The 57,252-nt window shown below is 63.8% G+C and carries 49 protein-coding genes and 2 pseudogenes (1 of these 51 only partly in view); 28 read left to right on the plus strand and 23 right to left on the minus strand.

What is annotated here, in order from left to right:
• Window positions 1-68: 68 nt before the first annotated feature.
• From ACO550_RS00005 to ACO550_RS00015, 3 genes are all read right to left on the minus strand, one after another.
• Complete coding sequence (locus tag ACO550_RS00005; protein ID WP_315597880.1) at window positions 69-1,763, minus strand: M30 family zinc metallopeptidase; 1,695 nt, start codon at window positions 1,761-1,763, stop codon at window positions 69-71.
• A 209-nt stretch (window positions 1,764-1,972) separates the two neighbouring features.
• Window positions 1,973-2,923, minus strand: a complete 951-nt coding sequence (gene ppk2 / locus ACO550_RS00010; protein ID WP_315597879.1) for a polyphosphate kinase 2 — start codon at window positions 2,921-2,923, stop codon at window positions 1,973-1,975.
• Window positions 2,924-3,041: 118 nt separating this feature from the next.
• Window positions 3,042-4,085 (minus strand): CorA family divalent cation transporter, encoded by a 1,044-nt coding sequence (locus ACO550_RS00015; protein ID WP_315597878.1) that lies wholly within the window; start codon window positions 4,083-4,085, stop codon window positions 3,042-3,044.
• Window positions 4,086-4,322: 237 nt separating this feature from the next.
• Here ACO550_RS00015 and adh point away from each other — a divergent pair, with 237 nt between their 5' ends.
• The gene (adh, locus tag ACO550_RS00020; RefSeq protein ID WP_315597877.1) at window positions 4,323-5,843 is read left to right on the plus strand and encodes an aldehyde dehydrogenase; all 1,521 of its coding nucleotides are present in this window, start codon (window positions 4,323-4,325) and stop codon (window positions 5,841-5,843) included.
• Between the two features lie 33 nt (window positions 5,844-5,876).
• Here the strand turns inward: adh and ACO550_RS00025 are convergent, their stop codons facing one another.
• A complete protein-coding gene (locus ACO550_RS00025) occupies window positions 5,877-7,742 on the minus strand; it encodes a sigma 54-interacting transcriptional regulator (RefSeq protein ID WP_315597891.1) in 1,866 nt (621 codons plus the stop codon).
• Between the two features lie 91 nt (window positions 7,743-7,833).
• Window positions 7,834-9,375 (minus strand): sigma-54 interaction domain-containing protein, encoded by a 1,542-nt coding sequence (locus ACO550_RS00030; protein WP_315597876.1) that lies wholly within the window; start codon window positions 9,373-9,375, stop codon window positions 7,834-7,836.
• 270 nt (window positions 9,376-9,645) lie between these two features.
• Between ACO550_RS00030 and ACO550_RS00035 the strand changes: the two genes are divergently transcribed.
• The 3 genes and pseudogenes from ACO550_RS00035 to ACO550_RS00045 all read left to right on the plus strand — a co-directional run.
• Window positions 9,646-11,037, plus strand: coding sequence for a GntP family permease (locus tag ACO550_RS00035; protein ID WP_315597875.1), 1,392 nt, complete (start codon window positions 9,646-9,648; stop codon window positions 11,035-11,037).
• A gap of 10 nt (window positions 11,038-11,047) precedes the next feature.
• On the plus strand, window positions 11,048-11,824 hold the full coding sequence (locus ACO550_RS00040) for a 3-hydroxybutyrate dehydrogenase (RefSeq protein ID WP_315597874.1): 777 nt from the start codon (window positions 11,048-11,050) through the stop codon (window positions 11,822-11,824).
• 147 nt (window positions 11,825-11,971) lie between these two features.
• Window positions 11,972-12,091, plus strand: a pseudogene (locus tag ACO550_RS00045) (helix-turn-helix domain-containing protein); the annotation flags it as partial.
• 286 nt (window positions 12,092-12,377) lie between these two features.
• On the opposite strand, the gene ACO550_RS00050 reads toward ACO550_RS00045, so the two are convergent.
• From ACO550_RS00050 to ACO550_RS00070, 5 genes are all read right to left on the minus strand, one after another.
• Entirely contained in the window at window positions 12,378-12,791 is a 414-nt protein-coding gene (locus ACO550_RS00050) for a cupin domain-containing protein (protein ID WP_315597873.1), read from the minus strand.
• Between the two features lie 4 nt (window positions 12,792-12,795).
• Entirely contained in the window at window positions 12,796-13,275 is a 480-nt protein-coding gene (locus tag ACO550_RS00055) for a carboxymuconolactone decarboxylase family protein (protein WP_315597872.1), read from the minus strand.
• A gap of 156 nt (window positions 13,276-13,431) precedes the next feature.
• Window positions 13,432-13,932, minus strand: a complete 501-nt coding sequence (locus tag ACO550_RS00060) for an Ohr family peroxiredoxin (RefSeq protein WP_315597871.1) — start codon at window positions 13,930-13,932, stop codon at window positions 13,432-13,434.
• 13 nt (window positions 13,933-13,945) lie between these two features.
• Window positions 13,946-14,698 (minus strand): NAD(P)H-binding protein, encoded by a 753-nt coding sequence (locus ACO550_RS00065; RefSeq protein WP_315597870.1) that lies wholly within the window; start codon window positions 14,696-14,698, stop codon window positions 13,946-13,948.
• Window positions 14,699-14,816: 118 nt separating this feature from the next.
• Entirely contained in the window at window positions 14,817-15,788 is a 972-nt protein-coding gene (locus tag ACO550_RS00070; RefSeq protein ID WP_315597869.1) for a helix-turn-helix domain-containing protein, read from the minus strand.
• 277 nt (window positions 15,789-16,065) lie between these two features.
• Here ACO550_RS00070 and ACO550_RS00075 point away from each other — a divergent pair, with 277 nt between their 5' ends.
• The 4 genes from ACO550_RS00075 (at window position 16,066) to ACO550_RS00090 (ending at window position 18,966) form a co-directional block, all read left to right on the plus strand.
• A complete protein-coding gene (locus ACO550_RS00075; protein WP_315597868.1) occupies window positions 16,066-17,100 on the plus strand; it encodes a LysR substrate-binding domain-containing protein in 1,035 nt (344 codons plus the stop codon).
• A 467-nt stretch (window positions 17,101-17,567) separates the two neighbouring features.
• Complete coding sequence (locus tag ACO550_RS00080; RefSeq protein ID WP_485994157.1) at window positions 17,568-17,807, plus strand: isochorismatase; 240 nt, start codon at window positions 17,568-17,570, stop codon at window positions 17,805-17,807.
• 60 nt (window positions 17,808-17,867) lie between these two features.
• Window positions 17,868-18,122 carry a translation initiation factor 1 gene (locus ACO550_RS00085; protein ID WP_315597866.1) on the plus strand — a complete coding sequence of 85 codons (255 nt, stop codon included), beginning with the start codon at window positions 17,868-17,870 and terminating at the stop codon, window positions 18,120-18,122.
• Between the two features lie 49 nt (window positions 18,123-18,171).
• The gene (locus ACO550_RS00090) at window positions 18,172-18,966 is read left to right on the plus strand and encodes a thioesterase family protein (protein WP_315597865.1); all 795 of its coding nucleotides are present in this window, start codon (window positions 18,172-18,174) and stop codon (window positions 18,964-18,966) included.
• 107 nt (window positions 18,967-19,073) lie between these two features.
• Here ACO550_RS00090 and sodB read toward each other — a convergent pair whose 3' ends face one another.
• Together sodB and xseA are read right to left on the minus strand one after the other, a co-directional pair.
• Window positions 19,074-19,652 (minus strand): superoxide dismutase [Fe], encoded by a 579-nt coding sequence (gene sodB / locus ACO550_RS00095; RefSeq protein WP_315597864.1) that lies wholly within the window; start codon window positions 19,650-19,652, stop codon window positions 19,074-19,076.
• Window positions 19,653-19,836: 184 nt separating this feature from the next.
• Complete coding sequence (xseA, locus tag ACO550_RS00100) at window positions 19,837-21,222, minus strand: exodeoxyribonuclease VII large subunit (protein WP_315597863.1); 1,386 nt, start codon at window positions 21,220-21,222, stop codon at window positions 19,837-19,839.
• Between the two features lie 1,006 nt (window positions 21,223-22,228).
• Between xseA and ACO550_RS00105 the strand changes: the two genes are divergently transcribed.
• The 7 genes from ACO550_RS00105 (at window position 22,229) to ACO550_RS00135 (ending at window position 27,543) form a co-directional block, all read left to right on the plus strand.
• Window positions 22,229-22,849 carry a MotA/TolQ/ExbB proton channel family protein gene (locus ACO550_RS00105; protein ID WP_315597862.1) on the plus strand — a complete coding sequence of 207 codons (621 nt, stop codon included), beginning with the start codon at window positions 22,229-22,231 and terminating at the stop codon, window positions 22,847-22,849.
• Window positions 22,850-22,869: 20 nt separating this feature from the next.
• The gene (locus ACO550_RS00110; RefSeq protein WP_315597861.1) at window positions 22,870-23,301 is read left to right on the plus strand and encodes a biopolymer transporter ExbD; all 432 of its coding nucleotides are present in this window, start codon (window positions 22,870-22,872) and stop codon (window positions 23,299-23,301) included.
• A 128-nt stretch (window positions 23,302-23,429) separates the two neighbouring features.
• Window positions 23,430-24,551, plus strand: a complete 1,122-nt coding sequence (lpxK, locus tag ACO550_RS00115) for a tetraacyldisaccharide 4'-kinase (protein ID WP_315597860.1) — start codon at window positions 23,430-23,432, stop codon at window positions 24,549-24,551.
• The gene (locus tag ACO550_RS00120) at window positions 24,532-24,741 is read left to right on the plus strand and encodes a Trm112 family protein (protein WP_315597859.1); all 210 of its coding nucleotides are present in this window, start codon (window positions 24,532-24,534) and stop codon (window positions 24,739-24,741) included. The genes lpxK and ACO550_RS00120 overlap by 20 nt, the downstream gene beginning before the upstream one ends.
• 38 nt (window positions 24,742-24,779) lie before the next feature.
• On the plus strand, window positions 24,780-25,589 hold the full coding sequence (kdsB, locus tag ACO550_RS00125) for a 3-deoxy-manno-octulosonate cytidylyltransferase (RefSeq protein WP_485993893.1): 810 nt from the start codon (window positions 24,780-24,782) through the stop codon (window positions 25,587-25,589).
• Between the two features lie 372 nt (window positions 25,590-25,961).
• A complete protein-coding gene (adk, locus tag ACO550_RS00130) occupies window positions 25,962-26,627 on the plus strand; it encodes an adenylate kinase (protein ID WP_485993895.1) in 666 nt (221 codons plus the stop codon).
• 157 nt (window positions 26,628-26,784) lie between these two features.
• The gene (locus ACO550_RS00135) at window positions 26,785-27,543 is read left to right on the plus strand and encodes a 3-hydroxyacyl-CoA dehydrogenase (RefSeq protein WP_485993897.1); all 759 of its coding nucleotides are present in this window, start codon (window positions 26,785-26,787) and stop codon (window positions 27,541-27,543) included.
• Between the two features lie 14 nt (window positions 27,544-27,557).
• Here the strand turns inward: ACO550_RS00135 and ACO550_RS00140 are convergent, their stop codons facing one another.
• Complete coding sequence (locus ACO550_RS00140; protein ID WP_315598708.1) at window positions 27,558-28,364, minus strand: MmyB family transcriptional regulator; 807 nt, start codon at window positions 28,362-28,364, stop codon at window positions 27,558-27,560.
• A 126-nt stretch (window positions 28,365-28,490) separates the two neighbouring features.
• On the opposite strand from ACO550_RS00140, the gene ACO550_RS00145 reads away from it, so the two are divergent.
• Complete coding sequence (locus ACO550_RS00145; protein WP_485993899.1) at window positions 28,491-29,261, plus strand: class I SAM-dependent methyltransferase; 771 nt, start codon at window positions 28,491-28,493, stop codon at window positions 29,259-29,261.
• A gap of 10 nt (window positions 29,262-29,271) precedes the next feature.
• Here ACO550_RS00145 and ACO550_RS00150 read toward each other — a convergent pair.
• Window positions 29,272-30,175 (minus strand): annotated as a pseudogene (locus ACO550_RS00150) (LysR family transcriptional regulator).
• Between the two features lie 94 nt (window positions 30,176-30,269).
• On the opposite strand from ACO550_RS00150, the gene ACO550_RS00155 reads away from it, so the two are divergent.
• A complete protein-coding gene (locus tag ACO550_RS00155; protein WP_315598706.1) occupies window positions 30,270-31,295 on the plus strand; it encodes a bile acid:sodium symporter in 1,026 nt (341 codons plus the stop codon).
• Between the two features lie 141 nt (window positions 31,296-31,436).
• On the opposite strand, the gene ACO550_RS00160 is transcribed toward ACO550_RS00155, so the two are convergent.
• Both ACO550_RS00160 and tsaE read right to left on the minus strand, forming a co-directional pair.
• The gene (locus tag ACO550_RS00160) at window positions 31,437-32,936 is read right to left on the minus strand and encodes an N-acetylmuramoyl-L-alanine amidase (protein WP_315598705.1); all 1,500 of its coding nucleotides are present in this window, start codon (window positions 32,934-32,936) and stop codon (window positions 31,437-31,439) included.
• Window positions 32,930-33,475 (minus strand): tRNA (adenosine(37)-N6)-threonylcarbamoyltransferase complex ATPase subunit type 1 TsaE, encoded by a 546-nt coding sequence (tsaE, locus tag ACO550_RS00165; RefSeq protein WP_315598704.1) that lies wholly within the window; start codon window positions 33,473-33,475, stop codon window positions 32,930-32,932. The genes ACO550_RS00160 and tsaE overlap by 7 nt, the downstream gene beginning before the upstream one ends.
• 16 nt (window positions 33,476-33,491) lie before the next feature.
• Between tsaE and queG the strand changes: the two genes are divergently transcribed.
• Window positions 33,492-34,673 (plus strand): tRNA epoxyqueuosine(34) reductase QueG, encoded by a 1,182-nt coding sequence (queG, locus tag ACO550_RS00170; protein ID WP_315598703.1) that lies wholly within the window; start codon window positions 33,492-33,494, stop codon window positions 34,671-34,673.
• Here the strand turns inward: queG and ACO550_RS00175 are convergent.
• Window positions 34,670-35,563, minus strand: coding sequence for an AEC family transporter (locus ACO550_RS00175; protein ID WP_315598702.1), 894 nt, complete (start codon window positions 35,561-35,563; stop codon window positions 34,670-34,672). The two genes, queG and ACO550_RS00175, sit on opposite strands and share 4 nt — an antisense overlap.
• Before the next feature lie 176 nt (window positions 35,564-35,739).
• Here ACO550_RS00175 and ACO550_RS00180 point away from each other — a divergent pair, with 176 nt between their 5' ends.
• From ACO550_RS00180 to plsY, 6 genes are all read left to right on the plus strand, one after another.
• Entirely contained in the window at window positions 35,740-36,357 is a 618-nt protein-coding gene (locus ACO550_RS00180) for a chalcone isomerase family protein (protein WP_315598701.1), read from the plus strand.
• A gap of 102 nt (window positions 36,358-36,459) precedes the next feature.
• Window positions 36,460-37,440 carry a tripartite tricarboxylate transporter substrate-binding protein gene (locus tag ACO550_RS00185; protein WP_315598700.1) on the plus strand — a complete coding sequence of 327 codons (981 nt, stop codon included), beginning with the start codon at window positions 36,460-36,462 and terminating at the stop codon, window positions 37,438-37,440.
• Window positions 37,441-37,558: 118 nt separating this feature from the next.
• On the plus strand, window positions 37,559-38,038 hold the full coding sequence (locus tag ACO550_RS00190) for a methylated-DNA--[protein]-cysteine S-methyltransferase (RefSeq protein WP_315598699.1): 480 nt from the start codon (window positions 37,559-37,561) through the stop codon (window positions 38,036-38,038).
• Window positions 38,035-38,943: a site-specific tyrosine recombinase XerD gene (gene xerD, locus ACO550_RS00195; protein WP_315598698.1), complete on the plus strand. Its 909-nt coding sequence runs from the start codon at window positions 38,035-38,037 to the stop codon at window positions 38,941-38,943. The genes ACO550_RS00190 and xerD overlap by 4 nt, the downstream gene beginning before the upstream one ends.
• Window positions 38,944-38,961: 18 nt before the next feature.
• Complete coding sequence (locus ACO550_RS00200; protein WP_315598697.1) at window positions 38,962-39,453, plus strand: YbaK/EbsC family protein; 492 nt, start codon at window positions 38,962-38,964, stop codon at window positions 39,451-39,453.
• A gap of 86 nt (window positions 39,454-39,539) precedes the next feature.
• Window positions 39,540-40,148 (plus strand): glycerol-3-phosphate 1-O-acyltransferase PlsY, encoded by a 609-nt coding sequence (gene plsY / locus ACO550_RS00205; protein ID WP_315598696.1) that lies wholly within the window; start codon window positions 39,540-39,542, stop codon window positions 40,146-40,148.
• 163 nt (window positions 40,149-40,311) lie between these two features.
• Here plsY and ACO550_RS00210 read toward each other — a convergent pair whose 3' ends face one another.
• Complete coding sequence (locus ACO550_RS00210) at window positions 40,312-41,595, minus strand: ATP-binding protein (protein ID WP_315598695.1); 1,284 nt, start codon at window positions 41,593-41,595, stop codon at window positions 40,312-40,314.
• Window positions 41,592-42,326, minus strand: coding sequence for a response regulator (locus ACO550_RS00215; RefSeq protein ID WP_315598694.1), 735 nt, complete (start codon window positions 42,324-42,326; stop codon window positions 41,592-41,594). The genes ACO550_RS00210 and ACO550_RS00215 overlap by 4 nt, the downstream gene beginning before the upstream one ends.
• A gap of 307 nt (window positions 42,327-42,633) precedes the next feature.
• Here ACO550_RS00215 and ACO550_RS00220 point away from each other — a divergent pair, with 307 nt between their 5' ends.
• Genes ACO550_RS00220 through ACO550_RS00235 form a run of 4 tightly spaced genes read left to right on the plus strand, consistent with a single transcriptional unit; the run spans window position 42,634 to window position 52,156 of the window.
• The gene (locus ACO550_RS00220) at window positions 42,634-44,160 is read left to right on the plus strand and encodes an MdtA/MuxA family multidrug efflux RND transporter periplasmic adaptor subunit (protein WP_485993905.1); all 1,527 of its coding nucleotides are present in this window, start codon (window positions 42,634-42,636) and stop codon (window positions 44,158-44,160) included.
• Between the two features lie 21 nt (window positions 44,161-44,181).
• On the plus strand, window positions 44,182-47,355 hold the full coding sequence (locus ACO550_RS00225) for an MdtB/MuxB family multidrug efflux RND transporter permease subunit (RefSeq protein ID WP_315596948.1): 3,174 nt from the start codon (window positions 44,182-44,184) through the stop codon (window positions 47,353-47,355).
• Window positions 47,355-50,657: an efflux RND transporter permease subunit gene (locus ACO550_RS00230; protein ID WP_315596947.1), complete on the plus strand. Its 3,303-nt coding sequence runs from the start codon at window positions 47,355-47,357 to the stop codon at window positions 50,655-50,657. The genes ACO550_RS00225 and ACO550_RS00230 overlap by 1 nt, the downstream gene beginning before the upstream one ends.
• Complete coding sequence (locus ACO550_RS00235) at window positions 50,657-52,156, plus strand: efflux transporter outer membrane subunit (protein ID WP_315596946.1); 1,500 nt, start codon at window positions 50,657-50,659, stop codon at window positions 52,154-52,156. Before ACO550_RS00230 ends, ACO550_RS00235 begins: the two co-directional genes overlap by 1 nt.
• Here the strand turns inward: ACO550_RS00235 and ACO550_RS00240 are convergent.
• The 4 genes from ACO550_RS00240 to ACO550_RS00255 form a co-directional block, all read right to left on the minus strand.
• Window positions 52,141-53,751: a scabin-related ADP-ribosyltransferase gene (locus ACO550_RS00240; RefSeq protein ID WP_315596945.1), complete on the minus strand. Its 1,611-nt coding sequence runs from the start codon at window positions 53,749-53,751 to the stop codon at window positions 52,141-52,143. The genes ACO550_RS00235 and ACO550_RS00240 overlap by 16 nt on opposite strands.
• Window positions 53,752-53,770: 19 nt before the next feature.
• Window positions 53,771-55,387 (minus strand): hypothetical protein, encoded by a 1,617-nt coding sequence (locus ACO550_RS00245; protein WP_315596944.1) that lies wholly within the window; start codon window positions 55,385-55,387, stop codon window positions 53,771-53,773.
• Window positions 55,388-55,538: 151 nt separating this feature from the next.
• A complete protein-coding gene (locus ACO550_RS00250; protein ID WP_315596943.1) occupies window positions 55,539-57,185 on the minus strand; it encodes a hypothetical protein in 1,647 nt (548 codons plus the stop codon).
• Window positions 57,179-57,252, minus strand: the final stretch of a protein-coding gene (locus ACO550_RS00255; RefSeq protein ID WP_315596942.1) for a hypothetical protein. It continues 1,552 nt past the right edge of the window; only the last 74 of its 1,626 coding nucleotides appear in the window; the start codon falls outside the window, past its right edge; its stop codon occupies window positions 57,179-57,181. Before ACO550_RS00255 ends, ACO550_RS00250 begins: the two co-directional genes overlap by 7 nt.

The raw sequence follows: 57,252 nt of genomic DNA on the forward strand, positions 1-57,252 counted from the left end.
GCCCTCACCCCCACCCCTCTCCCACTTCGCGGGAGAGGGGAGCGCATAACCAGCGATATCGCGATGCATCAATACACCACCACCGACAACGTCACCCCTGCCGGCACGCGTACCTTGTCGCTATATGTGCCATTGCTGTCGCTGCGCGGTGCGATGTAACTGCCGTAGCCTTGCAGCATCGACGGCGCGGTGGCAGGTAGCTTGCGCAACGTGGTGAAGGCAGCGGCAGATGGATCGATGGCCGGCAGTGTGAACGTGCCATCGGTCCAGGCCGGATAGCCGTAGTTGCCGGGCGTGCGGCCAGCGGGCATGTTGCTGTTGGTGGTGGCGCGCCAGTTCACCAGTGCCGTGTCGAAGCTCCAGCCGGCGGCACTGATGGCGTCGCTCAGCACCTGCTTCGAATTGGTGGTCCGGCGTGCGAGCAGGTCACGGAAGAAGCCGACGCCCAGTTGGCGGTTCAGGAAGCCGCCGAAGCTGCCCGATACCGCATAGCTTTCGCACGACACCCCGAAGCCCGTGAACACGGTCAGGTTGCAGTTGTAGTCGCTGTAGCGGTAGTAGTCCGGCAGCCGCACGTCGCGGATCGGGTTGTAGCCGGTCACGATGATGCCGCTCAGGAAGTCTTCCATCTGCATCGCCGTCATTTCTTCCAGCCACGTGTCATAGGCGTAGCTCGGACCCATCTTCACGGGGCGACGATAGAAGTTCTGCATGTGCGTACCTTCATGGGCCATCGTGGTCTTGATGGCACGCATGCCGTCGGCCCCGCCCAGCGACAGCGTCTCGCTATCGAGATACAGCGAGATCGATTCGTTACTGTTGGCTTCCTTGCTCTTCAGGAAGTTGTGCAAGCCCCAGAAGTAGCCCACGGTGCCGTAGGCCTTGCCGTCGTTGTTGAAGTTGAGCACGACGATATCGACCGGCATGCCGGCTGGCAGCATCGACGTGCCGTAGTCGTTGGCACCCCAGACCGCCCCGCCCACGCTGACGAGCCGGTCATACAGCATGCCGCTGCCTGCGAATGCGTTGGCCAGTTCCACCACCATGGCGTCGGTCACGTTTGCCGCTTCGGCGTTTTCGACCCACACATTGACCTTGGTGCCATCGCCGGCCGTTACCTGCTTGCGCAGCGTGGCGGTACGCGTGGACTTGTCGCTGTGATACCAGCTCCGTACCGTTCCTTCACCCAAGCCCGATGTACCGATCGATACCGCCATCGGCGCCGGCGCGGCCAGGGTGTTCAGCATTGGATCGGATGCCGAACGCGTGGCGTCGAGCCAGCCGGCCCGGTTGAATTCGCCGATTGCGCGCTGCGTAGCCTCTTCGGTGGACGCGACACTGAGTGCCTGGGGCGAAATCATCTCGGCCGCCACGTTCGACGACATGCCGGCCGGCATCGTCACGGCGGCATCGCCGAGGTTGGATAGCTGCAGCGAAATCGACTTGCCAGCGACGCCCGAGATCGAATACTGCAAGTCGATCGCGCTTGCGCTCGGATTGGACTTGCCCCAGATACCCACGTTGGTCCCGGAATACGTGCTGGCCGTGGCGGCACCGCAGGTATTGCAAGCCTGGTCAAGGCCATTGACCAGCAGCGGATCGGAAGACGAAGTGGTCGTGGCCGCCTGGGCCACGGTGCTGGCACCACCGCCGTCGCCACCACCGCCGCAAGCCGTCAGCGCCAGCACGGTGCTGGCGGCAACGGCGGTCATTCCGGTGGAAAGGTGAAAACGTGCACCAGCACGCGTGATTCTGCGACGCATTTTTGGGACTCCCGAACAGAAAGCGGTCTCCGCCGATGGCGCGCAAGCCGATGCGCACCACCCGGAGTGGTCTCCCAATAACGACGCGGAATGCTGCAGATTGAGCGGCCGTTACATCGCTTTTGGCGATAATTCATGCTAACGGCCGTTTAAATTGGTTGTGATACGCACGTAATATTGCCCGGATCACAACGGTGCGAGGTGAGGCGTCAATAGACTTCCGGCACGATCATGCTTTCCGACACGGGCTGGCGCATGTAGTCGGCATGGCGCTCGCGCTCGGGCAGCACGATCGTCGGCAGCGGCGGCTCGACGTAGGGCATCTGTCCCAGCAGGTGGCGGATACAGTTCAGGCGCGCGCGCTTCTTGTCGACGGCCTGCACTACCCACCACGGTGCCTCGGGGATATGCGTACGTTCGAGCATGATCTCCTTGGCACGCGTGTAGTCTTCCCAACGGCGGCGCGATTCCAGATCCATCGGGCTCAGCTTCCACTGCTTGAGCGGATCGTGGATGCGGCTCAGGAAGCGCAGGTGCTGCTCCTCGTCGGTGATCGAGAACCAGTACTTGATCACCTGGATGCCCGAACGCACGAGCATGCGCTCGAACTCGGGTACCGAGCGAAAGAACTCCTCGTACTGGTCGTCGGTACAGAAGCCCATCACGCGCTCCACGCCGGCACGGTTGTACCAGCTGCGGTCGAACAGCACCATTTCACCGGCAGCGGGCAGGTGCGACACATAGCGCTGGAAATACCATTGCGTGCGTTCCCGATCGTTCGGCGCGGGCAGCGCGGCCACGCGGCACACGCGCGGATTCAGCCGCTGCGTGATTCGCTTGATCACCCCGCCCTTGCCTGCGGCATCGCGCCCTTCGAACAGGATCACCACCTTGTGGCCGGTGGCCACAACCCAGCTCTGCAGCTTGACCAGTTCTCCCTGCAGGCGGAACAGTTCGCGGAAGTACAAATGGCGCTCGGCACGCTCGGCGTCGTCGCCATTGAGGTTGCCATTGTCGCCAGGACCACCGATCTCGCCGGCCAGCACCCTCTGCACCAGCGCCGGATCGCGATCTTCGAGCTCAAGCTCGAGCTCTTCGTCGTAGTAATCGGCCACCTCGCGGTGAATGCGCCGGATCAGCGCCTCGTCGTTGTAATCCATGGCTTTCCTCCGTTGGCGCCCGCCTCCTGGCTGGCCGCCCTGGTCAACCATCGTACGCCTGCCGTATGGCAATTCGATGAATTGTCATAGAGGCAGGCGACAGCACATTCGCAGATTCCTATCCTTCCTGCTTCCTGAAGGCCCAGCGCCCGGCCAGTACCGTGAAGCTGGCCACCAGCACCACCAATACCCAGAATCCGTGCGGGTGATCGGCCAATGGAATACCGCCCACATTCATGCCGAAGAAGCCAGCCACGATATTGATCGGCAACGCCAGCACCGTGACCAGCGTCAGCGTGAACAGCGTGCGGTTGGTCTGTTCATTAAGCTTGGCCGCAATTTCTTCCTGCAGCAACTTGATTCGCTCCACCAGCGCCGCCAGGTCATTGAGCACCAGCGAGAACTCCTCGGTCGACTCGCGCAGTTCCTGCAGATCGGATTCCTGCAGCCACGCCGGGGGCCGGTTCAGCAGCCGGAACAGCGCGCCAGGCTCCGGCGCGAGCAGGCGCTGCAGGCGCACCAGCCCACGCCGCATGGCGCCCAGGTCGGCCCGGTTCGACTGCAGGCGCTGCGACAGCAACTGGTCTTCGATCTGGTCCACGCTGACTCCGGTTTCGCGCACGATCTGTACCAGCACATCGGCCTGGTCGCGCAGCAGGTGCACCACAAGATCGAGCGGCGAACGAAACGCCTCGCCGCGACGCACCGCCGCACGCAGCCGGTCCACCGAGCGCAACGGCCGCGCGCGCGCCGTGACCAGCAGGCGATGATCCGCATGGGCCCAGAGCGTGGAGATATCGGTCGACGTCACGCCGAAGTTGTAGATCACGTCGTTGACCACGGCCAGCAGCGCGTCGTCTTGACGCTCGATACGCGTGGAATGCGAACCCTGGCGCAGTGCCTCGAAGAAATCCTCGGGCAAGCCCAACTGCCCACGCATCCAGCGTTCGCACGCGCTATGCGAGAGATTGAAATGAAGCCAGACAAACGGTCGATCATGCCGGGCGCGGTCGTCGGGCTGCGCCAGCGCGGCATCGCGCAGCCATGCGGCGGCGGCCTTGGAATCGATCTCGCGCGCCAGTTGTCCTGGTTCAAACAGGAAGCCGCCGATCAACCCTACCGGGTCGGATCCATAGCCGGCCTCGACAATGCCCGATTGCATGAACACCCCTTTTTGCCTGTGAGCCTGTATCTCGCGTGACGTTAGCACGCCACGATGACGATCGGCGCGCTGTACCGCCCTGCAACAACTGCTCCATTCTGGAACACCCCGGGTGTGACAGCATCGCCCGCCTTCCCGCATTGGCACGTGCCATGCATGCCGGGCACACCGTTTGCAGTTGTCTCGCCGTGCCCATCGGGCACATTCCAACGACATCCGACGAAAGTGGAGCGAGACATGAACATGGCAGAAATCGCCCAGCTGGGCGTTTCCTATCCGTACAAGGAACAATACGAAAACTACATCGGCGGCGCGTGGGTCCCACCGGCGGACGGCCAGTACTTCGAGGCCGTTACCCCGGTCACCGGCAAGCCTTTCACGCGCGTCCCGCGCTCGAACGACAAGGACATCGAGGCCGCGCTGGATGCCGCCCATCGCGCCCGCGCCGCGTGGGGCCGCACTTCCACCGCCGAACGCGCCAACCTGCTGAACCGCATTGCGGATCGCATCGAGGCCAACCTGACGCTGCTGGCCGTGGCCGAGACCATCGACAATGGCAAGCCGGTACGCGAGACGGCGGCGGCCGACCTGCCGCTGGCAGTCGACCACTTCCGCTATTTCGCGGGCTGCATCCGGGCCCAGGAAGGCAGCATTTCCGAGATCGACCCCGACACCATCGCCTATCACTTCCACGAGCCGCTGGGCGTGGTGGGCCAGATCATCCCGTGGAACTTCCCGCTGCTGATGGCCGTGTGGAAACTCGCCCCGGCACTGGCGGCCGGCAACTGCGTAGTGCTGAAGCCCGCCGAGCAAACGCCGGCCTCGATCCTGGTACTGATGGAGTTGCTGCACGACCTGTTGCCCGCGGGCGTGGTCAATGTGGTCAACGGCTTTGGCGTCGAGGCCGGCAAGCCGCTGGCTTCGAGCCCACGCGTGGCCAAGGTGGCATTCACCGGCGAGACCACCACGGGCCGGCTGATCATGCAGTACGCGTCGCAGAACCTGATTCCGGTGACGCTGGAGCTCGGTGGCAAGTCGCCGAACATCTTCTTCGAGGATGTGATGGCCGCCGACGATGCGTACTTCGACAAGGCGCTGGAAGGCTTTGCGATGTTCGCGCTGAACCAGGGCGAGGTCTGCACGTGTCCGTCGCGCGTGCTGGTGCAGGAGTCGATCTACAAGAAGTTTATCGAGCGCGCACTGACTCGCGTGGCGGCGATCCGCCAGGGGCATCCGCTCGACAAGGCGACGATGATCGGGGCACAGGCGTCGGAAGAACAGTTGCAGAAGATCCTGGCGTATATCGACATCGGCCGACAGGAAGGCGCGAAAGTGCTGACTGGTGGCGAGCGCAATGCCCTGGGCGGCGACCTGGCCGGCGGCTTCTACGTCAAGCCGACGGTCTTCGAAGGCCACAACAAGATGCGCATCTTCCAGGAAGAGATCTTCGGCCCGGTAGTTTCCGTGACCACGTTCAAGGATGAGGACGAGGCACTGGAGATCGCCAACGACACGCTCTATGGGCTAGGGGCTGGCGTATGGACGCGTGACGGCGCGCGCGCGTTCCGCATGGGCCGCGGCATCCAGGCGGGCCGCGTATGGACCAACTGCTACCACGCGTATCCGGCGCACGCGGCGTTCGGCGGCTACAAGCAATCAGGCGTCGGGCGCGAGAACCATCGGATGATGCTTGACCACTATCAGCAGACCAAGAACCTGTTGGTCAGCTACAGCCCGAATGCGCTCGGGCTCTTCTGACGCTGAGGATGTGGCCGGCGGTGGCGCTCAAGCTCAACGTTGCCGCAGCCGCCGGTAGATCGTATTGCGCGATACACCCAGCTCACGCGCCGCGGCGCTGACGTTGCCGCCGTGGCGCGCCAGCGTGCCGTGGATGTGTGCGGTCTCCCATTCGCGCATGGGGCCCGAGGCAGCTCGCGGCTCGGCGCTCGGGTGGGATGGGGTAACAGGGGCGGCGGGCGTGGCGAGCTCATCGGGCAGGTGAGCCACGTCGATGCAATCCTCGCCTTCCGCCATCAACGCCGCGATACGCAAGACGCTGGCCAGTTCCCGCAGATTGCCGGGCCATGTGTGGCCGCGCAACAGCGCCATCGCCGGCGCAGTCACCTGCTGTGGTCCGTCCGCACATTCGTGCGCCAGGATACGCAACACCAGCACGTCGAAGTCGCTGCGTTCGGCCAGCGTCGGCAAGGTCACGGTCAGGCCGTGGATGCGGTAAAACAGGTCCTCGCGGAACGTGCCGTCGGCAACCTGCGAACGCAGGTCGCGGTGCGTGGCACACACGATGCGCAGATCGACTGGCGTGGCTTGCGTGCCACCGAGCGCGGTGACCGTGCGTTCCTGCAGCACACGCACCAGCCGCACCTGCTGGGGCAACGGCATGTCGCCGATCTCATCCAGGAACAGGGTGCCGCCATGGGCCTGTGCAACCTTGCCCGCATGGCCTCGCCGGCGCGCACCGGTGAACGCGCCCTCCTCATAGCCGAACAGTTCGGCTTCGATCAGGCTTTCCGGTATCGCCGCGCAGTTGACGGCCACGAACGGACCATTGGCACGCGGTGAATCGGCATGCACGGCACGCGCCAGCCACTCCTTGCCCGAACCGGTTCGACCGAGGATCAGCAACGGAATATCGCGACCGCGCAGGCGCGCCACGCGCTGGAGTACCGCCGCCATGCGTGCATCACCGGTATCGAGTCGCGCCAGCGCCGACGCCGCAGGCACCGCGGCGTGCGTCGCGCGCAGCGGTGTTCCGGCTGTGGGTCGATGCGACAGGCGCGCGTAGACGCGCACGCCGCTCGGCATCACCAGTTCGCGCAGAAGCGTGTCGGCGGTGCCAGTAGGTGGCATCGGCTTTGCGAACACCTCGGTGAATGTGGCGCCTGCCATCGCATCGGCCGACATGCCAAGCTGGAACCAGCCACTACGGTTGGCCGCGAGAAAACCGCCATCCGACGCAAACGCCGCCATGCCCTCGAACAGCGTGCCGACCAGTTCCGGCCGCGCATGGAAGCGCACCAGCAACGCATCGGGGAACTGGTTCGCAAAGAGCTGGTTCTCGATGGTCTGCGCCGACATGCGCACCAGCGCCATGGTGTGCTGATGAAAGCCGCGCTGGTCGCCGCTGACATCGAGCGCGCCCAGCCATGCCCCATTGGGGCCGGCAATCGGCGTGCAGGAACAGGTCAGTTGATGATTGGCGTGCAGGTAGTGTTCATCGCCATGGATCAGCGCGGACCGGCCCTCCGCCAGCGCGGTGCCGATGGCATTGGTACCCTTGCTGGCTTCGGACCACGATACGCCAGGCGCCAATGCCACATCGCGCGCACGCGCCGCGAACCCTGCGCCATTGTCATCGCCAAGACTATGCAGGATCACCCCGCTGCAATCGCTGAGCAGCACCAGGCTATCGGTGCCCGACACCTGCCGGTACAGGTTTTCCATCACGGGCAGCGCGTGGTGGTACAACGCACGATTGCCGTCGACCAGTTCGCCAAGCTCGCGACGACCAAGCGGATGAAAGTCGGGGGACTGCTGCGCATCGAGGCCGAACGCGCTTGAGCGTTCATGCGCACGTTGCAGCAGGCCCTGGCGCTCCACTGCATCGTCCAGTCCGGCGGCAAGGGCGCCGGGCTGCATGGTCTCCTGGTGAGTCAGGGTGTTACGCATCGGCAAGTCTCCTGGCTGGAGCTCTCGCCGCGCGGGCGGAGCGTCTCTGCCGGCGACCTTATCACAGGCTGGCGCGTGCTGCGGCCAGCTTCTTGTAAAACGCGGCGCGGCTGATGCCGACGCGTGCGGCTGCCTCTGCGACGCGTCCGCCACATGAATCGAGCGCCTGCGTCAGAAAGGCAGCCTCGAAGCGCGCCATGGCCTCGGCATAGGATTGCGGGGTAGCGACCGGCAGGTCGACGGATACGGTCGGCCCGCTTGCCGCCGGTGTCACCGGCTCAGGTTCCTGCTGCGGTGCTGGTTCGCCTGCCACGGCAGTGGTGGTAGTCGCGGTACTGGTGGTAGCCGCCTGCATTGCCGTACGGCGCATGCCCAGCAGCGGGGCCAGCGTGGCGGCATCGACCGAGTCCTCATCGCACAGCATCACCACGCGCTCCAGCACATTGCGCAGTTCGCGCACATTGCCGGGCCAATCGTATTCGCGCAGCAAATGCAGCGCGTCTTCCTGCAGCCCCAGCGGATGACGCTCCGCCTTGATGCTGAGCTCCTCGATGATCGCGTAGACCAGCGGCAGCAAGTCGGTCCGCCGCTCGCGCAGCGGTGGCAACTCTACCGTCAGCACATTGAGGCGATAGTAGAGGTCCGCCCGGAACCGGCCGGCCTCTACCAGTGCAGGCAAGTCGGCCGAAGTGGCCGCGATGATCCGTACATCGCTCCGTACGATACGGTTCGATCCCAATGGCTCGAACTCGTGATCCTGCAATGCACGCAGCAGTTTGCTCTGCAGCGCGAGCGGCATGTCGCCAATCTCGTCAAGAAACAGCGTGCCGCCATTGGCCAGTTCAAACTTGCCGATACGGCCCTTGCGGTCGACGCCGGTGTAGGCGCCCGGTGCGGCGCCGAAGAACTCCACTTCGAGCAGCGTATCGGGAATCGCCGCCACATTGACGGTCACCAGCGGCTGTTCGGCACGCGCGGATCCGGCGTGAATGCCGTGCGCGAGCAATTCCTTGCCGGTGCCCGTTTCGCCGAGCAGCAGCACCGGCGATTCCACCAGCGCCGCGCGGCGTGCCTGGCGCTTGACCTCCTGCGCGGCCGGACTCGTGCCGACAAAACTCGCGAAGGTGTACTTGGCGCGCCGAGCCTGGTCCAGCGAACGTCGTGCGGCAGCCAGTTCGGCCTGCACGCGCGAGTAGTGGGCAAAGATCGGCGTCAGCGCCTTCAGTTCGTCGAACAGTGCAAAGCCCACGCCCCCGATGGTGTGACCGTCGTCGTCCTTGATCGGGAGCCGCGTGACAATCATCGGCTCGCGGTCCGTTTCCAGCAGGTCCAACAGGATCGGCTTGCCGGTGGTCACCACTTCGCGCATCAGGCTGTTTGGGATCACCTGCTCGCAGTCGAGCCCGATTGCGTCCTGCGGGTTGGTAAAGCCGAAGCGCGCGGCATAGCGCTTGTTGATCCACACCACGCGTGCATGCTCGTCCACCACGAACGTGCCTTCGCTGAAGTTTTCAAACGTGCGGAACAGCGATTCCATGCCGCGTCGCGCCACGTAGTCATAGTCGAACAGCAATGCGCCACCTGGCTCGGCGATCTTTTGCATGGCTTGGCGCCTCCATTTGTCTCCAATTCGAGACGTGAAGTGTCTCATATTGAAGACTCCAGCAGGTTAAGGATCGCTTGCGTTGTCTCAATGACGAGACAAAGAACGCTGAGATAGACTAATTGCGACTTATTGGCAACTTTTTGGTGTGGCACAGAGCCTGCTAATGAAGCGGTCCCCTGTCATCTACGGCAGGGAGCATTGCATTCGACGGCACACGATCTACCCGCTGCTGCTCGACCGCATCCAAGAACAATCAATGGAGACCCCATGTCTTTTGTCGTTGTGCTCGCCGCGCTGGCGTTCTTGATGTTTGCCGCCTATCGCGGCTACAGCGTGATCCTGTTTGCACCGCTGGCCGCGCTTGGCGCGGTGCTGCTGACCGACCCGTCGGCCGTGGCGCCGGTGTTCTCGGGCATCTTCATGGAGAAGATGGTCGGCTTCGTGAAGCTCTATTTCCCGGTGTTCATGCTTGGCGCGGTATTCGGCAAGGTCATCGAGCTGTCGGGCTTTTCCGAATCGATCGTGGCCGCGGCCATCCGCTACATCGGCCGCTCGCGTGCCAACGCGGTGATCGTGGCAGTGTGTGCACTGCTGACCTACGGTGGTGTGTCGCTGTTCGTGGTGGTGTTCGCGGTCTATCCGTTCGCGGCCGAACTCTACCGCCAGAGCAATATTCCGAAACGACTGATGCCAGGCGCGATTGCGCTGGGCGCGTTCTCGTTCACGATGGATTCGCTGCCGGGTACGCCTCAGATCCAGAACATCATCCCCACCACGTTTTTCAAGACCACGTCGTGGGCCGCCCCGGCACTGGGCGTGGCCGGTTCGCTGTTCATCATCATCGTAGGCCTGTCATACCTGGAATGGCGCCGCCGCGCTGCAGTGGCGCGCGGCGAAGGCTATGGCACCAACCTGCTCAATGAACCGCAGCGCGTGGAAGGCGGCAAGCTGCCGTCCCCGCTGCTGGCCATCCTGCCGTTGATCGTGGTGGGCGTGTCCAACTTCTGGCTCACGCGCATGATTCCGCTCTGGTATGGCCAGGCCAATAGCGTATCGCTGCCGGGCCTGTCGAAGCCGGTGGAAACCAAGATCGCCAGCGTCACCGCGATCTGGGCCGTGGAAGGCGCGCTGCTGCTGGGCATCGTGGTGGTACTGGTGACCGCGTTCAGCACCGTGCGCGAGCGCTTCGCCGAAGGCACCAAGAGCGCCGTGGCCGGTGCCCTGCTGGCATCGATGAATACCGCCTCGGAATATGGCTTTGGCGGCGTGATCGCCGCACTGCCCGGCTTCCTGGTGGTCAGCGACGCGCTGCACAGCATTCCGAACCCGCTGGTCAACGCCGCGGTGTCGGTCAGCACGCTGGCAGGCATTACCGGTTCGGCATCGGGCGGCATGAGCATCGCGCTGGCGGCAATGTCGGACACCTTCATCCAGGGCGCACAGGCCGCACAGATCCCGCTGGAAGTGCTGCACCGCGTGGTCTCGATGGCTAGTGGCGGCATGGATACCCTGCCGCACAACGGCGCGGTGATCACGCTGCTGGCCGTGACCGGCCTGACGCATCGCGAATCGTATCGCGACATCTTCGCCATTACGGTGATCAAGACGATGGCAGTGTTCTTCGTGATCGCCGTGTTCTACCTGACCGGACTCGTTTAAGGATTTTCCCATGGTCAACCTGCAAGGCAAGACCGCGCTGGTCACCGGCTCGACCAGCGGTATCGGCCTCGGTATCGCGCAAGCGCTGGCACAGGCCGGCGCCAATATCGTGCTGAACGGCTTTGGCGACATCGACGCCGCGCTGGCAACGATCCGCGACGCCGGCGCGCAAGTGCTGCACCACCCCGCCGACATGCGCAAGCCCGACGAGATCGCGGCCATGGTCGCACTGGCGCGCGAACGCTTCGGCGCTGTCGATATCCTCGTCAACAATGCCGGCATCCAGCACGTGGCACCGGTCGAGGACTTTCCGGTCGAGAAGTGGGATGACATCCTCGCGATCAATCTCACCTCCGGCTTCCACACCACGCGGCTGGTACTGCCAGCCATGCGCGCCAGCAACTGGGGCCGCATCGTCAATATCGCGTCGGTGCACGGCCTGGTGGGCTCGGCCGGCAAGTCGGCCTACGTGGCCGCCAAGCACGGGCTGGTAGGCCTGACCAAGGTGACCGCACTGGAAACCGCGGCCACCGGCATCACGTGCAACGCGATCTGCCCCGGCTTTGTACTGACACCACTGGTGGCCGAGCAAATCGATGCCATCGCCAAACGCGACAACATCACCACCGACGCGGCACAGGCCCGCCTGCTCTCGGACAAGCAGCCCTCGGGCCAGTTCGTCACACCCGAGCAACTGGGCAACCTCGTGCTGATGCTGTGCTCACCGCTCGGCGACCAGGTACGCGGCGCGGCATGGGCGATGGATGGCGGTTGGACGGCGCAGTAAGACTGCTACCGCAAAAAGAATCACTGACAGCCCCGGCAAATGCCGGGGCTTTTTTGTTGGGGTTTAAGGAAACCGCGCTTCCGACCCGTAGCACCCAGTGCTATGGTTTTCTACTCTTGCATTCAAAGGAATTTGTGGAGATCTGCAATGGGTAAGACTCGTTTCAAGAGCGATGCCTTCGAAGCCATTCACAGCGCCGCGAGCGGCCTGCATGAGGCTGGTGTCATCGACAAGAAGACGATGAAGGACTTTGACGAAACGTGCATCACGGGTAATCGGGTAATTGCAAGGCATCTTGAATGCTGCCGGTGTTCTCCCCTCTCCCGCACGGCGGGAGAGGGGCGGGGGTGAGGGCCAGCGGTGCAAGCTGAGACAAGTCGCAATTTGAACCTCATGCCCTCACCCCCAACCCCTCTCCCGCGCTGCGGGAGAGGGGAGCCGGTTGTGGTGTATCAAGGAGCGCGGCGACTAGAAGCCAAAGGCATATTAAATGCTGCCGGTGTTCCCCTCTCCCAGCTACGGCAGAGGGGAGCCAATTCTGAGTCGCGCTGTACTACTTCACAGGCGTAAGGATCGGCGCACCCTGCTTCTTGATCAGGAAGACCACGAATTTCGCCGGCTTGGTATTGCTGGCATTACGCCCCACCGTATGGATATCGTTGGGACCTTCGTGAAACGTATCGCCGGGGTTCAGCGTGACTTCCTTGCCGCCTCGCACACCCATCACGATGCTGCCTTCGAGCACGTAGACTATCGCGTGCGCATCATGGCGATGTACCGGATCGAAGCCACCGGGCGGGTACTCGACAACGATCATCTGCATTTCCTTGCCGGGATACTCGGGCAATGGCTCGGTCGTCAGCGGCGTAACCTTGACTTCGGGCGCTGCGGCGGCCGCTGGTGCCGAAGGTGCCGTCAGCACACACGACAGCAGCAGGGGCGCCGCAATGGACAGGATGCGCTTCATGGCATCACTCCAGTCCGGCCTTGTCGAGCCCGAACATCTTGTCGGCCGAGCCGGGCACGGTACGGAAAGCCACGTTCAGGCGATTCCATGCGTTGATGGAGCCGACCAGGAACGTAAGGTCGGAAAGTTCCTTTTCGGAGTACTGCGTGCGTACGCGCTCATAGACATCGTCGGGCACGCCTTCCGCGGAAAGTTGCGTAACCGCTTCTGTCCATGCCAGCGCGGCGCGTTCGCGCGGCTCGAACAACGTCGACTCGCGCCAGATCGCCACATGGTGCAGACGCAGTTCGCGCTCGCCGTGGATCTTGGCCTGCTTGATGTGCATGTCGACGCAGAACGCGCAACCGTTGAGTTGCGAGGCACGAATCTCGACAAGCTCACGAATGTGCGATTCGATCGTCGTCTTCTGGAACAGCGTGCCAAGCTCGACGAGCTTCTTGGACAGTTCCGGGGATTGCTGGAAGTAATTCAGGCGTTGCGTCATTTGTCTCTCCTGTCGGGGGTCGGCGTTGGCCGGGGTGGCATGCATCTGTCGTCAATGCTAGGCGCCAGTGCCACGCACCGGTAGTGCCGTCACGGTGCTCACGCTGTTGCCGTGAGGGCACCAATCATTCGGTGTATGTGTGTATCGGATGCTGCATCAATCCACCACGGTCACGACACTGTGTATGCCCTCTCGCGCCATCTTCGCGTAAGGACACATCCGCTCGGTGTTGCGAACCAGTTCCTCGGCAACGGTCCTTTCCACGCCCGGCATGCGGATGCGGATCTCCGCAATCAGCGCATAGCCGCCATCGACCGGATCACGACCGAACGACACCTCGACCACTACTGTGGCGAGGCTCGCGTCGACCTGCGCACGCTTGGCAATCAGGCTCAAGGCACCATGAAAACATGCGGCAAAGCCAGCGGCGAACAACTGCTCGGGATTGGTACCGCTGCCAGGACCGCCAAGCGCGGCAGGCAGGCGCAGATCGAGGATCAGATTGCCGTCATCCGAGCGCGCAATGCCCGAGGCGCGGCCATGTCCCGCCTCGCCTCCGGACACCGTGACCGTTGTCGTATAGAGCGCGGTGAAGCCTTGACCCCGGTATCTGTCGAGTAACGTAAGTGGCGGAGGTTGCAACCTCTCGTTATCCATGAAGTGTCTCCGACTATTTTTTCTGTGTTGACTGCAGCCACTCCTCGAAACTGATGCGACCCAGGCGTGCCTCGCCTTCCGGGACCAGCGTGCCTTCCTGGAGATCTGCGCCGAAGTAGCGTGCCGTCGGATCGGCCACCACGGTGCGCGTGTCGCCAGTCGCCTTGAGATAGCGCTGCACGAGGTCGCTCATGCGATAGCGCTCCGGCCCCGCGATATCGAACATGCCGTTGACCGGTGCGGCCAACGCGGCATCGGCTACCGCGTGGGCCACGTCATCCGAAGAAATGGGCTGGATCAGTGCAGGCGTCATCTGGATCGTGTCGCCCTGCCCGGCCGACTGGACGATGCCCCCGAGAAACTCGAGGAACTGCGTCGAGCGGACGATCGTGAACGGGATGCCGGCCTTGCGGATCAATGCTTCCTGCGCGATCTTGGCGCGGAAGTAGCCGCTTTGTTCGAGCTTGTCGGTGCCAACCACCGACAACGCAACATGGTGCGCCACGCCGGCCTCTTTCTCGGCAGCTGCCAGATTGCGGCCCGCGGTCTCGAAGAAATCGAGCACGGCCTTGTCTTCGAACGAAGGCGAGTTCGCCACGTCCACCACCACCTGCGCGCCAGCCAGTGCCTGCGCGAGGCCTTCGCCGGTCAACGTGTTGACGCCGGTGCCCGGCGAGGCGGCCACGACTTCATGCCCTTGCGCCGCCAGGCGCGCCACAACCTTCTTGCCGATCAGGCCAGTACCGCCAATGACAACAATCTTCATGATGCTTCTCCATGCTGAGGGTGGAACGAATCCACCTGCATGCTAGGTAACGCCGTGCCCTCCCGCCAGACCTGCGGCGAGAGCACGGTGTTTCCTGTTTTGCACCAATCGGATGCGGCTAGCGATTCACCTTGAGACGGTACTCGCTGGGCGAGAGCCCGAAGTGCCGCTGGAATGTCACGCGCATGCGCTCTTCACTGCCAAAGCCGCAATCGCGTGCGATCAGGTCGATCGGCCGACTTATGTCCTGCAACTGGCGACGTGCAGCCTCGAGCCGGAAATGCTCCACGCCCTTGGCTGGTGTGCGCCCGGTCTTTTCCTTGTAGACGCGTGCAAAGTTACGCGGACTCATGCCGACATGGTCGGCCAGTTGCTCGACTGAGAGCTCTTCTCGCGAGAGGTTCTGGACGATCCACAAATGCAGCGACTCGAAGACCGGCACCTGCCGGCTTTGCGTGATCAGGATCTCGCTGAGCTGGGGCTGTGCGCCGGGCCGCTTCATGTACACCGCGAGTTCCTTGGCGGCGTTGAGCGCCACCTCGTGGCCGTAGTCGGCCTCCACCATGGCCAGCGCCAGGTCGATGCCGGTGGTGACGCCGGCAGATGTCCAGAGGTTTTGCTGCTGCACGAAGATCGCATCGGGGTCGAGATCCACCGTGGGAAACAGCTCGCGAAAACGCTCCAGCATGGCCCAGTGGGTCGTGGCGCGCTTGCCGTCGAGCAGGCCCGCAAATGCAAGCAGGAATGCGCCGCTGCACACCGATGCCACGCGCCGCACCTTGCCCGAGGCGTGGTTCAGCCAGTCAATCAGTGCAGTGGAATTCTTCGCCACCTCCAGGATGGTTGGCGAGCCCGGCACGACGACCGTGTCGACCAGCCGCAGGTCGAACGATTCCAGCGACACCGACTCCATCGTAGTGCCCTCCACCGAGGTCACCTTGCCGCCGGAAAGACTGACCGTATGGCACCGGTAGCCGGCCATGCCACGCGCCCGCGCATAGTTCGCAGCGGCCCAGAACACGGTCTGTGGACCTGCGAGGTCGAGCAGGCTCACATCGGGATATGCCACAAACAATACGTTGCGTGGCATGTCTTCAATGTTTCCTGTGCGGGGAGGGGGCGGATTCGGATTCATGGCTGGCATGACTGTAATCGCTGGAAGCAATTTCGATAAGGATGACTTGCAGCGCTACGGGGTTTCCACTTATGCACCAATCGAATGTGCGAGCCCCGTGACGTGCCGAAGCGGGCTGGCAGTCTGGCAGGAAAACTGGGAACGCTGTCATTTACGGCATATTGAGCGCTTACTAAGATCGCGAGAACGTCAGCCGACTGAGTGGAATGAAGTGTTTGCAGGGAAGGACAAGATGAATTCACCGGATACCTCGGAGCGTGTCTATCGGCTTAGCCTGCCGAATCGCGCAGACGCGCTGTCCACGAGCTTTGCGGCCAGCTACGCGGGCATCATGGCCTTCATGGCCGTGGCCAGTGAAGGCAGCTTTGCCAAGGCCGGCGAACGGCTTGGCATTGGCCGCTCCGCAGTGAGCCGCAATGTACAGAAGCTTGAAACGCAGCTCAGTACGCGACTGTTCCTGCGTACCACACGTACCACGCAACTGACGCACGAAGGCCAGCGCTTCTTTGAGAACTGTCACCAGGGCGTGACGCATATCGTCGAAGCCATGAACGACATGCTCGAGCTCAGGCAGGGTCCGCCGCGTGGCCTCGTGCGCATCAGCTCGACGGTGGGCTTCGGCCGCAAGGTGGTGGCGCCGCTGCTGGACAAATTCGTGCAGGCGTATCCCGATATCGCCATCGACCTGCTGCTCGACGATCGACCCACCGACTTTGCTTCCGAGCAGATCGACGTGGCGTTCCGCAACGGCCGCATCGAGGACTCGAGCATCATCGCCAAGCAGCTGATTCCGATGCAGATGGCGCTCTGTGCCGCGCCGTCCTACGTCGCCCGGCATGGATTGCCACAATCGCTGGGCGAACTGTGCCGGCACGAATGCATCAACTTCCGGTTTTCGAGCGGCCGCATCTTCGAATGGGAGTTCAAGGTCGATGGCATGGTGCGCAAGTACATGCCTACCGCACGCATGACGTTCAACGATGCGGACCTCGTGCTGCACGCGGTACTGGAGGGATGGGGCATTGCGCAGATCGCGGGTTACCAGATCCGCGATCACATTGCCGCCAACGAGCTTGTGGTGGCATTGGGCAGGCACGCGCCCGACGACCGCGGGCACTACATCTGCTACCTGAGCCGCCAGCACCTGCCCACGCGCATTCGCGTGTTTATCGACTTCATGACCGAACATATCCGCGCGCTCGACCTCAATTGCCTGACCGAGTTCAACGCCGAAGACGACACGCCGGTGCACGAGATGGTCGCATGAGCCTGGCGTGCGCTGAGGTGCGCTGCAATGCCGGAAAACGCAAAGTGGTATCATCGCGTCTGTTCGACGCAGTAGTGTCAGACGACACAGACGACTCACAGGGCACATCCTGTCGTTGAATGCGCCGGCCGCCCCACATCATGATTATTAGAGCATCGGCGGCCGTCGGGCATTGACCCGACTTCTTTCGGACCAGGCTACAGCCGGCCCGCAACCCGATCCGACCGGCGGCGTAACTTCGCGTAACGTCCGCTCCGCGCCCGCCGCGCCGCTAGTCCGGCACTTCAGGCGCGCAGGCACGGTCCATATCTCGCGGCATCTGCTCCCGGCGCTCATGCGCGGAACGCAATGCCACCCTTGCAACGGCGACGGTCGCCAGAGACCAGCACGCAGCCGCGCGGATTGACGCGCGGCATCGCGGCTGCAGACCGGTCGCCTCCAAAGAGACATCCAGTTTGAATACACGTATCACACCCAGCACCACACCACGCATCACCCCCTTCACCGTCTCGGTCTATCCCATCCAGCAGGAACCGGGCGTCTGGTTTGCCAACTACATGATCTCCGAGTACCACAATGGCACGGAGCGCATCGTCGCCAATGTATCGATGCGACACGCCACGCACTGCTCGGAATCAAACGCCAAGCAGGCGGCCCGGCGCGCCGGCGAACATGCGGCGGCACGCCTGCGCCGACAGCAACGTTGATTGGCGCCCGCGCGCCTCACCCTTCCCACCTACCCCCGTCCACAGGAGAAACAGCAAGCAATGCCAAACAATGAAGAATGGGAAGAACTGCACCTGACCCCGGATGGCTGGGTCGCCGGAAGCTACCGTCATACGCCATGGTCCAGCGTTGAAGTGCCAGCACCCGAGAGCGGCGTGCTGAAGGTGCGCCGGCATGTTACGGCAACCTATTGCGGACCGTCGCGCGTGGTCGAGGATCGCATTCCGCAAACGCAGGACATGGCACTGGTTGAATCGCTGCTGGAGCGCTACGGCGAACCGAGCTTCAACGTCTAGGACCCCGGCGCCGGCGTAAGATGCACCATTCCGATCAAGGAGGTGCCCGGTGTCCATTCCGTCCAGCATTTTTAAGATTTCAGGCGATCTCGTCGAGTCCACGGTACTGTCACGTGGACCGTGGAATCCCGGCGCTCAGCATGGCGGAGCACCGGGTGGCTTGCTGGCGACGCTTGCTGACCGCGCCATGGCGCATGAGCCGGGCTGGTCGATGGTGCGCCTCACGCTGGAATTCCTCCGCCCTGTGCCCGTGGCATCGTTGCGCGCGGTGGTCGAACCGCAAGCTGGCGGGGCAGTACGGCGCGTACGACTGGAGCTGTTGCACGACAACGTCACCGTATTGCAAGGTGTGGCGCTCTACATGCGACAGCGCGATCTGGATCTCCAGCCTTCGTTGCAGCCACCGACCCTCCCTCCTCCTGACGCCTGCCACACGCCGATCCTGATTCCGGGCATGCAGCCACAGACCTCGTTCCACTACACCGCGATGGAGAGCCGCGTCGCGACGGGAACGGTCACCGAAGCAGGTCCTGCGGCAGTGTGGTTCCGCGTAGCAGTACCGTTCCTGGACGACGCGCCGGTCAGCGCCGCGGCCCGCGCCATTGCCGCGGCAGATTTCGGCAACGGCATCAGTTGGGCCGTACCGTTGAATCGCTTTGCATTCGCCAATGCCGACCTGACCGTTTACCTGCACCGGCTCCCCCAGGGCGAATGGGTCGCAGCGGAATCGGCAACGACCGTGCAGCAGGATGGCATCGGGCTGACACGGACCACGCTTCACGACGTGCTGGGCCCCATCGGCGTGGCCCAGCAAGGCCTCATCTTCAAGCCCGCGCGCGCATAAGCCCCTACTCACCTGTTAAGACTGTCTTTCTACATCGCGCACCGGGCGCTGGTGCAAAAGAAAAAGCCCTCACTCGGAGGGCTTTCTTTCATTCGCCAGAAGTTCGCTCAGGCGAAGTTCTTCGATGCGAAGTCCCAGTTCACGACGTTCCAGAATGCCTCGACATACTTCGGACGGGCATTGCGGTAGTCGATGTAGTAGGCGTGTTCCCACACGTCGCAGGTCAGCAGCGGCTTGGCGTCGGTGGTCAGCGGGGTGGCGGCGTTCGAGGTCGACACCAGGTCCAGCGAGCCGTCGGTCTTCTTGACCAGCCAGGCCCAGCCCGAACCGAAGGTACCCACGGCGGTCTTCGTGAATTCTTCCTTGAACTTGTCGAACGAACCCCACTTGGCGTTGATCGCGTCAGCCAGTGCACCGGTCGGCTGGCCGCCGCCGTTCGGCTTCATCGATTCCCAGTAGAACGTGTGGTTCCAGACCTGGGCTGCGTTGTTGAAAATGCCGCCCGACGACTTCTTGGTGATTTCTTCCAGCGACGCGTTCTCGAACTCGGTGCCCTTGATCAGGTTGTTCAGGTTCGTGACGTACGTCTGGTGATGCTTGTCATGATGGAACTCGAGGGTCTCCTTGGAGATGTGCGGAGCCAGGGCATCATGCGCGTAAGGGAGAGGAGGGAGCGTGTGTTCCATTGTTCTGTCTCTAGGGTTTTGGTGGGGAGAATGGCCGATTGTAGGTGACTTGCCAGACCCGCGCAAACGGGTCCGGAAAGCCCCCTGATGTCATGTTAGTTTCCCCCGCGGCCGCTCGGGGGAAGGATCCGGGTCGATTGAGAATCAGTCGCAAGCATGGGCGCCGGCGCACGTCAAAAGCGCTTCAGAATGTGCCCAGTTTGGTCTGCACACCAGCAATTTCAATGTCGGCGGTGCCCTCCGCCAGATGCGCCTCGACAATGCTGCCCGCCCGCAATTCGGCGGGCGACCGCAGCGCCCGGCCACGATTGTCGAGCAGCACCGCATAGCCCCGCTCCAGCGTGCGTTGTGGCGCCAGCAGTTCCAGCGCGCCTGACACACGAGCCAGTCGTCCGGTCTCGCGTTCATGCCGACGCTGCACGGCTGCCTCCATGCGCCCGGCCAGCCGATCTAGCGTTGCCTGCGCGGCGCCCAGGTCTGGCTTGCAGGCGCGCCAGCGCATCGCCAGCACATCGTGCCGATGCCGTTGCACTGACACCGTATCGCGCAATGCCGCACGCAAATGCCGGGCCAGATTGTCGACCTGCGCGCGGCGCTCCTGCAATTGCGCCTGCGGACTGCGCAATTGCCGCGCCAGCCATTGCAGGTGCTGGCCGCGGCGTTCGAGCTGACGGTCCATGCATTGGGCCAGCGCATCGTGCGCACGGCGCGCGGCCTGCAACAGGTGTGCGCGATCCGGGCTTACCAGTTCGGCCGCTCCGGTTGGCGTGGGGGCGCGCACATCGGCCACGAAATCGGCAATCGTGAAATCGGTTTCATGGCCTACGCCCGACACCACCGGCAAATCGCTACGCGCAATGGCATGCGCCACCACTTCTTCGTTGAACGACCACAGGTCTTCGATACTGCCGCCACCACGGCACAGGATCAGTACATCGCACTCACCGCGCGCATTGGCCGTGTCCAGCATCGCCGCGATTTTTTCGGCGGCACCGGTACCCTGCACCGGCACCGGGTATACGACCACCGGCACATGCGGCGCACGGCGCTGCAATGTACTCAGTACATCGCGCATCGCGGCGGCCTGCAGCGAAGTGACTACGCCGATCGCGCGCGGATGGGCGGGAATCCTGCGCTTGCGGTCCGCATCGAACAGGCCCGCCTGTGCAAGTTTTTCCTTGAGCCGCAGGAACGCCTCGTAGAGATTGCCAAGGCCAGCGCGGCGCATGGCCTCCACACCGAGCTGCAGTTCCCCACGTGCCTCGTACATCGACACCACGGCACGCACCTCGACGGCTTCCCCTTCGCGTGGCGCAAAGTCGACATGTTGGTTGCGGCCGCGAAACATCACACAGCGGATCTGCGCGCGCGCATCCTTGAGCGAGAAATACCAGTGTCCGCTCGCGGCACGCGTGAAGTTTGAGATTTCTCCCCTTACCCATGCCAGTGGAAAACTGCGTTCAAGCACACCGGCAATCGCATGGTTGAGTTCACTGACCGGAATGACCTCGCGATTCCGCGCGGGAGGCTGGGACGGCGCAAAACGCGAAAGGTTCTCGTTCTCTGGCATGGTGCACGGCCGCTCAGGCGGCGTGAGATGGACATGTCCACAGCATAATGGATATGTCAAGAGGCCAGGCACACTGCACATGCCTTCGCCCACAACGCCCGTGAGTCGGTACAAGCCTTTGATTCTTATGAATTTTCGTGCGGGACCAAAAAACAGGCAATGTAAGAGAAAACCTTACGCGTCAACGACTTACCAAAATCGCCCCGAGCTTGTTCACAAAGTTATCCACAGAAGTTCTGGATAAATGATTTGTCAAGCGTACCGCCTGTGGACAAGGTATACGCCGGGGCCGAATCCACGCTGTGGCAACGGTACCGCACTGCCATGGTTCCGCCCATGGTCTGCACGTTGCACCGGACCGCATTGCCCATTTTTTAGGCGTTAACGTATACGTTCATATGGATCAAAGGTTTACGTCATTTTTCCAGGGCTTATCCACAACCGGTCCACAATCCTGTCCCGTTTCCATGTGGAAAATGGGCGACTTGTCTGATTGCCAGGAATGCTAGGCCATGGCCAAGGCTCTGCCCAATTTTTAGGCACATAAACCATTATCCTTTTGAATCAATGGGTTGCATGAATTCTCCGGCAACTTTCCACAGCTGATCCACAGCACTGTCCAGTCGCCATGTGGAAAGACCGCGCGCAGCGGGCAATTCACGCCAGGAAATACCGTTCCAGACCGCGCAGACGCCGCCATGGACCACTCTGCACAAAAATCAGGCAGATATCGCCACCTTCTTTGCAATCAATGAGTTAGCCTGCTTTTCCGAAACCTTTCCACAACTGGTCCACAGCACTGTCCAGCTTCTGTGTGGAAAGCCGCAGACAGCGCCACGCGCGTGCGCTTGCCGCGCGCCGAGGGGCGGGTTAGAGTGGCGCCTGCAATTTTTCGAGCATGCCGCTGCGCCCGGCACATCGGCGCGCATCAAAGGCAGCCACGTCATTCGTACCAAGCCATTCCGTTTCGGGTCTGTCGTTCGTTCGTAGAATTTCGGGGGTCCACGTGTTTTCCATCATTCAAGCGGCCGGCTGGCCGATCTGGCCGTTGCTGCTCGCCTCGGTCATCGCGCTTGCGCTGGTCGTCGAACGCTTTGTTTCCCTCAAGCGCAGCAAGATCCTGCCGCCGAAGCTGTACGAGGAGGCGCTCGTCGCCGCCCAGCAGCGCAAGGCCACGCCCGAGGTTGTCAACAACCTGGAAAAGAATTCGCCGCTGGGCCGCGTGCTGGCAGCCGGGCTGCGCCATGTCGTGCTGCAGCCGCAGACCTCGCGCGACGCCGCCAAGGATGTGGTCGAGGAAGCCGGCCGGGCCGTGGCGCACGATCTTGAACGCTACCTGAACGCGCTGGGCACGATTGCCTCTGTGGCGCCCCTGATGGGCCTGCTGGGCACCGTGATCGGCATGATCGAGATCTTCGGCAACCAGGGCGGCACCGGCGCCAACCCGGAACAGCTGGCACATGGCATTTCGGTGGCGCTCTACAACACGGCCTTCGGCCTGATCGTGGCGATCCCCGCGCTGATTTTCTGGCGCTACTTCCGCCGGCTCGTCGATGACTACGTGGCCGAACTGGAATTCCGCGCCACCGCGTTCCTGGACGCCATCCTGCCGCAGCGGCGCGCCTGACCGGTACCGGAGCACACGCCATGCGCTTCCGTTCCCGCCAGCGCCGCGAGGAGCCGGAGATCAACCTGATCCCGCTCATCGACGTGCTGCTTGTGATCCTGATCTTCCTGATGATCACGACCACGTACTCGCGCTTTACCGAATTGCAGATCCAGCTGCCCACCGCCGACGCCGAGCACTCGCAACAACGCCCGAGCGAAATCGTCGTATCGGTATCGGCACGCGGGGTCTATTCGATCAACAAGCAGGTGCTCGAGCAGAAGGACGTGACGAGCCTGGCCGACCAGTTGCGCAGCGCCGCTGGCCCGGCCGGCAACGGGCCGCCGCCCGTGGTCATCGTCAACGCCGACGCCCAGGCCACGCACCAGGCAGTGATCAACGTGATGGAGGCTGCGCGCGTAGCCGGCCTGTCGCGGCTGACCTTCGCCACGCAAAGCTCGCAGCAGCGCTGACCTCTTGCCCGGGCGGGCAACGCGTCGATGGACGGCAAACTTGCCGCATGCGCTGCCCGATGCCCATAATGTCTGCATTCGACGGTGCCACCCTTCGGTGGCACCGCCCTCTTCCATCGGTTCCGTTCATGCCCGCTCCCCGACACGACCTTGCCGACTTCGTCACCGCCCAGTGGCAACGCCGCGGCTGGTTTGCCTGGCTGATGTGGCCGCTTTCGCTGCTGTTCGGACTGATTGCGCGCATCCGGCGCCATGGCTACCAGCAGGGCTGGTTCAAATCCACGCGACTGCCGATGCCGGTGATCGTGGTCGGCAATGTCACGGTCGGCGGCACCGGCAAGACGCCTGCGGTGATTGCGCTGGCACACGCCCTGACCGAAGCGGGGCTGCGTCCCGGCGTGGTGTCGCGTGGCTATGGCGTGAAGCTCGAGCATCCGCGCCGCGTCAAGCCAACTTCGAAAGCCGCCGATGTCGGTGACGAACCGCTGCTGATTGCGCGTGCCACCGATGTACCCGTGTGGGTGTTTCCGGACCGGGCCTTGTGCGCGCAAACCATGCTCGTATCGCATCCTGGCATCAACGTGCTGCTACTCGACGACGGCCTGCAGCATTACCGGCTGCAACGCGATTTCGAAATCGTCATGTTCGATGCGCGCATGGGCGGCAATGGCCTGCTGCTGCCGGCGGGCCCGCTGCGCGAGCCGCTGAGCCGGCCGCGCGATGCCACGCTGATCAACGACCCGACGTTCAAGGCCACGCCCGACCGACCCGATGTCTATGGCATGCGCCTGGTGCTCGACGACGCGTGGCAGCTCAACGACCCGACCATGGCACGCCCGGTGTCGCAGTTCGCGGGCAAGCGCGTGCTGGCCGCGGCAGGTATCGGCAATCCGGAACGCTTCTTTGCCAGCCTGCGTGGCGCGGGCCTGTCGCCCACGGCCACCATGCCGCTGCCGGACCACTATGATTTTGCCGATGACCCGTTCGCCGGCAACGACGATGCGCTCAACGCCGACGTGATCCTGATCACCGAGAAGGATGCCGTAAAATGCGAGCGCTTCGACGACCCGAGGATCTGGGTCGTCCCCACCACGCCCGTGATCGACGCGGGCCTGATCGATAAAATCCGCCGCGCCGTGATGGCGCGCAACCCGGCCGTCGCCACCCCCGTCACCACTGGGCAAACCACCGCCACGGGCGCGACGAACGGTCTCGACAAGGAACACCAGGATGGACAACCGGCTGCTTGAAATCCTCGTCTGCCCGCTTTGCAAAGGCAAGCTGGAATACGACCGCGCCGCCCAGGAACTGATCTGCCACGCCGACAAGCTGGCCTACCCGATCCGCGATGGCATCCCGGTCATGCTGGCCGATGAAGCGCGCCAGTCGGTGCCGGGCCGCGTGATCCCGGTGGAGCCCTCCGGGCCGGCCGGCAACTGAGCAGGCAGCTCCCTTCACCCGCCGCAGATCTCCAGATCATGAGCATTCCCGCATTTACCGTGGTGATTCCGGCCCGGCTGGCGTCCACGCGTCTGCCCAACAAGCCGTTGGCCGATATTGGCGGACATCCGATGATCGTGCGCGTGGCCGAACGCGCCCACGCCTCGTCGGCCCAGCGTACCGTGGTGGCCACCGATGCGCCCGAAGTGGCGCAGGCGTGTGCCGCGCGCGGCGTGGAGGCCGTCATCACCCGTGCCGACCATCCGTCGGGCACCGACCGCCTGTCAGAAGTGGCCGCGCAGCTCGGACTGCCCGATGATGCGATCGTCGTGAATGTACAGGGCGACGAACCGCTGATCGACCCGAACCTGATCGACGAAGTGGCGCTGTACCTGGCTTCGCACCCCGACTGCGCGATTGCCACGGCCGCCCATCCGCTCGAAGACGTGGCCGAGATCTTCAATCCGAACGTGGTGAAGGTGGTCTGCGACAACGCTGGCCGCGCCCTGTATTTTTCGCGCGCGCCGATACCCTGGGCGCGCGATGCCTGGGCCGGCGTGCCGGCCCAGCCGGCCGCGTCGGCCCAGGTGCCGTTGCCCGGCATGCCCGTGCTGCGCCATATCGGGTTGTACGCGTACCGCGCCGGCTTCCTGCGGCGCTTCCCGACACTGGCCACCGCGCCGATCGAGCAGACCGAGGCGCTGGAGCAGTTGCGCGCGATGTGGCATGGCGAGCGGATCGGTGTGATGGTCACGGCTGCCGCACCGGCGCCCGGCGTCGACACGCCGGCCGATCTGGAGCGCGTTCGGGCGCTCTGGGCACAGGGCATGGCCCAGGATGGTCCGTGACCCTGGAGCCCCTGGCCGCTGAGGGTTGGGCCGCGTAGACCATGCTTGTCCGCCTAAGTTCATACTGCTGCAACTTCCACGCAGGCCGAATTGGCGTGACGCATGGCATAATGCTTGCCGATACAGAGCCCGCAGATGCGTAACGCGCGTCTGCAAAGGCTCGGTGGGGAGATAGAGATCGAGCCCGCCCGGATGCGTGCCGCTGACCAGTGGCCAAACGCAGTGCCCGGGACGCCGCGCATGACCTGACTCCGGCAAATGCCTCGACCGGCACGTCAGGCAATGCCGCCGTAAGTCCTGCGTCAAGTTGCGGCGTTACCCTCCTTCCATACCTCCCGCCAGACCGAATTCAAATACCTTGAGGACCCGTAAATGCGTTTGATCCTGTTGGGCGCGCCTGGCGCCGGCAAAGGCACGCAAGCCAAGTTCATCTGCGAAAAGTTCGGCATTCCGCAAATCTCCACGGGCGACATGTTGCGCGCGGCGGTGAAGGCCGGTACGCCGCTGGGCATCGAAGCCAAGAAGGTGATGGACGCTGGCGGACTGGTGTCGGATGACATCATTATCGGCCTGGTGAAGGACCGCCTTAAGCAGCCAGACTGCGAAAAGGGCTATCTGTTCGACGGTTTCCCGCGCACGATTCCGCAGGCCGAGGCCATGAAGGAAGCCGGCGTGGCGATCGACTACGTACTGGAAATCGACGTGCCGTTCGATGCCATCATCGAACGCATGAGCGGGCGCCGCGTACACGTGGCGTCGGGCCGCACCTATCACGTCAAGTTCAATGCGCCGAAGGTGGAAAACACCGACGACGAAACCGGCGAGCCGCTGATCCAGCGCGACGACGACAAGGAAGAAACGGTGCGCAAGCGCCTGGACGTCTACTCGCAGCAAACCCGTCCGCTGGTGGACTACTACTCCGATTGGGCCGCCAAGGGCGACGCATCGGCCAAGGTGGCACCGCCGAAGTACCGCAAGATTGCGGGCGTGGGCGATGTGGACAAGATCACGGCCAGCGTGTTCGAGGCACTGAAGTAAGCCTTTCCCGCTGTCCTGGTGGTGACCAAAACGGTCCGGCTCTTGCCGGGCCGTTTTTGTTTTGGGCGTGCCTCGCTTGCCCCCCAGCGGTAATTCCACTTACCTCGGTACTGAATTTACGTTAACGTAAACGGCACTCAAACAAGGAGACACGAGGATGGACATCCAGGGCAATGTTTTCATCGTCACCGGCGGCGCTTCCGGCCTGGGCGCGGGCACGGCCCGCATGCTGGCCGAAGCGGGAGGCAAGGTTGTCATCGCCGACCTCAATGAAGCCGCCGGTACGGCATTGGCAAAGGAGTTGGGCGGACAGTTCGTGAAATGCGACGTCAGTGCCGAGGCCGACGGCCAGGCTGCGGTCGATGCCGCGCAAAAGCTGGGGCGCCTGGCTGGCCTGGTCAACTGCGCGGGGATTGCCGTGGCATCGAAGACCGTGGGCAAGAATGGGCCGCACCCGCTCGATGCATTCGAGAAAACCATCCGCGTGAACCTGATCGGCACGTTCAACATGATCCGCCTGGCAGCGGCGGCCATGGTCCAGAACACCCCCGACGCCGAAGGCGAACGTGGCGTGATCATCAACACCGCATCGGTGGCGGCCTTCGACGGGCAGATCGGGCAGGCCGCTTATGCCGCGTCGAAGGGTGGCGTGGTGGGCATGACACTGGCCATCGCACGCGACCTCGCGCGCGACGGCGTACGCTGCATGACGATTGCCCCGGGGCTCTTTGAAACACCGATGCTGCTGGGCATGCCGCAGGAAGTACAGGACGCGCTCGGCAAGATGGTGCCGTTCCCGCCGCGCCTGGGTCGCCCCGCCGAGTACGCGAAGTTGGCGCAGGCCATTATCGGCAACACGATGATGAATGGCGAAGTGATCCGCCTCGACGGCGCGATCCGGATGCAGCCGAAGTAGGTCCTGAAACAGACCTAGGCTTCGGGCAGCAGCATCGCCAGCATCATGCCTGGTGCCGCAGGCGGCACCAGCGTCAACTGTTCGAAATAGACCGGGCCACGCGCGGGATGATGAAACCCGCGCCGGCCGCCCTGCCGCTCCTCCACATCCTGCGAACGCCACGCTTGCGCAAACGCAGGACTGTCCTCGAGCAACTGCTCGATCAACGCCCGGGTGGGCGGATCCTCGGCATGGCGCAGGCTATGTACGCGAAATTCCGCCACCAGGCGCGCCGCACGATGCGGCCAGTCCTCGACCAGCGCCTGCAGCGCAGGGGACAGGAACATCGCGCGCAGCAGGTTCTTCTCGTGATTCGCATCGTCGAGCCAGCCCACGAACAGGTCGGCGGCCGCGTCGTTCCACGCCAGTGCGGTCCATTGCCGGTCAAGCAGGTAGGCCGGCGCGGTAATGGCCTGCACGCTGGCCAGTAACGCCGCCGGTACGCCCGGATCGGCATCCTGCCTGGGCTCTGGCTTGCCAGCGAGCGCAAACAGATAGGCCCGCTCGGCGCGCGACAGGCACAGCGCTTGCGCCAGGCTGGCCAGTGCGCGCGCCGACATGGCCACGGGCCGCGCCTGCTCGAGCCAGGTCACCCACGTGGCGCTGAGCCCGGCCAGCTGGGCCACCTCTTCCCGACGCAGTCCCGGTGTGCGGCGGCGGCGCCCCGGCGGCAACCCCACGTCGGCCGGTGTCAGCCGCTCGCGATAGCTGCGCAGGAACATGCCCAGTTCGGCTTCGCGCGATAGTGGGTTCGACGTCGGATTCGATGTGTCGGAAGGCATTGGCTGGTGACTCTTATACCAGGATAAATCAGTGACTTGTACCGGGAAAACACGGCGCCTACAGTACGTGAAGTCCCGGGCCCGGGCAATCCCCGTCAACTACCAGACAAGAACGAGGCACCCCTCATGCAGCAGCAGGAACTCGTCGCCGCCCAGTTCGGCGCCACCGCCAATGCCTATCTCACCAGCACCGTGCATGCACAGGGCGCGGACCTTGAACAACTCAAGCAAGCACTGGCTCACCTGAAGCCTGTCGCACATAGCCGTGTGCTCGATCTCGGTTGCGGCGCCGGCCATGCCAGCTTTGCAGCCGCAACGGTTGCGAACGAAGTGGTGGCTTACGACCTGTCGGCGGAAATGCTCGCGGTGGTCGACGCAGACGCACAGGATCGGGGGCTGGCCAATATCAGGACGCAACAGTGTGCGGCGGAAGTCCTGCCATATGCAGACGCCAGTTTCTGCGCTGTGGTCTCACGCATGAGCGCGCATCATTGGCGTGATGTTCCCGCCGCGCTGCGCGAAATCCGGCGCGTACTGAAACCCAATGGCAAGGTGGTATTGATCGATATCGTCGGCGCCGACGATCCGCTCTGCGACACCTGGCTGCAGTCGGTGGAGTTATTGCGCGATCCGTCGCATATCCGCGACTACACGCCGGCGGTATGGGCGCAGATGTTCGAAGCAGCCGGCCTTGGCGCAGAGGTGTCGCCGGTCTGGCGGATCGAGATCGAGTTCAGCAGTTGGGTAGCCCGCATGCGTACGCCCGAGGTAGCCCAGACAGCAATCCGGCACCTTTGGGAAAAGGCGCCGGCCGAAGTGCGCGACCGTTACCGTGTGCAGCCCGATGGCAGCTTCGCGCTGGAAGCGGCGCTGGTCACGGGGTCGCCGAGGCAATGACTGTGGTTCATCAGGTCGCGGCATCCGCCGGGATCGGCATGGTCTGCACCATCTGCCAGACCGCGGCGGCCGCCGGCGACAACGAACGGTCTTCGCGCCTGACCATGACGATGCTGCGCTCCTCGCGCGGCGTCAGCGGCTTCGATACCAGCGGTGACGCCTCGGGCAGCGGCAGCGAGAACGACGGTAGCACCGAGGCGCCGATGCCAGCCTCGACCATGCCAAACACGCTCGCGGAGTGGCCAAGTTCCTGAACCACCTGGGGCGCCACGCCGTGGCGTGCCAGGATGCGGTCGATCAGGGGCCGGCTGCCTGATGCAAAGTCCAGCAGTACGAGCCGTTCGCCATGCAGCGCGCTCCACGGCACCGATTCGGCATTGGCCAGCGGATGATCCCGGCGGCAGACAAAGCAGAACGGATCGGTGGCCAACGGCGAGATGGTCAGCCCTTCGCGCGCAAGCGGATCGATCAGGACGCCGAAGTCCACTGCCCCCGCACGAATCTGCTCGAGCCCGTCGGCCTGCACGTTGTCGCGTATAAACAACCGTATCTCGGGATATTGGCTCGCACACGCTGCCACATATAGCGGCATCAGCCGCGCCGAAATGGTCGGCGCACTGGCTATTACTACCCGTCCACGATAGCGCTCACCTGATTGGCGCGTCTCTTCGAGCGTGTCGTCGAGCTGCCCCAACAGGCGTTCGAGCGCCGGCACCAATGCGGTTCCCGCATCAGTCAGCACCACTTCGCGGGTAGTGCGGTCCAGCAACCGCACGCCAAGTGCTTCTTCCAGCTCGGCCACACCCCGGCTAACCGCAGGCTGGGTAAGCCCTACTGCATCCGCTGCCCGACTGAAACTCCCATGCGCTGCCACCTGCCAGGAAGACCCGCAACTGCCGCAATGTGTAATTCATGCAACGATGAGATGAATGAATGAAATAAATGAATTTGCATTCTAGACAAGACAGGCGTCCAATACCAAGCGGAAACCCTTACGCACTATCCCCAATGTCTGCCATTCTCGCCCCCTTCAAAAAGATCTACGACCTGATCGACGGGTTCGTACTGATCATGCTGACCGCTATCGGCATTGCGCTGATCGCCCCCGAGATCGGCGCCGGTGACGGCCCGCTGCATCTCGGTATCGTGACCAGCCTTGGTGTCGCGCTGGTGTTTTTCCTGCACGGCGCCGCATTGTCGCGCGAGAAACTTGTGGCCGGCGCGAAACACTGGCGTCTGCACGCGTTCGTGCAATCGTTCACGTATATCGTGTTTCCGATCGTGGGTGCGCTGCTGATGCTGTCGCTGCGCAACTCGCTGCCGCCCGAACTGCTGCTTGGCGTGTTCTATCTTTGCGCCCTGCCGTCCACGGTATCGTCATCGGTCGCCATGACCTCGATGGCGCGCGGCAATGTGCCCGGCGCCATTTTCAACGCGACCATTTCGGGCCTGATCGGCATGGCGCTGACCCCGCTGCTGATGGGCCTCGTGATCAGCGCCAGCGGCGCGTCGATGCCGCTGGGCCGCGCACTGACCGGCGTGGCACTGCAACTGCTGCTGCCGTTTGCACTGGGCCAGGCCGCACGCCCGCTGATCGGCAACTGGCTGGCCAAGAAGAAGCAGATCACGAACAAGATCGACCGTGGCGTGATCGTGCTGATCGTCTATTCGTCGTTCTGCGACGCCACCGCCGCCGGCCTGTGGCATCAGTACCACTGGCAGACCATCGGCGCCGTGATGGGTATTGCCGCGATCCTGCTGTTCGTGATCCTGGGCACCACCACGTTCACCGCGCGACGTCTGGGCTTTTCGGTCGAAGACGAAATCACGGCCGTGTTCTGTGGCTCGAAGAAGAGTCTGGCCAACGGCATTCCGATGGCCAAGATCCTGTTTGCCGGCCACCCGGCGCTGGGTCTGCTGGTACTGCCGCTGATGGTCTATCACCAGCTGCAACTGATCGTCTGCTCGGTGATGGCCGCACGCTACGCGAGCCGCGACGATATGAAGGAAGAACGGAACGCGGTACGGGCTTGATTCTGGCCTGATGTTCTTGCTCTCCCGCACCGGAGGGGTTGGGGGAGAGCGCATGGTGGCTCTGCTTGCCACTGGTCGCAATTGAACCGCTGGCCCTCTCCCCCGCCCCTCTCCCGCGCGCGGGAGAGGGGAGAAAATCACCTACACCGACGGGTTCTTCGATAGCGGTGGATTCTTCGCGAAGTACGCCTTGATGCCGCGCAGGATGGCGTTGGCCAACTGTTCCTGGTGTGCTTCGTCGTTGAGCTTGCGTTCTTCTTCGGGATTGCTGATAAACGCGGTCTCGATCAGGATCGACGGAATGTCCGGCGCCTTGAGCACGGCAAACCCGGCCTGTTCCACGCTGCCCTTGTGCAGCTTGTTGATGCCACCGATTTCCTGAAGCACGGACTTGCCCACCTGCATGCTGTCGTTGATCTGCGCCGTCGTGGACAGGTCCAGCAGCACACGCGACACCTGGGCATCCTTGTTGCCCATATTGGTCCCGCCGATCAGGTCGGCATTGTTTTCCTTGTTGGCGAGCCAGCGTGCCGCCGAACTCGACGCACCGCGTTCCGACAGTGCAAACACCGAGGCGCCGCGCGCTTCGGGCGAGACGAATGCATCGGCGTGAATCGACACGAACAGGTCGGCCTGGACCCGGCGTGCCTTCTGCACGCGCACATTGAGCGGCACGAAGAAATCTGAATCGCGCGTCATCATCGCGCGCATATTGGGCTGGGCATCGATCTTCGCGCGCAGCCGATGCGCGATCTGCAGCACCACATCCTTCTCGCGCGAACCCGCGGCGCCCGTGGCGCCGGGATCTTCGCCACCGTGGCCCGGATCGAGCGCCACGGTCAGCAGCCGGCGCATCTTGAACTGGCTCGGCGGTGGCACATTGGTTTGCGCCACGGGAGGTGGCACGGGCGGCGCGGCCGGTTTGTCCGGCGCGGACGGTTTCGGCCTTACGACAGCCACTGCAGGAGGCAGCGCGGTGGTGGCCGGCGGCAACTGGTCGCGGTCCTCGAACTTGCGCACGATCGCGCCAATCGCATCTTCCTCGGCACCGGCCGGTGCGCCCGATACGGCGTCACTGCCGGTCGGTGGCGTGGTCGAGGCAAAGCGGCGCTGCTTGTCCTCGGTATCGCGCACGAGCTTCCAGAGCGGATCGGGCGGGTTGACCGGATACAGGTCGAACACGAGCCGGTTGCGATAGTCGCCAATCGGCAGCAGCGTGAACACCTGCGGGGAAACGTCTTCCTTGAGATCGAACACCATCCGCACCACGCGCGGCCGGTTCTGGCCCACGCGCACCGACTGGATATACGGATCGTTTGGCGTGATCTTGGCCACCAGTTCGCGCAGCGTGGGCGACAGGTCGAGCCCGTCGATGTCCACCACCAGCCGGTCCGGGCTACGGATCATCTGGTGTACGGCGACGAGCTTCTCATCGGATTCGATGGTGACGCGCGTGTAGTCCTCGGCGGGCCAGACCCGCACGGCCACGATGCCGGCGCCGAACGCGATCTGCGGTCCGGCAAGTGACAGCACGACCGTCCCGGCACTGTACTTCAGGGCCTGCGCCATCCATTTGCGGCGGGCCTGCAGCAGTCCGTCGGGTCCATCGGGTCGGTCGGTGGCGAGTCGCTTGATCAGCATGCGTTCAGCAAGGTAAGTCCAGTGGGAGTATAGGCGTGCAATATGGCCATGCGGCGATCGGCCCCTGCATCCACCCCGTTATCGGCAGGATTTTCTTCCGGATGCAGCATGCGGTTGTCCGATTGGAGCAACACATGCAGGTCGGGTTCCCCAAGCAGGCGGCCCGCCTTCTCGGGCCACTCCACCAGATTGAAGGCCGGTTCGGCAAAACAGTCGCGAAAACCGGCGTCGATCCACTCCTCCGGATCGGCAAAGCGATACAGGTCGAAGTGGTAGACGGTCAGCGGCGTGCCGTCGGCACGCAGCACGTTGTACGGTTCGCACAGCGTATAGGTGGGGCTGCGGACCTTGCCGGCATGTCCCAGTGCGCGCAGCACGGCACGCGACAACGTGGTCTTGCCCGCGCCGAGGTCGCCGGACAGCTGCACGTGAACCGTGCGCGGCGGCATCTCGCGCACCGCGCGGGCCAGCGCGGCACCGAACCGTTCAGTAGCGGCTTCGTCGGGTAGCGGCAGGATGCGTTCTTCAAGCAGGGGCATTGCGTACAATTCAGGGATGATCGACCGTGCAGTACCCGCCCCTACCCCCGCATTCGCTGCGCAAGACCCCGTTGCGGCGCCTGAAGTCCAGTCTTCCGACCCATCGGAGACGGACCTGGCGTCGCTGGCGGCGTCGATTCGTGCCTGGGGCATCGAGCTCGGATTCGATGCGATACGCATCGCCGATGTGGATCTGCGGCACGCCGAAGCGGGCCTGCTGGCATGGTTGCAGGCGGGCTACCACGGCGACATGGATTATATGGCCAACCACGGCACAAAGCGCGCCCGGCCCCATGAACTCGTGCCTGGCACGGTACGTGCCATCGTGGCGCGCATGCCCTACCTGCCCGCGCAGGGGCCTGCCGACTGGCGCCGCCATGAATTCGCGCGTCTCGACGATCCGTCCACGGCCGTGATCTCGCTCTACGCCCGCGGCCGCGACTATCACAAGGTGCTGCGTAACCGGCTGCAGCAACTGGCAGCCCGCATCGAAGCCGGGATCGGCCAGTTCGGCTACCGCGTGTTCACCGATTCGGCACCGGTCATGGAAGTGGCGCTGGCCAGCCAGGGTGGCCTGGGCTGGCGCGGCAAGCACACGCTGCTGCTGGACCGCGACGGTGGTTCGATGTTCTTCCTCGGCGAGATCCTGGTCGATATTCCACTGCCGGCCGATGGCGCCGAAGCCCCGCATTGCGGCAATTGCCGCCGCTGCATCGATATCTGCCCCACCGGCGCCATCCTGGAGCCCTACCGGCTCGATGCACGCCGTTGTATTTCTTACCTGACGATCGAACACAAGGGCGCCATTCCGGAGCCGCTGCGGGCCCCGATGGGTAATCGTGTCTATGGCTGCGATGACTGCCAGCTGGCCTGCCCGTGGAACAAGTTCGCGCATCGCGCCACGTTGCCCGATTTCGATGTACGCAACGGCTTCGACGCCCCCGACATGGTGGAACTGTTCGGCTGGACCGAAGCGGAATTCAACCAGCGCCTCGAAGGCAGCCCGATCCGGCGTATCGGGCACGAGCGCTGGCTGCGCAATCTGGCGGTGGGACTCGGCAACAGCCTGCGCAGCGCCGCGCGCGACAACCCCGCACTGGCCGCGCGCATCGGCACGGCCCTGCTGGCGCGGCGCGACAGCGCGACGCCGCTGGTGCGTGAACATATCGACTGGGCGCTGGCCCAGGCCGAACGCTAACTGACTAGCGACAACCAGATCGGCGTGGTGACGATCGCTGCAATGGTCATCGCCGAAATCGTGGCTGCCACCATCGGCCCGTTGCCACCCATGCGCACCGCAAGGATATAGGCGCTCGATGCCGTGGGCAGCGAGGCATAGACCACCACGATCTGGTACTGCAGCGTGGTCAGCGGCAGATGGCGGCCCACGATCCACGCGAAACACGGCATGGCCAGCAGCTTCACACCGGTCCACCACGCCATCGGACCCACCGTGCCGGTAGCGCCGCTGATCTGCAGGCCGGCCCCGACCGTCATCAGGCCCAGCGCGGTCGATGCCGAGCCCAGCCGGTTCAAGGTCATCGCAATCACCTCGGGTGGATGCAGGCCCAGCAGGTTGGTGAGCAGGCCGGTGGCCGTGGCCAGGATCAGCGGATTGCGTGCCAGTTCGCGCAGCAGCTTCGATTCGCCATGGCGTGCCAGCGCCCACACCGCCACCACATTGCAGATCGGCACGCAGACGCCCACCACCAGCGCCATCAGCGCCAGGCCTTCGCTGCCGCCAAGACGCGCGGCCAGCGCGAGCGCAATGTACGAGTTGAAGCGGAACGCGGTCTGCAGTCCCGACGCAAAGTCGACCGGGTCCGGCCGCAGCACGTATTTGACAAGGTAGCCGGTGGCCATGCCAAACACCGTGGTCGCCAGCGCGAGGCCGAGCATCGCGGACGTCGACGAGAAATCAAACTTGGCACTGTTGGTGGACTGCAACAGCAGCGCGGGGAACAGGACGAAGTAGACCAGGCGTTCCACACCGGCCCAGAAGCCACGGTCGAACGGGGTATATCGCACCAGCAGCCAGCCGATCAGGATCAGGCTGAAATCCGGCACCAGCAGCAGGGCGGAAGACATGTGTCGCGTTGTCTCGATTGTGACGACATGGGTGTCGTTGTTGTCGTGGTACCCGACGGCAGTCTTCGTGAAAAGTGAAGCCTAGGGCAGATACGGATGGGTATTTTTTCAGAATTCCTGCAGCATGGCACGCTGAATTTCGCCTTGCCTGCGGTTTTGCAGCCGCCTGTCGCACCATGAAGTCCGAGCAGTCTTCGTCCCGCCGAGCCATATTCCACCGCCGCCTTGCCGCTTCGCTGTGCGCAACGCTGGCGTTCGGCCTGCTGTTGCCGTCGGTATCGGCCATGGAGATCGAAGGCGTGCGTTTTGACGACAGCGCGCGGCTTGGTGGCAAGGAATTGCCGCTCAACGGCACCGGATTGCGGCAGGTCTTCGTGATCAAGGGTTACGCCGCCGCGCTGTACCTGCCCGAACGGGGTCGCAATGCCACGCTGGTGGTGGGCACGCCCGGCCCCAAGCGCTTGCAGATCCGTCCGCTGCGCGAGGTGGAATCGGCCGCTTTCGTCAAAGCCCTCAATGAAGGACTGCGCGAAAATCATAGCGAGCTGCAGATGCAGCTGCTGTCCGACCGCTTGACGCAGCTGGAACGCACGATGGCCCAGATGGGCTCGGCGCACCGCGGCGACATCATCAATTTCGATTTCACGCCCCAGGGCGGAACCGCCATCACGCTCAACGGTATCCCGCGTGGCCTGGCCATTCCGGGCGAGGATTTCTACCAGGCCGTGCTGCGCATCTTCCTGGGCGAACACCCGGTGGACCGCAACCTCAAGCGCGGCCTGCTGGGCGGCTGATTCAAGCACGTCGGCGCGTTGCTGCAACCAGCGGCGCACTGGCGATTCATGACCTCCCCGGGCGAGATCCGCCCGGCTTTAACTTCGGGAGACTCTCTTCACATGCAAGCTGGCAAAACCATCCTGACCGTGGCCATCGCAGCCGCGGCGTCCGTGGCTTCGATCGCGCACGCACAGAGCACCTATCCGACCAAACCGATCCGCCTGATCATTCCGTTTGCACCGGGTGGCACCACCGATATCGTGGGCCGTGGCGTGGCCGATCAGATGAGCCGCGTGCTGGGTCAGCCGGTGGTGGTGGAAAACCGTGCCGGTGGCGGCGGTTCGATCGGCGCCGATGCCATCGCCAAGTCCGCCCCGGATGGCTACACGATCGGTATCTCGACCGTGTCGACCATGGCCGTGAACCCGGCCTGCAATCCGAAGCTGTCGTACGACCCGATCAAGGACTTCAAGCCTATCGCCAACGTGGCCAACGTCGCCAACGTGATCGCGGTGAACCCGAACTTCCCGGCCAAGGACTACAAGGAATTCCTGGCCGTGCTGAAGGCCAACCCGGGCAAGTACTCGTACGCCTCGTCGGGCACCTGCGGCTTTGGCCACATGCTCGGCGAGCAGTTCAAGGTATCGACCAAGACCTTCATGGTCCACATCCCGTACCGTGGCGCGGGCCCCGCACTGAACGACGTGCTGGCCGGCCAGGTGCCGATCATGGTCGACAACCTGCCGTCGTCGATGCCGTACATCAAGGCCGGCAAGCTGCGCGCGCTGGTGGTGGCCTGGAACAAGCGCGTGGATGGGCTGCCCGACGTGCCGACCTTCGGCGAAATGGGCCTCAAGGAGCCGAACGACCCGGCCTGGTATGGCCTGGTGGCTCCGGCCGGCACACCTGACGACGTGATCGCCAAGCTCAATGGCGCGGTGGTGAAGGCGCTGCAGGACAAGGGCTTCGTGGAGCGCCTGCGTGCCGCCGGCGCCGAGCCGTCGGGCAACACCCCGGCCCAGCACGCCGCCGAAATCAAGAAGGAATTCGACAAGATGAAGAACCTGGTGAAGGTTCAGAACATCAAGCTGGAACAGTAAATTTCGGATTACTCGTTGCAAGGACCACTTCGGTGGTCCTTTTTCGTTGTGGGTGGCAAGCGCTGCAAACAGGCATAAAATCCGTGCTTGCCACCTGCCACCTTGAACGCCATCCATCATGCAACATCCCTTCGATGCCATCCTGCCCGCACCATTCGGCAAGGTCGGCGTACGTGTCGATGGCGCACACGTCCACGAGATCGTCTATCTGCCCGACACCTTCGCGGAGGTCGCCCCGTCCGGTGCGCTCGCGCAGCGCGTGGCCGATCAACTGGCGGCGTACTACGACAATCCTGACTTTGCCTTCGACCTGCCGCTGGCCGTGCGCGGCACCGAGTTCCAGCGCAAGGTCTGGGACGCCATCTGCGCGGTGCCGCGCGGCGGACTGACCACTTACGGCACCATTGCCAAATCGTTGCAAAGCATGCCGCGCGCGGTGGGCCAGGCATGTGGGCAAAACTGGTTTCCGGTCGTGATTCCGTGCCATCGCGTGGTAGCCGCCAATGGACTCGGCGGATTCGCGCATCATGGCGAAGAAGGCTTTCACCTCGGCGTCAAACGCTGGCTGTTGCGCCATGAGGGCGCGATGCTGCTATGACCGCGGTGCTCGATGGCGACCTGTCGCTGGTCGACCGGTTCTGCGACGCGCTGTGGCTGGAGGATGGCCTGTCACGCAATACCATCGATGCCTATCGGCGCGACCTGGCACTGCTCGCGCGCTGGCTGCATGAAAGCGCGACCTGTGCGCTGCTGGCGGTCGACGACACCGCGCTGTCGGGGTACTTTTCCGCACGGCATACGGAAACGCGCGCCTCGTCGGCAAACCGGCGCCTGACCGTCTTCCGCCGCTTCTATCAATGGGCCCTGCGCGAGCACATGATCGAAGCCGACCCGTGCCTGTTGTTGCGCCCCGCCAAGCAGGCACCGCGCTTTCCGAAGACCTTGTCCGAAGGACAGGTCGAGGCCTTGCTTGAAGCGCCCGACGTCGGCACGCCGCTGGGCCTGCGCGACCGCACCATGCTCGAACTGATGTATGCCAGCGGCCTGCGCGTGTCCGAACTCACGAACATGAAGACCATCGAGATCGGTCTGAACGAGGGCGTGGCGCGCGTGGTGGGCGGCAAGGGCAACAAGGAGCGACTGGTGCCATTCGGCGCGCAAGCCGGAGACTGGCTGCAGCGCTATCTGGCCGAGGCACGCCCTGCCCTGCTGACCGGCCGCGCCTGCGACGAACTGTTCGTCACGCAGCGCGGCGAGGGCATGACACGCCAGGCCTTCTGGCATCTGATCAAGAAGCATGCGCGCGAAGCCGGCATCCACGCACCGTTGTCGCCGCATACGCTGCGGCATGCATTTGCCACGCACCTGCTCAACCACGGCGCCGACCTGCGCGTGGTGCAGTTGCTGCTGGGCCATGCCGATATTTCCACCACGCAGATCTACACGCACGTGGCCCGCGAGCGCCTGCGCGAACTGCACCTGCATCACCATCCGCGCGGCTGAGACTACGCGGACATCATCATGAGCAAACAGAAACACATCTCGGAAACCCCTGCCACGCAAATGCTGCGCAAGCATGGCGTGAGCTTTGGCGAGCATCCCTACGACTATGTCGACCATGGCGGCACGGGCGAGTCGGCACGGCAACTCGGCGTACCCGAGCATGCCGTGGTCAAGACGCTGGTCATGGAAGACGAAGCCGCCAAGCCGCTGATCGTGCTGATGCATGGCGATTGCTCGGTATCGACCAAGAACCTGGCACGGCAGATCGGTTGCAAGAGCGTGCAACCGTGCAAGCCGGAAGTGGCGCAGCGCCATAGCGGCTACATGGTCGGCGGCACCTCGCCGTTCGGCACCAAGAAGAAGGTACCGGTCTATGTGGAAGCAGGCGTGCTGGCACTGGACACGATCTATATCAATGGCGGACGCCGGGGCTATCTGGTCAGCATTGCGCCGGCGGTGCTCACCGACCTGCTGGGCGCACAGTCCGTGGAATGCGCGCTGCCTGACTAAGCCGTGCGGGAAATCACGGAGTCCACCGACACCGTGGCGCGCTACAATCGCGCCAGCCTGAAAAACCCTGTCCAGTCCCACAAAAAATGGTCAACCTGATATTTGCCGCCATCGCCTATCTGATCGGATCGGTGTCCTTCGCCGTCGTGGTCAGCAAGGTCATGGGTCTGCCCGATCCGCACAGCTATGGCTCGGGCAACCCCGGCGCCACGAACGTGCTGCGCACCGGCAACAAGAAAGCCGCGATCTTTACGCTGATTGGCGACGGGCTGAAGGGCTATGTGGCGGTCATGCTGGCCAAACACCTCGGTGCGGGCTATGGCGTTGACGACACCGGCATTGCGCTGGCCGCGCTGGCCGTGTTCCTGGGCCATCTGTTCCCGATCTTCCACCGTTTCGCGGGCGGCAAGGGTGTGGCCACGGCTGCTGGCATCCTGTTTGCCATCGACCCGATCCTGGGCGCCGGCACGCTGGCCACCTGGCTCATCATTGCGTTCTTTTTCCGCTATTCGTCACTGGCCGCACTGGTGGCGGCCATCTTTGCGCCGTTCTTCTACGTGCTGATGAATGGCGTGGATATCATCACCGGCGCCGTGTTTGCGATCGGCGTACTGCTGATCGTGCGCCACCGCGCCAATATCGCCAAGCTGCTGGCCGGCAAGGAAAGCCGGATCGGGGAAAAGAAGAAGGTTTGAGACTGAACTACTGACGGTGTTCTCCCCTCTCCCATGAAATGGGAGAGGGGCGGGGGAGAGGGCCAGCGGTGCAAGCTGCGATCTGTCGCAATTTGAGCCGCATTGCCCTCTCCCCCAACCCCTCTCCCGCACGCGGGAGAGGGGAGCAAACAGGCTGAGATGATCAAGCCGCCTGGGCCATTGCCGCGAACGGGAACGTCATTTCCACGCGCAGCCCGCCTTCCTCGCGGTTGGTGATCGACAGCCGGCCACCACCCTGCCTGACCAGACGATCGACGATCGCCAGGCCCAGCCCCGAATGGGCATTGCCCCCGCGTGCCGGGTCCAGCCGCACGAATGGCATCGTCACACGTTCAATGGCTTCTTCCGGAATGCCAGGGCCCTGGTCCTCCACGGTCAGGCGCCAGCCTTCGTGGGTGCGTGCCGTGGCCACGTAGACCGGTGGCGCACCATACGCGTAGGCGTTGTCGACCAGATTACCGATAATGCGGTCCAGCTGTGTGGCGATCATGCGGAATCCGTCGCCGGCAGCCAGTTCCAGCACCACCAGACGATCCTGCTCCTGCAGTGCGGCGGCCAGCTCGCCAATGCGCTTGTCCACGGGTACCGGGCGTGCCGTGGGCTCGCTGCTTTGCGCAAAGGTCAGGAACTGCTCGACGATCGCCGACATCGACTCGACATCGCGCGTCACGCCGGCGGCGGCCTTGGGATCGGACAGCATCTCGGCGCGCAGGCGCAGCCGTGCCAGCGGGGTCTTGAGGTCGTGGGCGATGCCGGCCAGCATCGTATTGCGCTCCTGGTCGATCCGCACCAGGTCGGCCACCATGCGATTGAAACGCACGATCAGTTGACGCAGCTCATGTGGCCCGCGCTCGCGCAGCGGCTGCACGCTCTGCTGGCGCGACAGCTTTTCGGCCGCTTCCGCCATATCGCGTACCGGACGCTGGATCTGCCACGCCACGAATAATGCAAACACGATGGCCACACCCACCACCAGCACCACGCCCGGCACCAGCCGGTTGTCGGGCGGCGGATTGTGGACGAACAGGATCGGCATGGCGATCCAGCGGTTACGCTGCGGCAGCTTGATCCAGAGCCGCGGCGTGGAAAGCTCGTCCTCCAGCCTGACTTCGGTGCCCGGCGGCAAGCGTCGCGTGAACTGTTCCACCAGCCGGCGCGGCCGGCCAGCCTGTGGCGGGCCCGCGTGTTCGTCGGCGGTGGCATTGTCGGCCACCTCCACCAGGCTCGGCAGCGGCACCGGTGGCTTGGCATCGAGCGCGCGCTCGATACTGTCGAGCTGGAAAATCATCTGCTCGACCGAGTAGTCGATCTGCTGCTGGCGCCGGTCCATGCGCAGGATGGCCAGCCACGAGAAATGGCTGATCACGAGCACCGCGGCAATCAGCAGCGCCACGCGGCCGAACAGGGTGTCAATCCTGAGCTTCATTGCGGAATACTGTCCTCGGCTTCGTCGGGCACAAAGGTATAGCCACGGCCCCGCACGGTCTGGATATAGCGCGGACGCTGGGCATCCTCGTCAAGCAGGCGGCGCAGGCGCCAGATCTGCACATCGATACCGCGGTCGCTGATGCCGTTGGCGGTGCCGTACATCAGTTCGACGATCCGCTCGCGCGACAGCACTTCGAGCGGATGCATCAGCAACAGCTTGAGCAGCGCGAATTCGGTATCGCTGATCGACACGGCCTGCCCGCTACGCTCGAGCGAGCGCTGGCGGAAGTTCACACGGAACGGACCGAAGGCGATCGACTCGCGGTCTTCCGGCGCGGCAGCCGGGCGCGCCAGCTTGCGGCGCAGCACGGCGTTGATGCGCGCCAGCAGCTCGCGCGGCGAAAACGGTTTGCCGAGGTAGTCGTCGGCACCGATCTCGAGGCCGACGATGCGGTCGATCTCGTCGCTGCGCGCGGTCAGCAGGATCACGGGGATGTCGTCGTTCTTGGCGCGCAGATTGCGCAGCGCGGTCAGGCCGTCGACCTTGGGCATCATCAGGTCGAGCACGATCAGCGCGGGCCGCTCGCGCTCGAGGCGGGCCTGCAGGCCGTCGCCATCGTGCAGCACCGACACGGCAAAGCCCTGGGACGTCAGGTATTCACGCAGCAGGTCGCGCAGTTCGGGGTCGTCGTCGACGACGAGGATCTGGGTGGGCTGGTTCGTTCGCATAGGCACATGATAGTCAGGCCGACCGCCGCACACGGCAAATCGGCCCTAACGTTTTGTTTCTGGACGTTACACCCACGCCGCTGGTAATCCGCTGTAATAAATGCGGGAAGCCGCGAAATACGTGGGATGGCGGCCTCACATTATGCTTCACCCCATGACGCGCCCTGCCGGGCGCTATCCCACCAGACGGCGGCTCGCCCTGCCCTCGCGATGCGGCATACTGCTGCCACTTCGCCGTCACAGTCGCTGTGCGAATACCGTTTGGCACGCGCCCCTTTTTTGTCGTGCCGTTCCCAGGATTCCGGTCATGTCCCACCCACAACAAGGTCAGCCTCTCCCTCCCAACCCGCCCGGCGGTCCTACGCCCCCCGCGCGCTCCACCCGTTCGCGCCGCCGCACCTGGATTGCCGTTGCAGTCATCGTGGTGCTGGCCGGTGCCGGCTGGTACTGGCACAGCCACCGCCAGGCCGCGCAGGAAGCCGGCGCGGGCGCGGCCAACGGTGCCAGCGGTGCGGCAGGCATGGGTGCGGGGCGCCGCGGTCCAGGCGGCCCTGGCGGCCCCGGTGGCCCGAACGCAATGCCGCGCTCGCCGGTGGTGGTCAACACCGTGAGCAAGCGCAATATGGACGTGGTGCTCAATGGCCTCGGCAATGTGACGCCGGTGGCCAACGTCACGGTGCGCGCACAGGTTTCGGGTCCGTTGCTCAAGGTACTATTCAAGGAAGGCCAGATGGTCAAGGCCGGCGACGTGCTCGCCGAGATCGATCCGCGCCCGTTCCAGGCCGCGCTGGACCAGGCCTCGGGCCAGCTCGCGCGCGACCAGGCGCTGTTGCAGAACGCCCGTCTCGACCAGCAGCGCTACAAGACGCTGCTGGCGCAGGACTCGATCTCGAAGCAGCAGGTCGATACGCAGGACGCACTGGTGCGCCAATATGAAGGCACCGTCAAGACCGACCAGGGCAATGTCGACAACGCACGCCTGCAACTGGGCTACACGCGCATCGTGGCTCCGGCGTCGGGTCGCATCGGCCTGCGCCAGGTGGATCCGGGCAATATCGTCAACACCAGCGATACCAACGGCATCGCGCTGATCACGCAAATCCAGCCGATCACGGTGCTGTACACGATTCCGGAGGACAACCTGCCGGCCGTGCTCAGGAAGCTCAACGCCGGCGAGAAGCTGTCGGTACAGGCATGGGATCGGCAGATGCGCAACCAGTTGGCCGAGGGTACGCTGCTGACTACGGACAACCAGATCGATACCACCACCGGTACCGTCAAGCTCAAGGCGATTTTCCAGAACACCGACGGAATGCTGTTCCCGAACCAGTTCGTCAATGTGCGCACGCGCGTCGACACCATGGAAGACGCTACCGTAATTCCGGTGGCAGCGATCCAGCGCGGCCAGCAGGGCACTTTCGTTTATGTGATTGGCGACGATAGTGCGGTCAAGGTGCAGGTGGTAACGCTGGGCCCGAGCGACGGCAGCCGTACCGCCGTGCTCAAGGGCCTGGAGGCTGGCCAGCGCGTGGTGGTCGATGGCGCGGACCGTCTCAAGGAAGGCATGGTCGTGGAAGCGGTGGATCCCGCGGCACGCGCCGCCGCGTTGACGCCATCGAGCGCGCCGCGCGCGCGCGGTCGCCGCAACGGCGGTAACTGGGGTGGCGCCAGCGGTGCCCATGGCGGTGCCAGCGGCGCACATGCCGGTGCAAGCGATGCCGCGGGTGCGCCGGGTGAGCGCCGCCGCATGCGCGACGCCGACGCCAACCCGAACCCGACCACGAACACCCCGGCGAACCCCGGTGCCAACGTTGGCCAGCGGCCACAGCAGTAAGGCAAGGAGTCGAGAAGCGGCATGAATCCCTCACGCATCTTTATCGAGCGGCCGGTGGCCACGGCCTTGCTGATGCTCGCCATCCTGCTGTCGGGGCTGGTGGCATTCCGGCTGCTGCCGCTGTCGGCCCTGCCTGAAGTCGATTACCCGACCATCCAGGTCACCACGCTCTACCCCGGCGCCAGTCCCGATGTGATGACCTCGTCGGTCACCGCGCCGCTCGAACGCCAGTTTGGCCAGATGCCTGGCCTCAAGCAGATGTCGTCGTCGTCCTCGGGCGGCGCGTCGGTAATCACGCTGCAATTCGAACTGACACTGTCGCTCGATGTGGCCGAGCAGGAAGTGCAGGCCGCCATCAATGCCGGTGGCAACCTGCTACCGGCCGACCTGCCGATGCCGCCGGTCTACAGCAAGGTCAATCCGGCCGATGCGCCGATCATGACGCTGGCGATGACCTCGGACACCTTGCCGCTGCCGAAGCTGCAGGACATGGTCGATACGCGCGTGGCGGCCAAGATCTCGCAGATCCAGGGCGTGGGCCTGGTCACCATCAGCGGCGGCCAGCGGCCGGCCGTGCGGATCCAGGCCAACCCCACCGCGCTGGCGTCACTCGGCATGTCGATCGACGACCTGCGCACCGCCATCGGCAGCGCCAACGTGAACGGCGCCAAGGGCAGCTTCGACGGTCCGTCGCGCGCCTCCACCATCGACGCCAACGACCAGCTCAAGTCGGCCGACGAGTACAAGCAGATCATCATCGGCTACCAGAACGGTGCGCCGATCCGCATCACCGACGTGGCCGAGATCGTCGACGGGCCCGAGAACAGCCGGCTTGCCGCGTGGGCCAATGCCCGCCCAGCCATCGTGGTCAACATCCAGCGCCAGCCAGGCGCCAACGTGATCGAGGTGGTGGACCGCATCAAGACGCTGCTGCCGCAGTTGCAGTCGGCATTGCCGGCCTCGGTGCATGTGCAGTTGCTGACCGACCGTACCACCACGATCCGGGCCTCGGTCAAGGACGTGGAGTTCGAGCTGCTGCTGGCCATCGCGCTGGTGGTGATGGTGATCTTCGTATTCCTGCGCAATGTGTCGGCCACGATCATCCCGGGTGTCGCGGTGCCGCTGTCATTGGTGGGCACCTTTGGCGTGATGTACCTCGCAGGCTTCTCGATCAACAACCTCACGCTGATGGCACTGACCATCGCCACGGGCTTTGTGGTCGACGATGCGATCGTGATGATCGAGAACATCATGCGCTACATCGAGGAAGGCGATTCCCCGATGGAGGCCGCGCTCAAGGGCTCGAAACAGATCGGCTTCACGATCATCTCGCTGACGTTCTCGCTGGTGGCCGTGCTGATTCCGCTGCTGTTCATGGGTGACGTGGTAGGCCGGCTGTTCCGCGAGTTCGCGATCACGCTGGCGGTGTCGATCCTGATCTCGGCCGTGGTATCGCTGACGTTGACGCCGATGATGTGCGCGCGCCTGCTGCGCCATGTGCCCGAGAGCGAGCAATCGCGCTTTCACATCGCCACCGGCCGCTTCTTCGATAACGTGATCCATCACTACGGCCGGGCACTGGACTGGGTGCTGGCACGCCAGACCGCCACGCTGGTGGTGGCGGTCGGCACGCTGGTGCTGACCGGCCTGCTGTACCTGCTGGTGCCAAAGGGCTTCTTCCCGGTGCAGGACACGGGCGTGATCCAGGCCATTACCGAAGCCGCGCAGACCAGTTCGTTCCAGTCGATGGGGCGCAAGCAGGAAGCGGTACAAAAGGTGATTCTCGAAGACCCGGCCGTCGCCAGTGTCTCGTCGTTCATCGGCGTCGATGGCACCAATCAGACCATCAATGCGGGCCGCATGCTGATCAACCTGAAGCCCAAGGGCGATCGTGACTCGATGGCAGTGGTCACGCAGCGCCTGCAGGATTCGGTACAGAAGCTCGGCGGCGTTGCGCTGTACATGCAGCCCGTGCAGGACCTGACGATCGAGGACCGCGTGGCGCGCACCCAGTACCAGTTCACGGTGGAAGATCCGGATCCGACCGTACTGGCCGAATGGGTGCCAAAGCTCGTGGAACGGCTCAAGCAGGAACCCGAGCTGCGCGACGTGGCCAGCGACCAGCAGAACAACGGCCTGCGCGCATTCGTGGAAATCGACCGCGACGCCGCCGCGCGCTTCGGCATCACCACGGCCGTGATCGACAGCGCGCTGTACAGTGCATTTGGCCAGCGCCTGATCTCGACCATCTTCACGCAGGCCAGCCAGTACCGCGTAGTGTTGGAGACCATGCCGGAATTCCGCACCAGCCCGGCGTCGCTGGCGGAACTGCGCCTGCCGTCGTCATCGGGTGGCCAGGTGCCGCTGGGTTCGATCGCGCGCATCTCCGAGCGCACCGGCCCGCTGGTGATCAACCATCAGGGCCAGTTCCCGGCGGCGACGATCTCGTTCAACCTTGCCCCGGGCGAATCGCTGGGCGCGGCGGTCGACAAGATTACCAAGGTCGAGCAGGAAATCGGCCTGCCAATCTCGATGGCCACCGAATTCCAGGGTGCCGCGCTGGCCTTCCGTGCCTCGCTGTCGAACACGCTGTGGCTGATCCTGGCTGCGGTGGTCACGATGTATATCGTGCTGGGCGTGCTGTATGAGAGCACGATCCATCCGGTGACGATCCTGTCGACCTTGCCGTCGGCCGGCGTGGGCGCACTGCTGGCCCTGCTGGTGTTCAGGCAGGACCTCGGCATCATCGCGATCATCGGCATCATCCTGCTGATCGGTATCGTCAAGAAGAACGCGATCATGATGATCGACTTCGCACTTGAAGCCGAACGCGAACACGGCATGAAGCCGCGCGACGCCATTTTCCAGGCCTGCCTGCTGCGCTTCCGCCCGATCCTGATGACGACGATGGCGGCACTGCTGGCCGCGTTGCCGATGATGCTGGGCACCGGCATCGGGTCGGAACTGCGCCGGCCGCTGGGTATCACGATGGTGGGTGGCCTGCTGGTCAGCCAGGTGCTGACCTTGTTCACCACGCCGGTGATCTACCTGGCCTTCGACCGCGTGGCCTATCGACTCAAGGGATGGCGCAACCGCAAGTTCGGCAACCCCGACGAGGGTGGCGATGACGGTGACCATGACGGCGGTCACGGTGGCCACGCGGCGACGCCGCGTCCACAGGAGCCGAACGCCTGATGAACCTGTCGGCCTCCTTTATCCATCGCCCGGTAGCCACCGCGCTGCTGACCATCGGCATCCTGCTGGCGGGCATTGCCGCGTTCCGGCTGCTGCCCGTGTCGCCGCTGCCGCAAGTGGACTTCCCCACGATCTCGGTGTCGGCGTCGCTACCCGGCGCCAGCCCCGAGACCATGGCCGCCACCGTGGCCACGCCGCTGGAACGTGCGCTGGGTGCCATTGCCGGCGTCAACGAAATCACGTCGAGCAGTTCGCTCGGCTCCACGCGCGTGACGCTGCAGTTCGACCTGTCGCGTGATATCGATGGTGCCGCACGCGACGTGCAGGCCGCCATCAACGCCTCACGCGCCACGCTGCCCACGAGCCTGCCGAACAATCCCACCTATCGCAAGGTGAACCCGGCCGACGCGCCGATCATGATCATCGGCCTGACCTCGCCGACCATGACGCGCGGCCAGCTCTACGATGCCGCGTCGACGATCCTGTCGCAGAAGCTGTCACAGGTGGAAGGCGTGGGTCAGGTCACGATCGGCGGCTCGTCGCTGCCGGCGGTGCGGGTCGAACTGAACCCTACCGCACTGAACAAGTACGGCATCTCGCTCGAGGACGTGCGCAACACGATCAGCGCCACCAACGCCAACCGTCCGCTCGGCATCCTCGACAACCCCAACACGGCATGGCAGGTCTACGCCAACGACCAGGCGATGGCGGCCAAGGACTACATGCCGCTGATCATCCGCTACGCCACGCCAGGTACGTTTTCGTCGACCTCGGCCGGCGCGCTGATTGCCAGTACGGCCAATGCCGCGGCCGGCGGCAATGTCAGCAGCAAGACCGTCAACGGCGTCACGACCACCACCATTACCACCAGCAGCGGTACCACCACCATCAGCACGGGCGCTACCGGCGGCAATGCCACCAACGCGGGGCCAAACTCGTTCGCGGTGCCGGTGCGGTTGCAGGACGTGGCCAATGTGGTCGATTCGGTGCAGGACATCCGCAATGCCGGCTCCGCCAACGGCAAGCCATCGGTACTGCTGGTGCTGAACCGCTCGCCGGGCGCCAACATTATCGAGACCGTGGACCGCGTCAACGAGATGCTGCCGCAGTTGCGCAAGATGATCCCGGCCACGATCTCGATGGACGTGATGATGGACCGCACGCCCACCATCCGCGCGTCGCTGCGCGAGGTGGAGAACACGCTGATGATCTCGGTGGCACTGGTGATCATGGTGGTGTTCGTGTTCCTGCGCAATGTGCGCGCCACGCTGATCCCGAGCGTGGCCGTGCCGGTGTCGCTGGTGGGCACGTTCACGATCATGTACCTGGCCGGGTTCTCGCTGAACAATCTTTCGCTGATGGCGCTGACCATCGCCACCGGGTTCGTGGTGGACGATGCGATCGTGGTGCTGGAAAACATCTCGCGCCATATCGAGGAAGGCATGAAACCGCTGGCCGCCGCATTGCGCGGCGCCCGCGAAGTGGGCTTTACGGTGTTGTCGATGAGCCTGTCGCTGATTGCCGTCTTCATCCCGCTGCTGCTGATGGGCGGCATCGTGGGCCGGCTGTTCCAGGAGTTTGCCATCACGCTGTCGGTGGCCATCCTGGTTTCGCTGGTGGTATCGCTGACCACCACGCCAATGATGTGCGCACGGCTGTTGCGCCCGGTGCAGGAGCAACCCCGGGGGCGCTTCCACCGTGCGACCGAGCGCATGTTCACCTGGATGCAGGACGCCTACGCACGCACGCTGGGCGTGGCGCTGCGGCACGGACCCATCGTGTGGATCGTGCTGCTGCTGACCATCGCACTGAATGTCTATCTCTACGTGATCGTGCCGAAGGGCTTCTTCCCACAGCAGGATACGGGGCGGCTGATCGGCTTTATCCGCGCGGACCAGGCCACGTCGTTCCAGCTGATGCGCACCAAGCTCGACAACTTCATCAAGATCGTGCAGTCCGATCCGGCGGTGGTCAATGTCACGGGCTTTACTGGCGGATCGCAGCGCAATACCGGGCAGATGTTCGTCACGCTGAAGCCGCTCTCGGAGCGCAAGGAAACGGCCGACCAGATCATTGCGCGGTTGCGCGTGAAGCTGGCCAAGGAACCGGGTGCCAACCTGTTCCTGACACCGGTGCAGGATATCCGCATCGGCGGCCGCCAGAGCAGTTCCGCGTACCAGTTCACCTTGCAGTCCGACGACCTGGAAGTCCTGCGCGCCTGGGAGCCCAAGGTGCGCGCGGCGATCTCGAACATCAAGGGCATCGAGGACGTCGATACCGATACCAACGACAAGGGGCTGCAGACATCGGTCATCATCGATCGCGACACCGCATCGAAACTTGGTGTCACGGCGCAGCAGATCGATGCGATCCTTAACGATGCATTCGGGCAGCGGCTGGTCTCCACGATCTACCATCCGCTGAACCAGTATCGCGTGGTCATGGAGCTGAGTCCGGAGTACCTGCAGGGTCCGCATGCGCTGCAGGACATCTATGTGGTGACGGGCGGTGGCCATCGCGTGCCGCTGTCGTCGTTCGCGCGAGTGACACCAACCAGCACCCCGCTTGGCGTGAATCACCAGGGCCAGTTTGCCGCGTCGACGATCTCGTTCAATCTGGCCGAGGGCTATTCGCTGTCGCAGGCCACCGATGCGATCCGGCAGGCCATGGCAACGATTGGCGCGCCCGAAACGCTGCAGGCCAATTTCCAGGGTGGCGCCAAGGCGTTCCAGGACTCGCTCAAGAGCCAGCCGATCCTGATCCTCGCCGCGATTATCACGATCTATATCGTGCTGGGGATTCTCTACGAAAGCTATGTGCACCCGTTGACCATCCTGTCGACGCTGCCGTCGGCGGGCGTGGGTGCGCTGCTGGCCCTGCTGCTGTTCAAGACCGAGTTCAGCATCATCGCGCTGATTGGCGTGATCCTGCTGATCGGCATCGTCAAGAAGAACGCGATCATGATGATCGACTTCGCGATCGATGCCGAACGCCGCGACGGGCTCAGTCCGCGCGATGCCATCTATCGCGCCTGCCTGCTGCGCTTCCGGCCGATCATGATGACCACCGCGGCGGCCCTGCTCGGTGCGGTACCGCTGGCGCTGGGCCGCGGCGATGGCGCCGAACTGCGCGCGCCGCTGGGTATCTCGATCGTGGGCGGCCTGGTAGTGAGCCAGATGCTGACGCTGTACACCACGCCAGTGGTCTACCTGACGCTCGACCGCTGGCGACTCAAGGTCAATGCCTGGCGTGCGCGCCGGCAGCGTGGCGGTGACCAGGCCACGCCGCACCTCGAACACTGATGAAGGCTATTGCGATGTTCCGAAGCTCCTTTTCGATTACCGCCGTGGCGCTGGCCTGTGCGCTGCTGGCCGGCTGCGCCGTAGGCCCCGACTATCGGCGTCCCGATGCACCGGTACCCAAGGCATTCAAGGAAGCCGGCGAAGCCATGCCCGCATGGACCGGCGACTGGAAGACCGCCGACCCGCAGGATGCACTGGCGCGCGCCGACTGGTGGCGCGTCTTCAACGATCCCGTGCTCGACGAGCTGATGCCGCAGGTGCAGGTATCGAACCAGAACATCAAGGCCGCTGAAGCGATCTATCGGCAGGCCACGGCATCGCTGGCCGCCGCGCGGGCCGGATATTTCCCGACGGTGGGCGCCAATGCGGGCGTGTCGCGTGGCGCATCGAGTTCGAGCGGACGTGCCACCAATGGCCAGAACCTGACCCTGTCGGCAAGCTGGGAGATCGATGTCTGGGGCCGCATCCGCCGCCAGGTGGAAAGCGCCGAAGCCGGTGCACAGGCCAGCCAGGCCGACCTGGCATCGACCCTGCTCTCCACGCAGGCCACGCTGGCGCAAAGCTATTTCCTGCTGCGCGTGGCCGATGCCCAGCGCGCGTTGCTCGACCGCACCGTGGCCGACTACGCGAAATCGCTGCAACTGGTGCAGAACCAGTACAAGGCCGGCACCGCGCAACGCTCCGATGTACTGCAGTCGGAGACGCAGCTGAAGTCGGCACAGGCCCAGCAGATCGATATCCAGATCACGCGCGCGCAGCTCGAACACTCGCTCGCGGTGCTGATCGGCAAGCCGCCGTCGGAGCTGGCCATGGCCACCGTAGACACCGACGATGCCATTCCGCGCGTACCGGTCGCGGTGCCGTCGACGCTGCTCGAGCGCCGCCCGGACATCGCCGCTGCAGAGCGCCGCATGGCATCCGCCAACGCCGAAATCGGTGTGGCGCAGGCCGCGTACTACCCCACGCTGTCGCTATCCGCCACCGGCGGCCTGACCGCCAGCACGCTGGCGCGCTGGCTCTCGCTCCCCGACCGGATCTGGTCGGTCGGTGCCGGCCTGGCGGGCACCGTATTCGATGGCGGCCTGCGCAGCGCTGCCAAGGCCCAGGCCGTGGCCGCCTATGACCAGAACGTCGCCAACTATCGCCAGACCGTGCTGACCGCGTTCCAGGAGGTCGAGGACAACCTCGCCGCGGCGCGCCTGCTGGAGAGCGAGGCCACGGTGCAGAACGATGCCCTGCGCTCCGCACGCGAAGCGCTGGCGTTGGTGAACAACCGCTACAAGGCCGGTACGGCGGGCTTGCTCGACGTACTGACCGCACAGACCGCGGCCTACACCGCCGAGCGCACCGCGCTGACCATCACCGGACGCCAGTACACCGCGGCGGTCACGCTGATCAAGGCGTTGGGCGGCGGGTGGCATGGATACGATGACAATGCAGCAAGGCAGGCGGCACCCGCGGCCACGCAAGACTCTGCGACGGTTCAACATTCATCGTAGTCTTTCAGGTAGATCCAGTCCTCATTGTCCTTCTGGTCCTCCGGCGTACGACCGTAGACGGAGCGCTTGAGCATGAAGTATTCGCGCGTGGCCGTGAAGAAATTGTTGTGAAAATAGACGTTGCCGATCACGCCACGATTGTTTGGCACCAGTTGTGTCGGGCTCGGCGCGGGCTTCCTGCAGGCCCGGATACTGGTGATCTTGTCGTTCAGGCGCAGGCTGCGCAGCTTCCGGATATCCGCACCGCCGCTGAGGATGATGCATCTGCCGTGAAAGTTGGCGTGGTCACAGACGCGATAACGCTGCCCCTCCGCGGCACTGATGGAACTGGTATGGTCCTTGGCGCCGACGCGCAGTTCCGGCTCGACGGCATTCCATGGCAGGCAATCGATCCGGTTGGAGTACGCTTCATCCCGGTACAGGCAGATGTCACTGGTGGGATGGGGCAGCTTGGGATAGACCGGTATCACGGTAATGCCCGACCACCAGTTGCGGTCGTTGCCACTGAACACCCAGTACGGAGAGTACCCGTAGTCAAACAGGGAGTAGACCGTACCCTTGACCGGAATCTCTTGCACAAGGCGTATCCACGCCCTGTCGGCAAGCCCGTCGTCGAAGCGCTTGTCGACCCAGGTGTAGCGGCTGCCGCCCGCGCCGAGATGAACGCTGAACTGGTCGAATGCGGTAAGGTCCATGCAGTCGACTTTCAATGCTCTTGTTTCCCGCGATCCAGGTATGATCAGGCAGCCTTGGGGCGATTCGAACGTTGAGCTGTAGTTCGACCGACGCCATGTCTTCCACGGCACGTAGCGCTGTACCTTTTCACCGCTGAAGGGATCGATCACCGTCGACGCACGGTCGTCGGTCGACACGGAGAACACCTCGCATTGCCCATCGCTGCCGTTGGTTTGTGCCGACCGCTGATCGCGGTTGTCGCTCGTATTGCGCGTGCATGAGAAGCATGCGGAAACTGCCGCATAAGAGCGCGATGGGGTCAGAACCATGGTGCGATCGCGGATGGGCGTCTGAACCGGGAACTGTCGATTGGTGCCCTGCGTCTCGGCAGCCACATAGTTCGGGTTGCGCCGCTCTCCGCGATATTCGATCTGGTTGGCGGCATTGCGTCGGTAGATCTGGACCGATTCCACAAGCGAAGCTCGCACACCGCCATGTGCCAACCATTCCTGCTGGTGTTCGAAGCGCTCGGCAAGGGCGATGAATTGCCCGTGCGAGCCATAGCTGCGTGTCGCGCGCAGCGTGGCTGCCGATTCGTAGAAGCCGTCGTCGGCGCGAATGCGGTACACATAGGTTTCTGGCACCGGGCTGCTCATCATTGCATATAGCGCCCTTTCATAGGCGAACGCCTCCGATGCGGTCGTGGAGACAAAGACGGTCTGCCCCGTTGCGCAGGTCTGTCCGGTAATGTGCGCAATGATGTCCTCATTCGTGCCAGGCGCCGGAAATCCGTTGGCAAACACGGCGTCGGGATGCGGCCCGGCGCCGCCGATATAGACAAAGTCGGGGGGTGCCGCCCATACGGTCGCGCATGTCAGCAGACAAGCGGCCCAGGTAGCAACGCGTGCAATCGATGGCATGGTCGGCCTCCTTTCGATTTCAGCAAGCTTCGTATCCTTCCAGATATGACCAGTCGGCATTACCCTGGCGGCTGGCCGGCAACTTCCCGTACGTGGATGTCCTGAGCCGGTAGAACTCGCGTTTGCCGGTGGCAGGATCGTCGACGGCATAGATGCTGCCGATCACACCGTGATTCCGCGGCGGCGGCTTCCATGTGTTGGGCATCGGCTTGTTACACGCTCGAATGCTGGAAATCTTGTCGTTCATGCCCAGCGCGTGGAGCCGGGCGATATCGGTGTTGCCTTTCAGGATGAAGCATCGTCCCGCGTACCCGAAGTCCTCACAGACCTGGTACCGCTGACGGTCTGACGCCCGAATCGCACTGACCTCGTCATTGACGGCAGGTACGAGCCGCGCACCCCCGGCATTCCATCGCATGCAGCCCAGCATGTTGGTATAGCCCGCATCCTTGTACAGACAGATGTCGTCGCTTGCATGGGATAGCACGGGATATACCGGCAGCACGGTGACCCCGGACCACCAGCTGCTGTCGTTGCCACTGAACACCGACCGGATGCGATACCCGTAGTCCGCCAGCGTGTAACGTGTGCCCTTGACGGGAATATCCGAGGGCAGTTGCCCCCAAAGCTTGCCGACCACGCCGTCGTCATAGCGTTTGTCTACCCAGGTGTAGCGTCGCCCCCCCGCACCAAGGTGCACGCTGAATTCCGTGGCGCCCCTGAGCGTTGCGCAATTGACGGTCAGGACGCCGCTGCCGGGCACGATGTCGCAATCGACCGGACCCTGGAAGCTCGACTTGTAGTTGCTGCGACGCCAGGTGCGCCACGGCACGTAGCGCTGCACCTGCCTGCGCGTAATCGGGTCGATGACTGTAGTGGGTGTGGCAAGCGTCGACACCTGGAATGCCTCGCAGTATCCCGGCTGCTCAATGCCGTCAGCGGAGCGCTCCCGGCGCTCCGCGCGCCGATTGCCCACGCACGCGAAGCACGCGGACACCAGCGGATACGAAAACGAAGGAGAAATGACGCGCCTGCCATCGGGCTCACGTGACGGGACCGGCAGCGCCGCATCGTTGGCCCGGGTATCAAGGGCGACATAGCTGGGATTCTGGCGTACCCCGAGGTGCTCGAGTTCGCCGGTTTCGGTACTGACACGGTAGATCGAGACGGATTCCACCTGCGACGCGGCAATGCCGTTCGGCGAAACCCACTCCTCCTGGTGATGATAGGAATCGGCCGCGTCCTGCAACTGCTCGTACCAGCCGTGCCCATGCGCCGCGCGCAGTGACGTATCCGTGCTGTAGAGGTTGGGATCCGCGCGGATGCGATACACGTAGAACCGTCCGCCTGGATTCGTGGCCAGCGTATACATCGCGCGCTCGTAGGCAAAAGCCTCGGAAGCCGTGGTGGAGACAAAGGCCGTCTCCCCGCTGTCGCACGTCAGGCCATTCACATGCGACAGCAGGTCCTGATCGTGGCCTGGACTTGGGAATCCCCTGATGAACACCTCGTCGGGATGCGGCGCATCGACGCCCCGATAGACAAACGCGGGCGGTGCCGCGTTGGCGAGGACCGAGGCAAGCGCTAACGCAACCAGCACGGCAAGCTTGATGTATGTGTCGACAGACCTTCGCATCACACCTCCCTGTGTAGTGACAACGTAGGTTGTAGTGGCGCGATCAGCCGATGTCCGTCGTATCGTGCTTGAAGTTCGCCACGGGACCGCCAACGTGTGCAGGGGTTTTCCCACGTTGGGCACGTTGGCCATGTTGGTACGGATCGGCCGCCTAGCATTCGTCGTAACCGCTCTGGCCGACCCAGTCCGGGCTGCCGCGCTTGGGGTTACCAGGGAAAGGGCCATAGCTGGACCTCAGTAGCCGGAAGAACTCACGCCTGCCCGAGGCGGGGTTGTCGAAGGCAAAGATGCTCCCGATCACGCCGCGATTCAGCGGCGGTGCCTGCCAGACGTTCGGGGCTGGCTTGAGGCACGCGCGAATGCTGGATATGGTGTCGTTCATCCCTATGCGCTTCAGCGTCACGCCATCCGTGTCCCCCGACAGCACTACGCATTTCCCTCTGAAATTCGCGCCGTCGCAGACCCGGTAGCGCTGGCCATTGGCGGCGCTGATCGAACTGATCTGGTTGTCGATCTGCCGCACCAGGCTTGGGATCGAGGCGTTCCACCGGATGCAGGTCGACGCTTCGGTGAAGCCCAGGCCTTTGTGCAGACAGATATCGTTCAACGGTTGCGCCAGGACGGGATAGACCGGCAGTACCGTAATGCCGGACCACCACGATGAACTGATGCCACTGAACACATCGTAGATCGACCACGAGTAGTCATCGAGCATGTAGCGCGTTGCCTGGACTGGAATCTGCGACGCTCTCATGACCCAGCGATCGCGGACCAGCCCGTCTTCATACCACTTGTCGATCCACGTGTACGCGCTGCCTCCCGCGCCAAGATGAACCCTGAACTGCTTTGCGCCCTCGAGCCTGGCGCAATCGACGATCATGACATCCGGCGAGTCTCTCGAGCCAGGCATGACATTGCAGCGCTCGGGCGCCTCGTGACTGGCGTAGCCGCTCGTGCGGCGCCACGTCTTCCACGGCACGTAACGTTTTACCGCCTTGCCCGACACGGGATCGATCACCTTTTCCGGCTGGTCATCGCGGGCTACCACGAACGCACCACAGCGCTCCATCCAGGCTTGCTGGGTGGCATACCGCCGTTTGCGCGCAGGCGCCTGGCCACCCGTGCAGGAGAAGCATGCGGAAACCCCGGGCAGCGAGAAGGACGGCACAAGGAAACGCCGACTGTCGTCGCTGATGGCGAGGATCGGATAGGTTGCATTGCTCGCCGTGGTACTGGCCTCAAGGTAATTCGGATTGGTGCTCTCGCCGTGGAACACGATTCGTCCTGTCAAGGGATCGCGTCGATAGGCCTGAGCGGAATGCACCAGCGGCGGCGCCACGCCGCGATGTACAAGCCATTCCTCCTGATCGCGGGAGCGCTGTGCCGCCGCCAGCAGTTCCGGAAACGCGCCCCGGTAACGTTCGGCACTCAGCGAGGCAACGGCGCTGTAGAAGTTGCCGTCCGCGCGAATGCGGTAGACATAGGCCACCGCATTCGGATCCGTTCGCATCAGGTGCAGGGCACGCTCGTGCGCGAATGCCTCAAGCGCAGTCGTGGAGACAAAGGCCGTCTCGCCACTTGCGCAGGTCTGCCCGTTCACGTGTGCCATCACATCGTCGTTGGTACCCGGCGCGGCAAACCCGTTGATAAAAATGGCATCGGGTGTCTGGTCGGAGGCCAGGTAGACAAAGGCGGGGGGTGCGGCGGCACCGGTCCTGCAGGCCAACACCATGGCCATCAGCATGGCGTAACGGAGACTGGCCACTGCCATATGTCGCACGGCGCATGTCATCAGCATGGCTGGTACTCACTCACGTATGCCCAGTCGGCGCTACTCTGCCGGCCAGTCGGAAGGTCACCATAGA

The sequence above is a fragment of the Cupriavidus sp. genome (assembly GCF_057315035.1).

Bases quoted from the DNA above. Each gene is read 5' to 3' on its own strand.
- ACO550_RS00005 (WP_315597880.1), bottom strand. From the start codon at position 1,763: ATGCGTCGCAGAATCACGCGTGCTGGTGCACGTTTTCACCTTTCCACC.
- ACO550_RS00050 (WP_315597873.1), bottom strand. From the start codon at position 12,791: ATGAAGCGCATCCTGTCCATTGCGGCGCCCCTGCTGCTGTCGTGTGTG.
- ACO550_RS00145 (WP_485993899.1), top strand. From the start codon at position 28,491: ATGCAGCAGCAGGAACTCGTCGCCGCCCAGTTCGGCGCCACCGCCAAT.
- ACO550_RS00140 (WP_315598708.1), bottom strand. From the start codon at position 28,364: ATGCCTTCCGACACATCGAATCCGACGTCGAACCCACTATCGCGCGAA.
- queG (WP_315598703.1), top strand. From the start codon at position 33,492: ATGATCGACCGTGCAGTACCCGCCCCTACCCCCGCATTCGCTGCGCAA.
- ACO550_RS00240 (WP_315596945.1), bottom strand. From the start codon at position 53,751: ATGCCATCGATTGCACGCGTTGCTACCTGGGCCGCTTGTCTGCTGACA.
- ACO550_RS00160 (WP_315598705.1), bottom strand. From the start codon at position 32,936: ATGCTGATCAAGCGACTCGCCACCGACCGACCCGATGGACCCGACGGA.
- ACO550_RS00180 (WP_315598701.1), top strand. From the start codon at position 35,740: ATGAAGTCCGAGCAGTCTTCGTCCCGCCGAGCCATATTCCACCGCCGC.
- ACO550_RS00120 (WP_315597859.1), top strand. From the start codon at position 24,532: ATGGACAACCGGCTGCTTGAAATCCTCGTCTGCCCGCTTTGCAAAGGC.
- ACO550_RS00030 (WP_315597876.1), bottom strand. From the start codon at position 9,375: ATGCAAAAGATCGCCGAGCCAGGTGGCGCATTGCTGTTCGACTATGAC.
- ACO550_RS00215 (WP_315598694.1), bottom strand. From the start codon at position 42,326: ATGCGAACGAACCAGCCCACCCAGATCCTCGTCGTCGACGACGACCCC.
- ACO550_RS00220 (WP_485993905.1), top strand. From the start codon at position 42,634: ATGTCCCACCCACAACAAGGTCAGCCTCTCCCTCCCAACCCGCCCGGC.
- ACO550_RS00085 (WP_315597866.1), top strand. From the start codon at position 17,868: ATGCCAAACAATGAAGAATGGGAAGAACTGCACCTGACCCCGGATGGC.
- ACO550_RS00245 (WP_315596944.1), bottom strand. From the start codon at position 55,387: ATGCGAAGGTCTGTCGACACATACATCAAGCTTGCCGTGCTGGTTGCG.
- ACO550_RS00025 (WP_315597891.1), bottom strand. From the start codon at position 7,742: ATGCAGCCCGGCGCCCTTGCCGCCGGACTGGACGATGCAGTGGAGCGC.
- ACO550_RS00190 (WP_315598699.1), top strand. From the start codon at position 37,559: ATGCAACATCCCTTCGATGCCATCCTGCCCGCACCATTCGGCAAGGTC.
- plsY (WP_315598696.1), top strand. From the start codon at position 39,540: ATGGTCAACCTGATATTTGCCGCCATCGCCTATCTGATCGGATCGGTG.
- ACO550_RS00250 (WP_315596943.1), bottom strand. From the start codon at position 57,185: ATGCTGATGACATGCGCCGTGCGACATATGGCAGTGGCCAGTCTCCGT.
- ACO550_RS00185 (WP_315598700.1), top strand. From the start codon at position 36,460: ATGCAAGCTGGCAAAACCATCCTGACCGTGGCCATCGCAGCCGCGGCG.
- ACO550_RS00060 (WP_315597871.1), bottom strand. From the start codon at position 13,932: ATGGATAACGAGAGGTTGCAACCTCCGCCACTTACGTTACTCGACAGA.
- ACO550_RS00055 (WP_315597872.1), bottom strand. From the start codon at position 13,275: ATGACGCAACGCCTGAATTACTTCCAGCAATCCCCGGAACTGTCCAAG.
- tsaE (WP_315598704.1), bottom strand. From the start codon at position 33,475: ATGCCCCTGCTTGAAGAACGCATCCTGCCGCTACCCGACGAAGCCGCT.
- ACO550_RS00075 (WP_315597868.1), top strand. From the start codon at position 16,066: ATGAATTCACCGGATACCTCGGAGCGTGTCTATCGGCTTAGCCTGCCG.
- ACO550_RS00040 (WP_315597874.1), top strand. From the start codon at position 11,048: ATGGTCAACCTGCAAGGCAAGACCGCGCTGGTCACCGGCTCGACCAGC.
- ACO550_RS00225 (WP_315596948.1), top strand. From the start codon at position 44,182: ATGAATCCCTCACGCATCTTTATCGAGCGGCCGGTGGCCACGGCCTTG.
- ACO550_RS00070 (WP_315597869.1), bottom strand. From the start codon at position 15,788: ATGCCACGCAACGTATTGTTTGTGGCATATCCCGATGTGAGCCTGCTC.
- xseA (WP_315597863.1), bottom strand. From the start codon at position 21,222: ATGCCAGAGAACGAGAACCTTTCGCGTTTTGCGCCGTCCCAGCCTCCC.
- ACO550_RS00230 (WP_315596947.1), top strand. From the start codon at position 47,355: ATGAACCTGTCGGCCTCCTTTATCCATCGCCCGGTAGCCACCGCGCTG.
- adh (WP_315597877.1), top strand. From the start codon at position 4,323: ATGAACATGGCAGAAATCGCCCAGCTGGGCGTTTCCTATCCGTACAAG.
- ACO550_RS00015 (WP_315597878.1), bottom strand. From the start codon at position 4,085: ATGCAATCGGGCATTGTCGAGGCCGGCTATGGATCCGACCCGGTAGGG.
- ACO550_RS00210 (WP_315598695.1), bottom strand. From the start codon at position 41,595: ATGAAGCTCAGGATTGACACCCTGTTCGGCCGCGTGGCGCTGCTGATT.
- ACO550_RS00155 (WP_315598706.1), top strand. From the start codon at position 30,270: ATGTCTGCCATTCTCGCCCCCTTCAAAAAGATCTACGACCTGATCGAC.
- ACO550_RS00235 (WP_315596946.1), top strand. From the start codon at position 50,657: ATGAAGGCTATTGCGATGTTCCGAAGCTCCTTTTCGATTACCGCCGTG.
- ACO550_RS00035 (WP_315597875.1), top strand. From the start codon at position 9,646: ATGTCTTTTGTCGTTGTGCTCGCCGCGCTGGCGTTCTTGATGTTTGCC.
- ACO550_RS00110 (WP_315597861.1), top strand. From the start codon at position 22,870: ATGCGCTTCCGTTCCCGCCAGCGCCGCGAGGAGCCGGAGATCAACCTG.
- kdsB (WP_485993893.1), top strand. From the start codon at position 24,780: ATGAGCATTCCCGCATTTACCGTGGTGATTCCGGCCCGGCTGGCGTCC.
- lpxK (WP_315597860.1), top strand. From the start codon at position 23,430: ATGCCCGCTCCCCGACACGACCTTGCCGACTTCGTCACCGCCCAGTGG.
- ACO550_RS00065 (WP_315597870.1), bottom strand. From the start codon at position 14,698: ATGAAGATTGTTGTCATTGGCGGTACTGGCCTGATCGGCAAGAAGGTT.
- ACO550_RS00175 (WP_315598702.1), bottom strand. From the start codon at position 35,563: ATGTCTTCCGCCCTGCTGCTGGTGCCGGATTTCAGCCTGATCCTGATC.
- ppk2 (WP_315597879.1), bottom strand. From the start codon at position 2,923: ATGGATTACAACGACGAGGCGCTGATCCGGCGCATTCACCGCGAGGTG.
- adk (WP_485993895.1), top strand. From the start codon at position 25,962: ATGCGTTTGATCCTGTTGGGCGCGCCTGGCGCCGGCAAAGGCACGCAA.
- sodB (WP_315597864.1), bottom strand. From the start codon at position 19,652: ATGGAACACACGCTCCCTCCTCTCCCTTACGCGCATGATGCCCTGGCT.
- ACO550_RS00135 (WP_485993897.1), top strand. From the start codon at position 26,785: ATGGACATCCAGGGCAATGTTTTCATCGTCACCGGCGGCGCTTCCGGC.
- xerD (WP_315598698.1), top strand. From the start codon at position 38,035: ATGACCGCGGTGCTCGATGGCGACCTGTCGCTGGTCGACCGGTTCTGC.
- ACO550_RS00200 (WP_315598697.1), top strand. From the start codon at position 38,962: ATGAGCAAACAGAAACACATCTCGGAAACCCCTGCCACGCAAATGCTG.